At 66.2% G+C, this 56,680-nt stretch carries 53 protein-coding genes, 1 tRNA gene and 1 pseudogene (2 of these 55 running past the window's edge); 30 read left to right on the top strand and 25 right to left on the bottom strand.

Going from position 1 to position 56,680, the window contains the following annotated elements; all coding sequences use genetic code 11:
* On the top strand, positions 1-28 hold the 3' portion of the coding sequence (gene rsrA / locus ACAG21_RS10180; protein ID WP_370495871.1) for a mycothiol system anti-sigma-R factor. It extends 269 nt beyond the left edge of the window; 28 of the gene's 297 nt are visible here — the last part of the coding sequence; the start codon falls outside the window, past its left edge; it ends in the stop codon at positions 26-28.
* Positions 29-59: 31 nt separating this feature from the next.
* Here the strand turns inward: rsrA and ACAG21_RS10175 are convergent, their stop codons facing one another.
* Positions 60-134 (bottom strand): 50S ribosomal protein bL37, encoded by a 75-nt coding sequence (locus ACAG21_RS10175; RefSeq protein WP_085976028.1) that lies wholly within the window; start codon positions 132-134, stop codon positions 60-62.
* 212 nt (positions 135-346) lie between these two features.
* On the opposite strand from ACAG21_RS10175, the gene ACAG21_RS10170 reads away from it, so the two are divergent.
* Positions 347-562 carry a biotin/lipoyl-binding carrier protein gene (locus ACAG21_RS10170; protein WP_066956294.1) on the top strand — a complete coding sequence of 72 codons (216 nt, stop codon included), beginning with the start codon at positions 347-349 and terminating at the stop codon, positions 560-562.
* Positions 563-610: 48 nt separating this feature from the next.
* Positions 611-2,113, top strand: coding sequence for a sensor histidine kinase (locus tag ACAG21_RS10165; protein WP_370495869.1), 1,503 nt, complete (start codon positions 611-613; stop codon positions 2,111-2,113).
* Between the two features lie 61 nt (positions 2,114-2,174).
* Here ACAG21_RS10165 and whiB1 read toward each other — a convergent pair whose 3' ends face one another.
* Positions 2,175-2,429, bottom strand: coding sequence for a transcriptional regulator WhiB1 (gene whiB1 / locus ACAG21_RS10160; RefSeq protein ID WP_036467351.1), 255 nt, complete (start codon positions 2,427-2,429; stop codon positions 2,175-2,177).
* 285 nt (positions 2,430-2,714) lie between these two features.
* The gene (locus ACAG21_RS10155; protein ID WP_370495868.1) at positions 2,715-3,680 is read right to left on the bottom strand and encodes a diacylglycerol kinase family protein; all 966 of its coding nucleotides are present in this window, start codon (positions 3,678-3,680) and stop codon (positions 2,715-2,717) included.
* 119 nt (positions 3,681-3,799) lie between these two features.
* Here ACAG21_RS10155 and ACAG21_RS10150 point away from each other — a divergent pair, with 119 nt between their 5' ends.
* Positions 3,800-4,228 carry a hypothetical protein gene (locus ACAG21_RS10150; protein ID WP_370495922.1) on the top strand — a complete coding sequence of 143 codons (429 nt, stop codon included), beginning with the start codon at positions 3,800-3,802 and terminating at the stop codon, positions 4,226-4,228.
* On the opposite strand, the gene ACAG21_RS10145 is transcribed toward ACAG21_RS10150, so the two are convergent.
* The 3 genes from ACAG21_RS10145 to ACAG21_RS10135 are packed head-to-tail and all read right to left on the bottom strand — an operon-like array spanning position 4,180 to position 6,367.
* Positions 4,180-4,662 carry an N-acetyltransferase family protein gene (locus ACAG21_RS10145; protein ID WP_370495867.1) on the bottom strand — a complete coding sequence of 161 codons (483 nt, stop codon included), beginning with the start codon at positions 4,660-4,662 and terminating at the stop codon, positions 4,180-4,182. The genes ACAG21_RS10150 and ACAG21_RS10145 overlap by 49 nt on opposite strands.
* The gene (locus tag ACAG21_RS10140) at positions 4,659-5,759 is read right to left on the bottom strand and encodes an isochorismate synthase MenF (RefSeq protein WP_370495866.1); all 1,101 of its coding nucleotides are present in this window, start codon (positions 5,757-5,759) and stop codon (positions 4,659-4,661) included. Before ACAG21_RS10140 ends, ACAG21_RS10145 begins: the two co-directional genes overlap by 4 nt.
* Positions 5,756-6,367, bottom strand: coding sequence for an acid phosphatase (locus tag ACAG21_RS10135; protein ID WP_096285370.1), 612 nt, complete (start codon positions 6,365-6,367; stop codon positions 5,756-5,758). The genes ACAG21_RS10140 and ACAG21_RS10135 overlap by 4 nt, the downstream gene beginning before the upstream one ends.
* A 126-nt stretch (positions 6,368-6,493) precedes the next feature.
* Here ACAG21_RS10135 and ACAG21_RS10130 point away from each other — a divergent pair, with 126 nt between their 5' ends.
* On the top strand, positions 6,494-7,294 hold the full coding sequence (locus tag ACAG21_RS10130) for a ParA family protein (RefSeq protein ID WP_370495865.1): 801 nt from the start codon (positions 6,494-6,496) through the stop codon (positions 7,292-7,294).
* 103 nt (positions 7,295-7,397) lie between these two features.
* Here the strand turns inward: ACAG21_RS10130 and ACAG21_RS10125 are convergent, their stop codons facing one another.
* Both ACAG21_RS10125 and ACAG21_RS10120 read right to left on the bottom strand, forming a co-directional pair.
* Complete coding sequence (locus ACAG21_RS10125) at positions 7,398-8,609, bottom strand: hypothetical protein (RefSeq protein ID WP_370495864.1); 1,212 nt, start codon at positions 8,607-8,609, stop codon at positions 7,398-7,400.
* 13 nt (positions 8,610-8,622) lie between these two features.
* On the bottom strand, positions 8,623-10,122 hold the full coding sequence (locus ACAG21_RS10120; protein ID WP_370495863.1) for a DEAD/DEAH box helicase: 1,500 nt from the start codon (positions 10,120-10,122) through the stop codon (positions 8,623-8,625).
* A 247-nt stretch (positions 10,123-10,369) separates the two neighbouring features.
* On the opposite strand from ACAG21_RS10120, the gene ACAG21_RS10115 reads away from it, so the two are divergent.
* Positions 10,370-11,065 carry a ferritin-like fold-containing protein gene (locus ACAG21_RS10115; protein ID WP_370495862.1) on the top strand — a complete coding sequence of 232 codons (696 nt, stop codon included), beginning with the start codon at positions 10,370-10,372 and terminating at the stop codon, positions 11,063-11,065.
* A 6-nt stretch (positions 11,066-11,071) separates the two neighbouring features.
* On the opposite strand, the gene ACAG21_RS10110 is transcribed toward ACAG21_RS10115, so the two are convergent.
* Positions 11,072-11,842: an MmpS family transport accessory protein gene (locus tag ACAG21_RS10110; RefSeq protein ID WP_370495920.1), complete on the bottom strand. Its 771-nt coding sequence runs from the start codon at positions 11,840-11,842 to the stop codon at positions 11,072-11,074.
* A gap of 197 nt (positions 11,843-12,039) precedes the next feature.
* Here ACAG21_RS10110 and ACAG21_RS10105 point away from each other — a divergent pair, with 197 nt between their 5' ends.
* Positions 12,040-12,312: a DUF3107 domain-containing protein gene (locus ACAG21_RS10105; RefSeq protein WP_370495861.1), complete on the top strand. Its 273-nt coding sequence runs from the start codon at positions 12,040-12,042 to the stop codon at positions 12,310-12,312.
* Here the strand turns inward: ACAG21_RS10105 and ACAG21_RS10100 are convergent.
* Complete coding sequence (locus tag ACAG21_RS10100) at positions 12,299-12,985, bottom strand: TetR/AcrR family transcriptional regulator (protein ID WP_096285382.1); 687 nt, start codon at positions 12,983-12,985, stop codon at positions 12,299-12,301. The two genes, ACAG21_RS10105 and ACAG21_RS10100, sit on opposite strands and share 14 nt — an antisense overlap.
* 189 nt (positions 12,986-13,174) lie before the next feature.
* Between ACAG21_RS10100 and ACAG21_RS10095 the strand changes: the two genes are divergently transcribed.
* The 3 genes from ACAG21_RS10095 (at position 13,175) to ACAG21_RS10085 (ending at position 16,386) form a co-directional block, all read left to right on the top strand.
* Positions 13,175-14,203, top strand: a complete 1,029-nt coding sequence (locus tag ACAG21_RS10095) for a DUF3152 domain-containing protein (protein ID WP_370495860.1) — start codon at positions 13,175-13,177, stop codon at positions 14,201-14,203.
* Positions 14,204-14,283: 80 nt separating this feature from the next.
* Positions 14,284-15,477, top strand: coding sequence for an adenylyltransferase/sulfurtransferase MoeZ (gene moeZ, locus ACAG21_RS10090; RefSeq protein WP_370495859.1), 1,194 nt, complete (start codon positions 14,284-14,286; stop codon positions 15,475-15,477).
* A gap of 54 nt (positions 15,478-15,531) precedes the next feature.
* Entirely contained in the window at positions 15,532-16,386 is an 855-nt protein-coding gene (locus ACAG21_RS10085; RefSeq protein ID WP_090600798.1) for a TIGR02569 family protein, read from the top strand.
* On the opposite strand, the gene ACAG21_RS10080 is transcribed toward ACAG21_RS10085, so the two are convergent.
* Complete coding sequence (locus ACAG21_RS10080) at positions 16,383-16,688, bottom strand: MGMT family protein (RefSeq protein ID WP_370495858.1); 306 nt, start codon at positions 16,686-16,688, stop codon at positions 16,383-16,385. The genes ACAG21_RS10085 and ACAG21_RS10080 overlap by 4 nt on opposite strands.
* Positions 16,689-16,691: 3 nt before the next feature.
* Complete coding sequence (locus tag ACAG21_RS10075; protein ID WP_370495857.1) at positions 16,692-17,477, bottom strand: alpha/beta fold hydrolase; 786 nt, start codon at positions 17,475-17,477, stop codon at positions 16,692-16,694.
* A gap of 79 nt (positions 17,478-17,556) precedes the next feature.
* Between ACAG21_RS10075 and ACAG21_RS10070 the strand changes: the two genes are divergently transcribed.
* From ACAG21_RS10070 to nudC, 4 genes are all read left to right on the top strand, one after another.
* The gene (locus ACAG21_RS10070) at positions 17,557-20,670 is read left to right on the top strand and encodes an ATP-dependent helicase (RefSeq protein ID WP_370495856.1); all 3,114 of its coding nucleotides are present in this window, start codon (positions 17,557-17,559) and stop codon (positions 20,668-20,670) included.
* On the top strand, positions 20,667-23,951 hold the full coding sequence (locus ACAG21_RS10065; protein WP_370495855.1) for an ATP-dependent helicase: 3,285 nt from the start codon (positions 20,667-20,669) through the stop codon (positions 23,949-23,951). The genes ACAG21_RS10070 and ACAG21_RS10065 overlap by 4 nt, the downstream gene beginning before the upstream one ends.
* Before the next feature lie 89 nt (positions 23,952-24,040).
* Positions 24,041-25,111 carry a TrkA family potassium uptake protein gene (locus ACAG21_RS10060; protein ID WP_370495854.1) on the top strand — a complete coding sequence of 357 codons (1,071 nt, stop codon included), beginning with the start codon at positions 24,041-24,043 and terminating at the stop codon, positions 25,109-25,111.
* Positions 25,112-25,137: 26 nt separating this feature from the next.
* Positions 25,138-26,061 (top strand): NAD(+) diphosphatase, encoded by a 924-nt coding sequence (nudC, locus tag ACAG21_RS10055; RefSeq protein ID WP_370495853.1) that lies wholly within the window; start codon positions 25,138-25,140, stop codon positions 26,059-26,061.
* A gap of 4 nt (positions 26,062-26,065) precedes the next feature.
* Here the strand turns inward: nudC and ACAG21_RS10050 are convergent, their stop codons facing one another.
* Together ACAG21_RS10050 and mrx1 are read right to left on the bottom strand one after the other, a co-directional pair.
* Positions 26,066-26,722 (bottom strand): sensor domain-containing protein, encoded by a 657-nt coding sequence (locus ACAG21_RS10050; RefSeq protein ID WP_370495852.1) that lies wholly within the window; start codon positions 26,720-26,722, stop codon positions 26,066-26,068.
* A gap of 34 nt (positions 26,723-26,756) precedes the next feature.
* Positions 26,757-27,011, bottom strand: coding sequence for a mycoredoxin Mrx1 (mrx1, locus tag ACAG21_RS10045; protein ID WP_370495919.1), 255 nt, complete (start codon positions 27,009-27,011; stop codon positions 26,757-26,759).
* 163 nt (positions 27,012-27,174) lie between these two features.
* Here mrx1 and ACAG21_RS10040 point away from each other — a divergent pair, with 163 nt between their 5' ends.
* The 3 genes from ACAG21_RS10040 to ACAG21_RS10030 all read left to right on the top strand — a co-directional run bounded on the left by ACAG21_RS10040 (position 27,175) and on the right by ACAG21_RS10030 (position 29,987).
* Positions 27,175-29,283: an ATP-dependent DNA helicase UvrD2 gene (locus ACAG21_RS10040; protein ID WP_370495851.1), complete on the top strand. Its 2,109-nt coding sequence runs from the start codon at positions 27,175-27,177 to the stop codon at positions 29,281-29,283.
* A 131-nt stretch (positions 29,284-29,414) separates the two neighbouring features.
* A complete protein-coding gene (locus tag ACAG21_RS10035) occupies positions 29,415-29,564 on the top strand; it encodes a hypothetical protein (protein WP_165796287.1) in 150 nt (49 codons plus the stop codon).
* A gap of 153 nt (positions 29,565-29,717) precedes the next feature.
* Complete coding sequence (locus ACAG21_RS10030) at positions 29,718-29,987, top strand: WhiB family transcriptional regulator (RefSeq protein ID WP_096285413.1); 270 nt, start codon at positions 29,718-29,720, stop codon at positions 29,985-29,987.
* On the opposite strand, the gene ACAG21_RS10025 is transcribed toward ACAG21_RS10030, so the two are convergent.
* The 3 genes from ACAG21_RS10025 to ACAG21_RS10015 all read right to left on the bottom strand — a co-directional run bounded on the left by ACAG21_RS10025 (position 29,984) and on the right by ACAG21_RS10015 (position 33,508).
* Entirely contained in the window at positions 29,984-31,327 is a 1,344-nt protein-coding gene (locus ACAG21_RS10025; RefSeq protein ID WP_370495850.1) for an ABC1 kinase family protein, read from the bottom strand. The genes ACAG21_RS10030 and ACAG21_RS10025 overlap by 4 nt on opposite strands.
* Positions 31,328-31,432: 105 nt before the next feature.
* The gene (locus tag ACAG21_RS10020; RefSeq protein ID WP_370495849.1) at positions 31,433-32,284 is read right to left on the bottom strand and encodes a cyclodehydratase; all 852 of its coding nucleotides are present in this window, start codon (positions 32,282-32,284) and stop codon (positions 31,433-31,435) included.
* A 471-nt stretch (positions 32,285-32,755) separates the two neighbouring features.
* Positions 32,756-33,508: a C39 family peptidase gene (locus ACAG21_RS10015; RefSeq protein ID WP_370495848.1), complete on the bottom strand. Its 753-nt coding sequence runs from the start codon at positions 33,506-33,508 to the stop codon at positions 32,756-32,758.
* Positions 33,509-33,758: 250 nt separating this feature from the next.
* Here ACAG21_RS10015 and pstS point away from each other — a divergent pair, with 250 nt between their 5' ends.
* Entirely contained in the window at positions 33,759-34,862 is a 1,104-nt protein-coding gene (gene pstS, locus ACAG21_RS10010; RefSeq protein WP_370495846.1) for a phosphate ABC transporter substrate-binding protein PstS, read from the top strand.
* Positions 34,863-34,873: 11 nt separating this feature from the next.
* On the opposite strand, the gene ACAG21_RS10005 is transcribed toward pstS, so the two are convergent.
* Positions 34,874-36,259: a zinc-dependent metalloprotease gene (locus ACAG21_RS10005; RefSeq protein ID WP_370495845.1), complete on the bottom strand. Its 1,386-nt coding sequence runs from the start codon at positions 36,257-36,259 to the stop codon at positions 34,874-34,876.
* A gap of 78 nt (positions 36,260-36,337) precedes the next feature.
* On the opposite strand from ACAG21_RS10005, the gene ACAG21_RS10000 reads away from it, so the two are divergent.
* A complete protein-coding gene (locus ACAG21_RS10000) occupies positions 36,338-37,360 on the top strand; it encodes a PDZ domain-containing protein (RefSeq protein WP_370495844.1) in 1,023 nt (340 codons plus the stop codon).
* 58 nt (positions 37,361-37,418) lie between these two features.
* Positions 37,419-40,400: a UPF0182 family protein gene (locus ACAG21_RS09995; RefSeq protein WP_370495843.1), complete on the top strand. Its 2,982-nt coding sequence runs from the start codon at positions 37,419-37,421 to the stop codon at positions 40,398-40,400.
* Positions 40,401-40,411: 11 nt separating this feature from the next.
* Here ACAG21_RS09995 and ACAG21_RS09990 read toward each other — a convergent pair whose 3' ends face one another.
* On the bottom strand, positions 40,412-41,383 hold the full coding sequence (locus ACAG21_RS09990) for a GlxA family transcriptional regulator (RefSeq protein ID WP_370495842.1): 972 nt from the start codon (positions 41,381-41,383) through the stop codon (positions 40,412-40,414).
* A 105-nt stretch (positions 41,384-41,488) separates the two neighbouring features.
* On the opposite strand from ACAG21_RS09990, the gene ACAG21_RS09985 reads away from it, so the two are divergent.
* The 4 genes from ACAG21_RS09985 to ACAG21_RS09970 all read left to right on the top strand — a co-directional run bounded on the left by ACAG21_RS09985 (position 41,489) and on the right by ACAG21_RS09970 (position 43,559).
* Positions 41,489-42,139, top strand: a complete 651-nt coding sequence (locus ACAG21_RS09985; protein WP_370495841.1) for an HD domain-containing protein — start codon at positions 41,489-41,491, stop codon at positions 42,137-42,139.
* 17 nt (positions 42,140-42,156) lie between these two features.
* On the top strand, positions 42,157-42,840 hold the full coding sequence (locus tag ACAG21_RS09980) for a nitroreductase family protein (protein ID WP_370495840.1): 684 nt from the start codon (positions 42,157-42,159) through the stop codon (positions 42,838-42,840).
* A 39-nt stretch (positions 42,841-42,879) separates the two neighbouring features.
* Positions 42,880-43,407, top strand: coding sequence for a cupin domain-containing protein (locus ACAG21_RS09975; RefSeq protein ID WP_370495838.1), 528 nt, complete (start codon positions 42,880-42,882; stop codon positions 43,405-43,407).
* 75 nt (positions 43,408-43,482) lie between these two features.
* A tRNA-Met gene (locus ACAG21_RS09970) sits at positions 43,483-43,559 on the top strand.
* A 76-nt stretch (positions 43,560-43,635) separates the two neighbouring features.
* On the opposite strand, the gene ACAG21_RS09965 is transcribed toward ACAG21_RS09970, so the two are convergent.
* Positions 43,636-45,000, bottom strand: a complete 1,365-nt coding sequence (locus ACAG21_RS09965) for a hypothetical protein (protein ID WP_370495837.1) — start codon at positions 44,998-45,000, stop codon at positions 43,636-43,638.
* A 113-nt stretch (positions 45,001-45,113) separates the two neighbouring features.
* On the opposite strand from ACAG21_RS09965, the gene ACAG21_RS09960 reads away from it, so the two are divergent.
* On the top strand, positions 45,114-46,190 hold the full coding sequence (locus tag ACAG21_RS09960; RefSeq protein WP_370495836.1) for a hypothetical protein: 1,077 nt from the start codon (positions 45,114-45,116) through the stop codon (positions 46,188-46,190).
* A gap of 219 nt (positions 46,191-46,409) precedes the next feature.
* Here ACAG21_RS09960 and ACAG21_RS09955 read toward each other — a convergent pair whose 3' ends face one another.
* Positions 46,410-47,816 (bottom strand): hypothetical protein, encoded by a 1,407-nt coding sequence (locus ACAG21_RS09955; RefSeq protein WP_370495835.1) that lies wholly within the window; start codon positions 47,814-47,816, stop codon positions 46,410-46,412.
* Between the two features lie 169 nt (positions 47,817-47,985).
* Here ACAG21_RS09955 and ACAG21_RS09950 point away from each other — a divergent pair, with 169 nt between their 5' ends.
* The gene (locus tag ACAG21_RS09950; protein WP_370495834.1) at positions 47,986-50,766 is read left to right on the top strand and encodes a hypothetical protein; all 2,781 of its coding nucleotides are present in this window, start codon (positions 47,986-47,988) and stop codon (positions 50,764-50,766) included.
* A gap of 264 nt (positions 50,767-51,030) precedes the next feature.
* On the opposite strand, the gene ACAG21_RS09945 is transcribed toward ACAG21_RS09950, so the two are convergent.
* From ACAG21_RS09945 to ACAG21_RS09935, 3 genes and pseudogenes are all read right to left on the bottom strand, one after another.
* The gene (locus ACAG21_RS09945; protein WP_370495833.1) at positions 51,031-51,351 is read right to left on the bottom strand and encodes a helix-turn-helix domain-containing protein; all 321 of its coding nucleotides are present in this window, start codon (positions 51,349-51,351) and stop codon (positions 51,031-51,033) included.
* Positions 51,320-51,496: pseudogene (locus tag ACAG21_RS09940) on the bottom strand (type II toxin-antitoxin system RelE/ParE family toxin); the annotation flags it as partial. The gene ACAG21_RS09945 and the pseudogene ACAG21_RS09940, both read right to left, overlap by 32 nt.
* A 125-nt stretch (positions 51,497-51,621) precedes the next feature.
* Positions 51,622-52,215, bottom strand: coding sequence for a TetR/AcrR family transcriptional regulator (locus ACAG21_RS09935; RefSeq protein ID WP_370495832.1), 594 nt, complete (start codon positions 52,213-52,215; stop codon positions 51,622-51,624).
* A gap of 192 nt (positions 52,216-52,407) precedes the next feature.
* Here ACAG21_RS09935 and ACAG21_RS09930 point away from each other — a divergent pair, with 192 nt between their 5' ends.
* From ACAG21_RS09930 to ACAG21_RS09920, 3 genes are read left to right on the top strand one after another with little or no spacing between them, the layout of a single operon-like run.
* Positions 52,408-53,250, top strand: a complete 843-nt coding sequence (locus ACAG21_RS09930) for an SDR family oxidoreductase (protein WP_370495831.1) — start codon at positions 52,408-52,410, stop codon at positions 53,248-53,250.
* Positions 53,240-53,542, top strand: a complete 303-nt coding sequence (locus ACAG21_RS09925; protein ID WP_370495829.1) for a hypothetical protein — start codon at positions 53,240-53,242, stop codon at positions 53,540-53,542. The genes ACAG21_RS09930 and ACAG21_RS09925 overlap by 11 nt, the downstream gene beginning before the upstream one ends.
* Before the next feature lie 38 nt (positions 53,543-53,580).
* On the top strand, positions 53,581-54,879 hold the full coding sequence (locus ACAG21_RS09920) for a cytochrome P450 (protein ID WP_370495828.1): 1,299 nt from the start codon (positions 53,581-53,583) through the stop codon (positions 54,877-54,879).
* 112 nt (positions 54,880-54,991) lie between these two features.
* Here the strand turns inward: ACAG21_RS09920 and ACAG21_RS09915 are convergent, their stop codons facing one another.
* A complete protein-coding gene (locus ACAG21_RS09915; protein ID WP_370495827.1) occupies positions 54,992-56,209 on the bottom strand; it encodes a cytochrome P450 in 1,218 nt (405 codons plus the stop codon).
* Positions 56,210-56,404: 195 nt separating this feature from the next.
* Here ACAG21_RS09915 and ACAG21_RS09910 point away from each other — a divergent pair, with 195 nt between their 5' ends.
* Positions 56,405-56,680 carry the start of a TetR/AcrR family transcriptional regulator gene (locus ACAG21_RS09910; RefSeq protein WP_370495826.1) on the top strand. The gene runs 282 nt beyond the window's last position, so the window shows 276 of its 558 coding nt (coding positions 1-276); it begins with the start codon at positions 56,405-56,407; the stop codon falls past the right edge of the window.

Here is a 56,680-nt window from a genome sequence, read left to right as displayed (position 1 = left end):
GCGCACCACGATCATCCGGGAATCGTAGTAAGAGCGCACTCCAGCGCGACTACCAGCGGTTAGGCGTTGGGACGCCTGCCGTGGTTGGCCTTGCTGTGCTTGCGGTCACGCTTCTTGCGGCCACGCTTGGCCATGGGAGAACCTCCGTCGTTCGTTCATGATCTCGGCGCTTGGCGCCCGTCAGGTTGCCGTCAATTCTCGCACGGCGCAGCGTGTGCTTTTTCACCCCACCGGGACCGGCCCGCGCGCCGGTGTGCCTGATGATGTTGTGGTTCGATATACATGAGCTTGAGATGGAAGCCCAGACCAGCCAGCATGCGCAGTGGCCGAAACGAGTGGGGTGAAGATGGCCGAGGATGTTCGAGCCGAGATCGTGGCCAGCGTGCTGGAAGTCGTCGTCAACGAGGGCGACCAGATCGGCAAGGGCGACATCGTGGTGCTGCTGGAGTCCATGAAGATGGAGATTCCGGTCTTGGCCGAGGTCGACGGCACGATCAGCAAGGTGAGTGTGGCCGTCGGCGATGTCATCCAGGCGGGCGATCTGATCGCCGTGATCAGCTAGCCTCCGGCGCTTCGCACCTACCGCCGTGGGACGACGCGAGAGTATTTGATGTCCACGCTCGGTGATCTGCTGGCCGAACACACGATGCTGCCCGGCAACGCCGTAGACCACCTGCATGCCGTGGTCGGGGAGTGGCAGCTGCTGGCCGACCTGTCGTTCGCCGACTATCTGATGTGGGTTCGCCGCGACGACGGCGTGCTGGTGTGCGTGGCGCAATGCCGGCCCAACACCGCGCCGACGGTCCTGCAGACCGACTCGGTGGGTAGCGTCGTGGCCGCCGATCGCCTACGGCTGGTCGCCGAGGCCTTCGCGTCGGGTACCGCGCAGCTGGCGAACGAAGCAAGCCAACAGGATTCGTGGCAGCTGCCCGGGCCGCACGTCGCGGCGTCGCCGGTGCGTTACGCCGATCAGGTGGTCGCGGTGCTCACCCAGCATCAAACGGCGCCGACCGCTAATCAGAACTCCGGGCACCTGGAGACCGCCTACCGCGAATGCGCCGCCGACCTGGTTCACATGCTGGCGGAGGGCACCTTCCCGGATGTGCGCGACGTCGCCATGTCCCGCTCCACGCCGCGGGTGGGCGACGGATTCATCCGCCTGGACGTGGACGGCGTCGTCGCCTACGCCAGCCCCAACGCCCTGTCGGCGTATCACCGCATGGGATTGACCAGCGAGCTGGAGGGCCACAACCTCATCCGGATCACGCGGCCGCTGATCTCGGATTCGTTCGAAGCCCAGGAGATGGCCGAGCACGTGCAGGACCTGCTGGCCGGCGGCAAGAGCATGCGCATGGAGGTCGACGCCGGCGGGGCCACGGTGCTGCTGCGCACGTTGCCGCTGGTGGTGCACGGCGCCAGCGCGGGCGCCGCGGTGCTGATTCGCGACGTGACCGAGGTGAAGCGCCGGGACCGGGCCCTGATCTCGAAGGACGCGACGATCCGCGAGATCCACCATCGGGTGAAGAACAATCTCCAGACGGTCGCGGCGCTGCTGCGCCTGCAGGCCCGCCGGACCGTCAACGCCGAAGGCCGCGAGGCGCTGATCGAATCGGTGCGCCGGGTGTCATCGATCGCCTTGGTCCACGACGCGTTGTCGATGTCGGTCGATGAGCAGGTCAATCTCGACGAGGTCATCGACCGGATCCTGCCGATCATGAACGACGTCGCGTCGGTGGACCGCCCGATCCGGATCAACCGCGTCGGTGATCTGGGCGTGCTCGACTCCGACCGCGCCACGGCGCTGATCATGGTGATCACCGAGCTGGTGCAAAACGCCATCGAGCACGCGTTTGACCCGGCTGCCCCGGAGGGGTCGGTGTCGATTCGTGCCGAGCGCTCGGCACGCTGGCTCGATGTGGTGGTGCACGACGACGGGCGGGGACTGCCCGAGGGGTTCAGCCTGGAAAAATCCGACAGCCTGGGACTGCAGATCGTGCGCACCCTGGTGGCCGCCGAGCTTGACGGCACCCTGGGGATGCGCCAAGCACCCCGCGGCGGCACCGATGTGGTGCTGCGGGTGCCGATCGGCCGTCGGTCCAGGCTGCTGCTTTAGACACCCACGCAACAGCGCGGCCCCGACAAGTTGTCGGGGCCGCGCTGTCTGGAGACTGGGATCAGACTCCGCTGCGGGCCTTCGTCCGGGCGTTGCGGCGCTTGAGCGCACGCCGCTCGTCTTCGCTCATGCCGCCCCACACACCGGAGTCCTGACCGGTGTTCAGCGCCCATCCGAGGCACTCCGTGGTCACCGAACACCGATTGCAGACCAGTTTCGCGTCAGCGATCTGCGCGAGCGCCGGGCCGCTGTTCCCTACCGGGAAGAACAGCTCCGGGTCCTCGTCGCGACACACCGCCTTGTGGCGCCAATCCATAAGTAGTTACTCCTCACTATGTGCGCAGCATCGCGCACTGGCGTTATTCTTCGGCTCTTAACGCTTGCATGAGTAAGGGTCCGTTCGGTACCCCCACACAATCTCTGCATGCAACCTTTCGATCGTTTCACAGGCACAACAGAAGTCAATAGCGTGAGTTAGGCCGTGGGCTATCTCACTTTGATTAAGGCTTAGTCAAGCCCTCACTCCGTTGTACTACACTCGCCGATTACCCTGCCGAGAATATTTCGCCGCTTTCGCGGTTTGTGGCGGTGTTTCCGCAGCTCAGGACGGTTTGCTTTGAGGCGGCGCCGCGACCGGAAGTGCATCGGGCACCGACCGGAACGTCATGGATTCGCGCGGGCCGAGGTACTCCCCGTCGTACTGACTGGCCACCGGCCCGGCGCTGCAACTGATTCGCACGCAAGCGGTGTCGTCGTCTCGGACAAGTTGGGTGGCGTGTGGGTCCGGGTTCTTCGCGAGAATCTGGCGCAGTAATCGAAGGGTGGGAATCACCTTCAAACTGGTGACCGCGAACACGCCAAGGCCCGATTCGAAGCTGCAACCCGGGTTGGTCACCATCGGCCGGCTGTTGCTGTAGGTCCACGGCGTCGTGTTGGACACCCAGGCGAATTGCACGCCCGAGACGGGATCGCGGCCGGGCAACTCCAGCGTCATATCCGGCGCGCGGCGGCTATAGCGAATCGTTGCGGGCACCGCGACCCGCCAATACCGCAACGGCGTGACCTTGACGCCCTTGTTGCGCTGGGCCTCCACCGCGGCGACCACCTCGGCGTCGACGCCCATTCCGGCGTTGATCACTGCGTACTGCTCACCGCAGTCGATCAGGCTGATGCGCCGCCACGTTTGGTGGCGGCGGTAGTCGTCGATCAGCTGAATCAGCTGGTTGGTGGCGGCGACCGGGTCCCGGGAGATCCCCAGCGACCTGGCCAGCACGTTCGCCGACCCGCCGGGCACCACCGCGACCGCGGGGACGTGTGCCGGCCGCGGCGTGCCGGGACGGCCCAGGATGCCGTTGACGACTCCACTCACCGAGCCGTCTCCGCCGTGCACGACGACCAGGTCGACCCCGCTCTCGGCGGCCGCGTGGCCGAGTTCGGTCCCGTGACCGCGGTGGTTGGTGTGCTCGACGGTGAGCTCGAGGCGGCTCTTGAGCGCATGTGCCAGCAGATCTCGGCCGGCGGGCGTGGTGGAAGTGGCTGCGGGGTTCACGATCAGAACGGCTCGCATGACGCACGAGCTTATGCGGGTCGGCTAAGGCCTTGCTGTGGGGGAAGCGACGGCTCGACGGATGGGGGGTTCCGCGTGGCTACGCTGACGCTGTGAACCGCGGCCGCCGCAACCCGGAGATACCACCGCCCCCGTCGGCCGTTCGCGGCGCCGGATTCATCGTCGCGGTGCAGGGGCTGGTCGCACTGGCGATGGCCGCGGCCCTGGTGGTGCGTGCGATCGCGGGAGCCGACCAGCGGGTGGTCAACGGTCTGGGCACCGCGCTCTGGTTCCTGGTGATCGGCGGCGTGGTGCTGGCCGCCGGACGCGCGTTGGTCGTCGGCCGGCGCTGGGGGCGCGGGCTCGCGGTCTTCACCCAGTTGCTGTTGTTGCCGGTGGCCTGGTACCTCGCGGTCGGTTCGCATCGTGCGGCGTTCGGCATACCGCTGGCCGTGGTGGCGCTTACGGTGTTGCTGTTGCTCTTCAGCCCTGCCGCACTGCGCTGGGTTGCCGGTGGCGATCAGCGCGGTCCGGCCAGCCCGGACAAGGACGCCCCGGACAGCCGGTAGGTAGTCCACTCTCGCTGCGGTTGCCCGCCGATAGCGTCGTACAGCCTGATCGCGTCGGCGTTCCAGTTCAGCACCGCCCACGACAACCGGGTGTAGCCGTTGTCGACACACTCGGCCGCCAGGGTGGCCAGCAGTGTGCGGGCCAGGCCGCGGCGGCGGAATTCGGGTCGTACGAACAGGTCTTCGAGGTAGATGCCGCCGACGCCGTCCCAGGTGGAGAAGTTGAGGAACCACAGCGCCATCGCGGCGATCTCACCGTCGACTTCGGCGACATGTCCGTGCACGATCGGCGAATGGCCGAAAAGTGCTGCGGAAATCCGCTTTTCGGTGACGGTGCAATCTTGGGCGGCGTGTTCGAATTCGGCCAGCGCGTGGATCATGTCGGCTATGTCGGCGGCGTCTTCGGGTTTGGCGCGACGGATGTCTTCGCTCATTGGTCAACCCCTAGCGCGTTGAGAATCGTGGCGAATTTCGTTGTGGTCTCCTCAACTTCGGCGTCGGGATCCGATTCGGCGACAATGCCGCCGCCGGCGTGGGCCAGGGCGGTGCGGCGATCCGCCGACAGCTGCGCACAGCGGATGGACACCACCCAATAACCGTCCCCGTGGGAGTCGCACCAACCCACCGCGCCGGCATAAAAGCCGCGGTCGCCTTCGATTTCGGCAATCAGCTCGCAGGCGGCCTTGGCCGGCACCCCGCCGACTGCCGGGGTTGGGTGCAGTGCTAGCGCCAAATCGATTGCGGTAGTTGATTTCTCGCGCAGCCGGCCGCTGATCGGCGTGCACAGATGCCATAGCGCCGCGGTGCGGCTCAGCTGCGGCTCGGGCGCGATGGTCAGCTCGGCGCACAGCGGTTCCAGCGCGGCCCGCATCGTGTCGATGACCAGCTGATGCTCGTGGCGGTCCTTGGCGGATGCGGCCAGCGCGGCGGCGTTGGCAGCGTCGCGTTCGGGGTCCGCGGCGCGTGGGGCCGAACCGGCGAACGGCTGGCAGCTCACCCGGTCGCCGGAGCGCGCGACCAGAAGCTCCGGGCTCGCACCCACCAGGGCCGTGCCGGCGTAGTCTGCGCCCGCGGCGCTCAGGTCGGCCAGATAGCAGTAGGCCGCCGGATCGTTGGCGGCCAGGCGGCGCAGCACGACACGGGCGTCGAGCGGGCCGTCGGCGGCCAACCGCAACGCCCGGGCCAGCACCACCTTGCTCAGCGCGGTGTTCGGCGCCGTCAGTTCATCGCGGGCGCGGCTGATCCGGACGCGGTATTCGGCCGGCGGCGGGATGGCCGCGGCGATGCGCACGTTTGGCAGCGGGTCCGTCGGCCAGTCGGGTGGTCCGTCGCTGTGCCGCACCGTGTCCGGCGCCAGCAACGCAGCGGGCCGTTTCACATCAAAAGGCAATGCGCCCAACACAATTGGGACAGCGCCCGATATCAGCGCGGCTTGGGCGGCGGCCACGTCGTCGTAGCGCGCCTGCACCCCTTCGCCAATCAGGGTGCCGCGCGGGCCGCACAGTGCGAACGGCGGTTCCGTGGTGCTCAACCGGGTGCGATTGCCTGTGGGAGGCCGGTCAGCCCGAGCGCGGCGAGCTGGCGCAGCCCATGCTCGAACCCGCATACCGCGATCGAGCCGGCGAGCATCCAGAACCGGCTGCCTTCGACGAGCGGTAGTTCGACCCAGCGGGTGATGACCGAGCGGGAGAAATGGCTGTGACCCACGAACACCACGTCGCGCGAAGCCATATGCTCCAACGCCAGTGCGACGGCCCGATCAGCGCGGGCGCTCACTTGCGCGACACTTTCACCGCCGGGGCAACCGTGGGTCCACACCAGCCAATCGGGGTCCGATTCCCGGATCTGGGGAGTCGTCAACCCCTCGTAGGAACCGTAATCCCATTCGGCGAGCAGTTCAGATACCTCGTCGACAGCGAGGCCGGCCAGTTTGGCTGTGGTCAGCGCCCGTATCCGCGGACTGCTGATCACCAGCGGATCAGTCAGTTTCAATTCACGCAGGACATGCCCGGCAAGCTCGGCCTGCAGCCGGCCGGTGTCGGTGAGCTCTATATCGGTGCGGCCGGTGTGCTGGCCGGATTTTGACCATTCGGTCTCGCCATGGCGGAGCAATACAAGTCGATGGTTGTGCAAGCCCATGTGGACTGATTCTGCCCGAGACTCGTGGGCCCGTCGCCCTGGCACCCGGCCCCGAACGTGCCAGGATGGCAGGTGTGAGCGCGCCGACGACGATGCAGAGCGAAGCGATGAGGAGGAGCGGCGCTGATGAGTGAGACGCGGGTATTGGCCGTCGCCAACCAGAAGGGCGGGGTCGCCAAGACGACGACGGTTGCCTCGCTGGGTGCGGCGATGGTGGAGAAGGGGAAGCGAGTCCTGCTCGTCGATCTGGATCCGCAGGGTTGTCTGACGTTCTCGCTCGGTCAAGATCCCGACAAGTTGCCGGTGTCGGTGCACGAGGTGCTGCTGGGTGAGATCGAACCGAGCGCCGCGCTGGTCACCACGATGGAGGGAATGACGCTGCTGCCGGCCAACATTGACCTGGCCGGCGCCGAGGCGATGCTGCTCATGCGGGCCGGCCGCGAGTACGCGCTCAAGCGCGCACTGGCCAAAGTCGCCGACCAATTCGACGTCGTCGTCATCGACTGCCCCCCGTCGCTGGGGGTGCTGACCCTCAACGGGCTGACGGCCGCCGACGAGGTGATCGTGCCGCTGCAGTGCGAGACGCTGGCCCACCGCGGCGTCGGCCAATTCCTGCGCACCGTCGCCGATGTCCAGCAGATCACCAACCCGAATCTGCGGCTGCTGGGCGCATTGCCGACGTTGTACGACTCGCGCACCACCCACACCCGCGATGTGCTGCTCGATGTCGCGGACCGTTACGACCTACCGGTGCTCGCACCGCCGATCCCGCGCACCGTGCGTTTCGCCGAGGCCAGCGCGTCCGGCTCGTCGGTGCTGGCCGGACGCAAGAACAAGGGCGCGATGGCCTACTCGACGCTGGCGCAGGCGTTGCTCAAACACTGGAAGTCGGGCAAACCGCTGCCGACGTTCTCCGTCGAGGCTTAGGCGGCCTCGGCTGTGCTGTAGCGGCGTTGAGTGTGCGGTGATGGTGGCGTTGGTCGGCGTGTCGTCGCCCTGAGCGCACACCCAGCGCCTCGAGGCCTGAGCGTCAGCCCAGCGCGACCACGGTGTCGCCGCGCTGCTCGAACACCCGGGAGCCCGACACCGCCGGGACCACCGCGCGGGTGCTCGGTGCCCGCTGCACCGGGATGTTGCGCTCATTGGCCCCGGTCATGGGGTCATAGACGCCGATCCCGCCGGTGACCGGAATCAGCAGCTTGCCCGCCATCATGGTGCCGGGTCCCAACGGGACCGTCTTGTCGCCCGCGGCGATGGTGTAGCGCAGATTCAGGGTGCTTGCCTCGAACACCAACACGGAATCGCCGGTCCACCAGGTCACCAGGTTGCCCGCCTGCGACACCTCCGAGTTCGTCGGCGCCTTGGGTAGCAGCGTGCTCGCCACCGTGGTGCCCATCTCGTCGATCACATCGACCCTGGGCTGCGGCGCCGGCAGGTAAACGGCCGTGTTGGTCTGCCAGACGGTGAGCACGCGGGCGCCCGAGTTCGCCTTGATCCCGGGCTCGGACACGAGGTGTTGCTGGGGTTCATCATCTTCCTTGCCCGGGCGGAGCAGGGCCAAGCGCAGGTCGCTCTGGTTTCCGCAGCTCTCCAGCACCGAAACCTCCAACGAGCTGGCCGCCCCCGAGTAGAGCGTGCATCCGGAGTGCAGTCCCCGCGATGACGGTTTCACCCGGGCGTCGGTCTCGCCGTAGGCCAGCATCCGGACCATGTCGGAGCGCCACAGCTCCAGGCGCGTATCGCCGACCGACAACACCGTCGTGCCGTCCGAGGACAGCCGCACCCGCGGGTCGGCGTAACTGCTGCGGGCAGGTCCCCGGTGGCCGGTGGTCCCGTCGATGGTGCTGACCTGGCCGCACCCGCGGTCGTCGCGGTAGACGGCGACCGCGTAGTGGTAGACCCAGGACAGGCCGCACAGGTCGCTGTCACGCGAGTAAGACCAGCGCGTCTGGCCGGTGCCGGCGTCGCGGCCGTCCACTTCACGGCCGTCGCCGGTGCTCACCGTCCCGCCCACGATCACCGGAGCTGTGGTGGCGGAGCTGGGCGCGGTCCATAGCTGCTTCAGGCTGGCCGGCACCTGCTTAGCCGGAGTCGGGTTGGGCGCCGGCGTCGCCGCGGGCCGGCTGATCGTGGCCCGGGCGTCGCTGGTCCACCAGATCAGCGACGCAATTGCGGCGACGACGACCGCGATCGCCGCGGCGGCCAGCAGATCGCCTTTAGTGCGGCGTTCGGGTTTGACCATGCCTGCTGTCGGCTCAGCCGGCGTTGGTGGCGGCTTCCGCCGGCTTGCGGCGACGACGGCGACGACGGTTGTTGCCGCCACTGCCGGACGGCGCGTCCGCCGCTGTCTCCGTGGCGGTTTCGCCGTCGCTGCCAGCCGGGTGGCCGCTCACGGGCTGCCCGCCGCGGGTGCGGCGGCGCCGGTTCGCCGAACGGGCGCGCGCCGGCTTCTCCGACGTCGTGGTGCGTTCGGTGCGCTCGGTCTCGCGGCGCTTGACCGGTGACTTCTTCGGCGCGCCGATCGTGCCGGTGGCTTCGCCCGGAATGCCGAGCTCGGTGTACAGGTGCGGCGAGTTGGAGTAGGTCTCGGCCGGGTCCGGGGAGCCCAGGTTCAGCGCCTTGTCGATGGCCGTCCAGCGCGGCAACTCGTCCCAGTCCACCAGGGTCACGGCGATACCGGTCTTGCCGGCACGACCGGTACGGCCGATCCGGTGCACGTAGGCCTGCTCGTCCTCGGGGATCTGGTAGTTGATGACGTGGGTGATGTCGTCGATGTCGATGCCGCGCGCGGCCACGTCGGTGGCCACCAGCACGTCGACGTCGCCGGCCCGAAATGCCTTGAGCGCCTTCTCGCGGGCGATCTGCCCGAGATCGCCGTGCACCGCGCCGACCTTGAAGCCGCGCTCGGCCAGCTCGTCGGCGACCTTCTGTGCCGTGCGCTTGGTGCGGGTGAAGATCATCGTCGCGCCGCGGCCGTCGGCCTGCAGTATCCGGCTGACCATCTCCACCTTGTCCAGCGCGTGGGCGCGGTAGACGAACTGCTCGGTGGTGTCGTGGGTGGCAGCCGAGTGCGGGGCCTCGGCACGAATATGGGTGGGCTGCACCATGAAGGTGCGGGCCAGCGTGATGATCGGGTCGGGCATCGTCGCCGAGAACAGCATCGACTGCCGGTCGGCCGGGATCTGGCGCAGGATCCGCTCGATGTCCGGCAGGAAGCCCAGGTCCAGCATCTCGTCGGCCTCGTCGAGCACCAGCACCGACAACCCGCCCAGCTGCAGGTGACCCTGCTGGGCGAGGTCCAGCAACCGGCCCGGGGTGCCTACCACGACATCGGCGCCGGTGCGCAGCGCGTCGATCTGCGGTTCGTAGGCCCGGCCGCCGTAGATCGACACCACCGACAGGCGGCGGCCCTCGTCGGCGGTCAGGTGCTTGGCGGCGGCGGCCAGGTCCTCGGTGACCTGTAGGCACAGCTCGCGGGTGGGCACCACGACCAGGGCGCGGGGTGTGCCGTTGAGCGGCCGCGCGTCACCGCCGTTGGTGATGCGCTGCAGCAGCGGGACGCCGAAGGCGAGGGTCTTGCCCATACCGGTACGGGCCTGTCCGATCACGTCGTCTCCGGACAGGGCCATCGGCAGGGTGAGTTCCTGGATGGCAAAGGCGTGCTCGATGCCCTTTTCGGCGAGCGCCCGGACGATTTCGTCGCGTACGCCGAGTTCGGCAAAGGTTGGTTCAGTTTTGCTTGTCAATGCAGTCATGCGGGGGTGATGTACCTTTCGGTGACTTATTCGATTGGGTCGGTTTTTCTCGCGGGTCACGCGCGCACGAGTTCCGACTCCAAGTCGCTGAGTCACCGGGCCCTGCTGAGATTGGGCGGGCCAGCTGTGCACGCACATTTCGCCGATAGCGGCGGTGCAAAGAAATACAGCCACTATCAATCTGCATGATAGCTGGTCGACAGCTCATCCCCATCTTCTTCCAGGTCTGCCGACTACAGTGATGCCCATGACTTCGGCCTCCTCTGCCGACCAAGTAGACGAATCGCCTTCCGTAGGGCTGACCGCGGACCATCCGGGCGTCAACGAGCTGTTCGCAGTGCTCGCCTACGGCGAGGTGGCCGCGTTTTACCGGCTTACTGACGAGGCTCGGATGGCCCCTGACCTGCGGGGACGCATATCCATGGCGAGCATGGCCGCCGCCGAGATGCAGCACTATGAGCTGTTGCACGACGCGCTGGAAAGCCGCGGTGTCGACGTCGTTTCGGCCATGTCGAAGTACGTGTCGGCGCTGGAGAACTACCACCGACTGACAATGCCCAGCACCTGGCTGGAAGCGCTGGTCAAGACCTACGTCGGTGACGCGCTGGCCGCCGACCTCTACCTCGAGATCGCCGACAAACTGCCCGACGAGGTCGCCGACGTGGTGCGCGCGGCCCTGTCGGAAACCGGACACTCGCAGTTCGTCGTCGCGGAGGTACGCGCCGCGGTGACCGCGAGCGGCAAACAGCGCAGCCGGCTCGCGCTGTGGGCCCGCCGGCTGTACGGAGAAGCGTTCACCCAGGCCCAATACCTGTTGGCAGATCACGACGAACTGGTCGACCTGGTGGTGTCGGGCCCCGGCGGCCTGGGTCAGCTCAACGCGTTCTTCGAGCGCCTGCAGCAAACACACGAGCGGCGGATGCGCGAGCTCGGCCTGGGCTGAGGGGCCCTACTTGGTGCAGGTCGCCAGGTTCGAGTTGTTGGCCGAGGCCACCTCGACCTGACCCTGAGCATTGACGATCGCACAGTTCAGCTTGCCCACGATGCTGGTCGCGACGACCGATTGGGTGGTCACCCCCGGATTCAGCACCACAACCTTGGTCCAGGGCAGTGAAACGTTGAACTCGGTCTGGGGATAGCCGCGGGCGTCGGTGTAGACGACGTTCACCAGGTCCAGCAGCGTCTTCGTCCCGGTCACGCTGTAGTAGACGGTGCTGGGATTCACGGTGGCCCTGGGGGCTACGACCGCGGGCGGCGGCACCGCCAGCGGCGGAGTCGTCAGCGCCACGCTCGGCGGGGTCAGCGTGGTGACGGTCTCCGGCGGGAGCTGAGGTGCTTGCGAGGTGCTCGGCACCGGGCGCTGCGTGGCGCTCGGCGGGCTGGTGGTCCGCGGGGCGGACGTGGTGGGAGCGGGCGGCGCGATGGTGGCTTTCGTGGTCGCGCTGTCGCCGCTGTTGATGATCACCGCGGTCGCGATCGCTCCGATCGCCACCACCGCGCCGAGCAGCGCGACCGCCGGGCGCCAGGAGCCGATGGGCCAGAGCAGCTCCTTGAGCTCGTCGTACTCGTATTCGTCGGCGGCGTGCTCGTCGTCGGCGTACTCGTCATCGTCGTAGCCGTCGTAGTCGGCTCCGTCGTAGTCGTCGTCATCGGGGTAGTCGTGGGCGAAGCCACGAGCTAGGCCGGCGCGATCATCGAGTGTGTGTCTGATGATGCCGATGTTACTGACGTGAAAGGACGAAAACGGGCGCCGCCAGCCACCTTGATCAGGCTGGGAGCGAATCGTTATCTGCTGTTGCGCAGCGTTTCGCTGACCGCGAACTCCCCGCCGTCACCCTCTGCTCGGAGCGCCCCGGCCGCGTCCACTAACCTGCTGCTTGACACGCCTGCGACGGAATAGCAACGGAAGGGGCCATCGTGGAGGTCAAAGTCGGTATCACGGACAGTCCGCGCGAGCTGGTCTTCTCCAGCGCGCAGACGCCTGCCGAGGTCGAGGAGGCCGTGAGTGCCGCGCTGCGGGAAGGCTCGGGTCTGCTGGGTCTCACCGACGAGAAGGGCCGCCGCTACCTGATCCACTCCGCCAAGATCGCCTACGTCGAGATCGGCGCCGCCGACGGCCGTCGGGTCGGCTTCGGAATCGGTGCGGACACCGGCGCGCACTCCAGCGGTAGGCGCGCTAAGAGCGAGTAAGCGGCACGTGTGACAACCCGCCCCAGGCGAATGCGACGGTGCCGTCGACCGCATCCGATTTCGAGATCGGGCGGTCGGAGTCCAGCCAATACCTGGCGCAGTCGACGCTGATGCCGACCAGACCCACCGCGATCATCCGGGCGCGGTGCGGGTCGAGGCCGGAGTCGGCGCTGATCAGCGCGAATACCGCGTCGATGCACGATTCGGTGGCCGCCCGCACCTGCGCGGCGACCTCGGGCTCGGTGACGTAGTCGTTCTCGAAGATCAGCCGATAACCCTGGCTGTCGTGCTCGATGAAGTCGAAGAAGGCCTGAACGGCCGCATGCAACCGCCGCCGGTTGTCGGTGGTGGTGCTCAACGCGTTCTGCACACCCGAGACCAGGTTGTCGACGTGGCGATTGAGCACTGCCAGATACAGCTCTAGCTTGCTCGAAAAGTGTTGGTACAGAACGGGTTTGCTGACTCCCGCCCGATCGGCGATTTCATCCATGCCGGCCGCGTGGTAGCCATGGTCGACGAACACATCGCTGGCCACGATCAGCAGTTGGCCGCGACGCTCGTCGCGCGGCAACCGGTTCCCCCGCCGGTTCGAGGTCGCTATGCCGTCACTCGGCCGACCGCGGTCACCCGATCTGACGGCACGTCGTGCCGCCGACTTGGCGAGATCGCTCACTTGGTCCTCATTTGAATTGTGGCGACTAACCATCCGATATTGACAGGCCAGCCGCGCGCCGCTCGTCGCACAGACATTACTACCCATGGTGTACCTGTCACCGGCATCGGCACCGTCCGAGCAGGGGAGAACCGGTGTCGTAGGGCGCGCCAGGGACACCCGGCGTCGCCGCTGTGCCATCCTGGGGCAATGACGTCCGAGCCGCCCGTGCACGGCGGCGGTCGAGTGCCGATGCTGCGCGACGAATGGCGAGAGCCCCTTCGCGCCCTGCGGGATCCCGTCGCGGTTGGCACCGGACGCGCCCGCGCCGATCGCGAGCGTCCCCGCCAGTGGCGGAAACAATCGTGGTTGGGCCGATTCGTCTCCACCTACGGCTGGCGCGCCTATGCGCTGCCCGTTCTGGTGGCATTGACCGCTGTGGTCATCTATCAGACGGTGACCGGCGTCGGCGCGCCGCAACCGACGGCGACCAAGCCGACAATCCAAGGGCCGCCGGCCATCGGGGCGGTAGGCACCGCCATCCTGGACGCTCCGCCGCGCGGCCTGGCCACCTTCGACGCCAATCTGCCGGCCGGCACGCTGCCGGACGGCGGTCCGTTCACCGAAGCCGGCGACAAGACCTGGCACGTCGTGCCCGGCACCACACCGCAGATCGGTCAGGGCACCGCCAAGGTGTTCCGGTACACCGTCGAGGTCGAGAACGGGCTGGACCCGGCGATGTTCGGCGGTGACGACGCGTTCGCCACGATGGTCGATCAAACGCTGGCCAACCCCAAGGGCTGGACGCACAATCCGCAGTTCGCGTTCGTCAGGATCGATAACGGCAAACCCGACTTCCGGATTTCGCTGGTCTCGCCGGTGACGGTGCGCGAGGGGTGCGGCTATGAGTTCCGGCTGGAGACCTCCTGCTACAACCCGGCGTACGGTCCGGAGCGCCAAGCCCGGGTGTTCGTCAACGAGGCGCGCTGGGTGCGCGGCGCCGTGCCGTTCGAGGGCGACGTCGGCTCGTACCGGCAGTACGTCATCGACCACGAGGTCGGCCACGCCATCGGCTACGTGCGCCACGAGGCGTGCGACAAGCAGGGCGGATTGGCGCCGGTGATGATGCAGCAGACGTTCTCCACCTCCAACGACGACGCCGCGAAGTTCGACCCGGAGTACGTCAAGGCCGACGGCAAGACCTGCCGCTTCAATCCCTGGCCGTATCCGATCGCCTGAAACACCTCGGGTGAGCATCGCCGGCGATCGAAGCGTTGACTGGAGACGTTGAGTCGCGAAGCTGACCGAGGAGATGTTCGGTGTCCACATCGTTGCCGCCACTAGTCGATCCCGCCGGCGAGCTGAGTCGCGACGAAGTGGCGCGGTATAGCCGCCATCTGATCATCCCCGACCTGGGCGTCGACGGGCAGAAGCGGTTGAAGAACGCGCGGGTGCTGGTGATCGGCGCCGGTGGGCTCGGCGCACCAACGCTGTTGTACCTGGCCGCGGCCGGCGTCGGGACGATCGGGATCGTCGAGTTCGACGTTGTCGACGAGTCGAACCTGCAGCGCCAGATCATCCACGGCACCGCCGACGTCGGACGGCCCAAGGCGCAATCGGCACGCGACTCGATCCGCGCGGTCAATCCGCTGGTGCAGGTGCGGCTGCACGAGTTCCGGCTGGACGCGAGCAACGCCGTCGAGCTGTTCAGCCAGTACGACCTGATCATCGACGGCACCGACAACTTCGCCACCCGGTATCTGGTCAACGACGCCGCGGTGCTGGCCGGCAAGCCCTATATCTGGGGCTCGATCTACCGCTTCGAAGGTCAGGTCTCAGTGTTCTGGGAGGACGCCCCGGCCGATGAGGCCGGCAATGAGCGCGGCCTGAACTACCGCGACCTCTACCCGGAGCCGCCGCCCCCCGGCATGGTTCCGTCGTGCGCCGAAGGAGGCGTGCTCGGCATCATCTGCGCTTCGATCGCGTCGGTGATGGGCACCGAGGCGATCAAGCTGATCACCGGCATCGGCGAACCGCTGCTGGGCCGGCTGATGCTCTACGACGCGCTGGAGATGAGCTACCGCACCATCAAGATCCGCAAGGACCCCGCCGCGCCGCGGATCACCGAACTGATCGACTACGACGCGTTTTGCGGTGGGGCTTCCAGCGACGCCGCCGAGGCGGCCACCGGCTCGACGATCACACCGGCCGAACTGCGCGCGTTGCTGGACTCGGGCAAGAAGCTGGCGCTGATCGACGTGCGCGAACCGGTTGAGTGGGACATCAATCACATCGACGGCGCCCAGCTGATCCCGAAGTCGTTGATCAGCTCCGGTGAGGGTCTGACCAAGCTGCCGCACGACCGCAAGGCGGTGCTGTATTGCAAGACGGGCGTGCGCTCGGCCGAGGCGCTGGCCGCGGTGAAGAAGGCCGGTTTCGCCGACGCCGTCCACTTGCAGGGCGGAATTGTGGCGTGGGCGCAGCAGATGCAGCCCGACATGGTGATGTACTGACGCACGCCAGCGCGTCGCGCGGACCCGCATCGTCGCACTTGTAGGCTAACCCCCGTGAGCGTCGAACCACCGCCGGAGCATGTGCTTTCGGCGTTTGGTTTGGCCGGTGTCAAGCCCATCGCGCTGGGCGCCAGCTGGGAAGGCGGCTGGCGATGCGGCGAGGTCGTCCTGTCCGTCGTGGCGGACCACGCGCGCGCGGCCTGGTCTGCGCGAGTGCGGGAAACGCTGTTCGTCGACGGGGTGCGACTGGCCCGTCCGGTCCGGTCGACCGACGGGCGCTACGTGGTCTCCGGATGGCGGGCGGACACGTTCGTCGCCGGTACACCGGAGCCCCGTCACGACGAAGTCGTCTCGGCGGCGGTGCGGCTGCACGAGGCCACCGGCAAACTCGAACGCCCCCGATTCCTGACCCAGGGACCGACCACGCCGTGGTCGGACGTCGACGTGTTCATCGCCGCCGACCGGTCCGCCTGGGAAGAGCGGCCACTGCAGTCGATTCCACCCGGCGCGCGCACCGCTCCGCCGAGCGCCGACGCCGAGCGCTCGGTCGAGCTGATCGGCCAGCTTGCCACGCTGCGCAAGCCGACCAAGAGTCCCAACCAGCTGGTGCACGGGGACCTCTACGGGACGGTGCTCTTCGTCGGCACCGCCGCGCCGGGGATCACCGACATCACACCGTACTGGCGGCCCGCGTCGTGGGCCGCCGGTGTGGTCGTAGTCGACGCGCTGTCCTGGGGCGAGGCCGACGACGGGCTGATCGAACGCTGGAACGCCCTGCCGGAGTGGCCACAGATGTTGTTGCGCGCGTTGATGTTTCGTCTGGCGGTGCACGCGCTGCATCCCCGGTCTACCGCCGAGGCCTTCCCTGGTCTGGCCCGCACGGCGGCCTTGATTCGCCTGGTGCTCTAGTCCGGCGCAAACTCGTAGCGGACTTCGCTGAGCGCGACCCTGCCGTCTTTCGCCAGCACTCCTTCGGCGCGCAGCAGTTCCAGTTGCCGCGTCGTCAGATGCCGGGCCGGTCGTCCGGATGCGGTGATCACCCGGTGCCAGGGCAGGTCGGAGGAGTCGGTGCGCATGATCCAGCCGACGATCCGCGGGCTGGAAAGCCCTGCGACAGCGGCGATGTCGCCGTAGGTAGACACGCGGCCGGAGGGGATCGCGGCGACCAGCGCGCGCACCCGTTCGACTTGATCCTCGGTCACCGGCGCCACGGTTCAGCCGGCCTGCAGCTGCTTGCGGATCAGCGCGGCGACCTCGGCCGGTTTGGCGCCGGGCACCATGTGGTTGCACTCGTAGGTCAGCAATTCGAAATCGGCACCCAACCGTTGCTGCAGACCCGTGACGAGCTGCTCGGTGACGTAGGGCGGCGACGTCCACGCCGCGCGCACCAACGTCGTCGGCGTTCCCGCCGGCGGAAGGACGGCGGGACGGGCCAATTCGCTCCAGTAGGACATGATCGCCGGCACGCTGACCCGCCAGCCGTAGCGCCCGCCGGGCAGCTGGATCAGGTGCTCGTCGAGTTCGGCGTCGAGCACGTCCGGATCGACGTCCGACCAAGAGCCGGTTGCCTTTTCCAGACGAGCCTCGGCCGGGTCCGGATAGTCGGGCGAGGAGAACATCGCCTCGGCGATCTGGCGCATCCAGTCGCCATCCAAGCCCACCGCGGGGTCGAGCAGCAGTAGTCCCGACACCAGGTCCGGCCGGTTCGCGGCCAGGTTCATGGCCAGCCCGCCGCCGAACGAGTGCCCGACGACCAACACCGGGGCCTGCGCCGCCTCGTCGAGCAGCGCGGCCAGCGCCGCGACGTTGGCGTCAATGGTCCACGGCGCAGCCCACGACGACCTGCCGTGGCCGATCAGATCGGGAGCGGCAATGGTGATTTCGGGCAGGTGATCGCCCAACTGCTGCCACCGCTGGCCGTGTCCGGTCAGCCCGTGCAGTGCGAGCATCTGGACCGGGCCGGCCGGACCGATGCGGTGTACGTGAAGGTCGGTGGTCACGCGTCGATGATGCCAGGCGCGGGGGACACCGCCGGTCTGGCCGGACCGACTTGTCAGACCCTCGTGATGTCATGCCGGTATGTCGTTGACGTGGGGTGCCGAGGCGAGCGCCGTACTGGCTCCGGGCGCTCGCGGTGCGATCCGGATCCTGGGCGGTCCGGGCACCGGGAAGAGCAGCCTGCTGGTCGATGCTGCCATCGCCGCGGTCGACGCCGGTGCCGATCCGGAATCGGTTCTGCTGCTTACCGGTTCGGGGCGGATCGGGATGCGTCAGCGCGCTGCGTTGACGATGTCGTTGCTGCGTGTCACCGGCCCGGGTCGGTCCGCGATCCGTGAGCCGGTCGTGCGCAGCGTGCACAGTTACGCCTATGCCGTCTTGCGGCGGGCGGCGCAGCGCGCCGGGGATGCCCCGCCGCGGCTGGTCACCAGCGCCGAACAGGATGCCATCATCCGCGAGCTGCTGGCCGGCGACCTCGAGGGCGAGGGCACCTCTGGATGGCCGAAGCACCTGCGTCCCGCGCTGAGCACCGCGGGATTCGCCACCGAACTGCGAAACCTGTTGGCGCGCTGCGCGGAACGCGGCGTGGACCCACAAGAGTTACAGCGCATCGGCCGGCTGTGCCGGCGAGGGGACTGGACCGCGGCGGGCCGGTTCGCCCAACAGTACGAGCAGGTGATGCTGCTGCGCGCGGCGGTGGGCACCGCGGCGCCGCAAGCCACGACGCCGGCGCTGGGTGCCGCCGAACTCGTGGGCGCCGCGCTGGAGGCGTTCGCGGTCGACGCCGAGTTGCTAGCCGCCGAGCGCACCCGCATCCGGGTGCTGTTGGTCGACGACGCCCAGCAACTCGACCCGCAGGCAGCGCGGCTGGTCCGGGTGCTGGCGGCGGGAAGTGAACTGGCGCTGCTCGCCGGAGACCCCAATCAGGCGGTGTTCGGCTTCCGGGGCGGCGAGCCGGCCGGTCTACTCGACGGCGATACCCCCGCGGTGACGCTGACGCAGTCGCATCGGTGCGCACCGGCGGTCGCGCGCGCCGTCAGCGGCATCGCGCGCCGGCTGCCCGGCAGCAGCGAGGGACGGCGAATAGACGGCACCGGCGTCGAGGAGGGATCGGTCCAGGTGCGGCTGGCGGCGTCGGCGCACGCGGAGGCCGCGCTGATCGCCGACGCGTTGCGGCGTGCGCACCTGATCGACAACGTGCCGTGGTCGCAGATGGCGGTGATCGTGCGGTCGGTGCCACGAGCCGGAACCCGGTTGCCGCGCGCGCTGGCGGCCGCCGGGGTGCCGGTTGCCGCACCCGCCGTGAGCGGGTCGCTGGGCGAGGAGCCCGCGGTGCGGGCGATGCTCACGGTGCTGGCCGCGACCGCCGACGGGCTGGACGGCGACCAGGCGCTGGCATTGCTGACCGGGCCCATCGGTCGCGTCGACCCGGTTTCGTTGCGGCAGTTGCGCCGAACCCTGATGCGCAGCAAACCCGCCGATGCGGCAGGCGATTTCGGTGATCTGCTGGTGGCCGCGCTGGGCGCCGCCGCGCCGCCGACGTCTCGCCCGCTGCGGCGGGTGCGTGCGGTCCTGGACGCCGCCGCGCGCTGCCACCGCGACGGCCAAGACCCGCGCTACACGTTGTGGGCGGCCTGGCAACGGTCCGGTCTGCAGCGGCGCTGGTTGGCGGCCGCCGAGCGCGGCGGCACCGCCGGCGCCCAGGCCACCAGGGATTTGGACGCGGTGACCGCATTGTTCGACGTCACCGATCAATACGTGTCGCGCACCCCCGCGGCGTCGTTGCGCGGTCTCCTCGACCATGTCGCGGCGCTGCAGCTGCCGAGCGTCAAGACCGAGCCGGCATCGACGGCCGAGCAGGTTCAGCTGCTCAGCGCGCACGCCGCGCTCGGACACGAATGGGACGTGGTGGTCATCGCCGGCCTGCAGGATGGGTTGTGGCCCAACACCGTTCCGCGCGGCGGGGTGCTGGCGACACAGCGACTGCTCGACGTCGTCGACGGTGTCTGTCCGGACGCCTCGGTGCGGGCACCGCTGCTGGCCGAGGAACGCAGGCTGCTGGTGGCCGCGATGGGCCGGGCCCGGCGCCGGCTGCTGGTGACAGCGGTCGACAGCGACACCGGTGGGGCGGACGGTGGAGCCGCGCTACCCTCACCGTTCTTCTTCGAGCTCGCGCAGTGTGCCGATGAAGACGCCGACCATGTTGTAGCGCTGCCTGTTTCGGCACCGCGCGTATTGTCGACCACCGCGCTGGTCGGCCGGTTGCGGGGTGTCGTTTGCGCGCCGGACGGCGCCGTCGACGACGAAGCCCGCCATTGTGCGGCAACGCAATTGGCACGTCTGGCCGCCGCCGGTGTGCCGGGCGCCGACCCATCCGGCTGGCACGGTCTGACCATGGTCAGCACCAGCGACCCGCTGCGCGACGGCCGCGATACCGTCACGCTGACGCCATCGACGCTGCAGACACTGACCGACTGCCCGCTGCGCTGGCTGGTCGAGCGGCACGGCGGGACTAACCCGCGCGAGCTGCGGTCCACGATCGGCTCGGTGCTGCACGCCTTGCTCGCCGAATCGGGCAAGACCGAAACACAACTGCTGGCCGAGCTGGAAAGAGCCTGGGAGCACCTGCCTTTCGAGGCGCGGTGGCATTCGGCCAACGAGCTGACCCGGCATCGCGCCATGATCGAGGCGTTCGTCGAGTGGCGAGCCCGCACCCGCGGCGAGCTGACGGAGGTCGGCGTTGAGGTCGACGTCGACGGAGTCCTGGACACGCCGCGAGCCGACGGTGGTGAGACCCGGCTGCGCGGCCGGGTCGATCGCCTGGAACGCGACGCGGCCGGCCGACTGGTGATCGTCGACATCAAGACCGGCAAGACCCCGGTCAGCAAGGACGATGCCCAGCAGCACGCTCAGCTGGCCATGTATCAGCTGGCGGTGGCCGAAGGCCTGATCCCCGACGGCGACGAGCCCGGCGGCGCCCGGCTGATCTACGTCGGCAAGAGCGGGGCAGCAGGCGCCACCGTCCGGGAGCAGGATCCACTGACACCGGCCGGCCGCGACGAATGGCGCGACCTGGTCACCCGCGCGGCCGACGCGACCGCCGGGCCGCAGTTCGTCGCGCGGCGCAACGACGGTTGCTCGCATTGTCCGGTCCGGCCGTCGTGTCCGGCCCACGTCGACGGGGCGGCATCATGACCCCGCGCTACAGCCCGGACGAACTAGCCCGCGTCCTAGGGCTTTTCCCGCCGACCGCCGAGCAGGCCGCGGTCATCGCCGCACCGCCCGGGCCGCTGGTGGTGATCGCGGGGGCGGGCGCGGGCAAAACCGAGACGATGGCCGCGCGGGTGGTATGGCTGATCGCCAACGGGTATGCCGATCCCGGCCAGGTGCTGGGACTGACGTTCACCCGCAAGGCCGCCGGACAGCTGCTGCGCCGGGTCCGTTCCCGGCTGTCCCGGTTGGCCGGTATCGGGTTGGGCGCCCCCAGCCCGGGGATCCCGGAATCGGCGGGGACCCCGGTTGTCAGCACCTATCACGCGTTCGCGGGCTCGCTGCTGCGCGATTACGGGCTGCTACTGCCGATCGAACCCGACACCCGGTTGCTCAGCGAGACCGAACTGTGGCAGCTGGCCTTTGACGTGGTCAACGGCTACGGCGGGCAGCTGCATACCGACAAGGCACCGGCCGCGGTCACTGCGATGGTGCTGCGACTGTGGGGCCAGCTCACCGAGCACCTGGTCGACACCGACCAACTCCGTGACACCCACCTCGAGCTGGAACGACTGGTGCACGCCCTGCCTGCCGGCCCCTACCAACGCGACCGCGGACCGAGCCAATGGCTACTGCGGCTGCTGTCCGCGCAAACCGAACGCACCGAGCTGGTACCGCTGCTCGACGCGTTGCAGGAGCGGATGCGCACCGCGAAGGTGATGGACTTCGGTGTGCAGATGGCTTCGGCGGCAAGGCTTGCCGCGAATTTCCCGCAAGTCGGCGAGGACCTGCGTACCCGCTATCGGGTGGTGCTGCTCGACGAGTACCAGGACACCGGCCACGCCCAGCGCGTCGCGCTGTCGGCCCTGTTCGGCGGCGGCTCCAACGTTCAAGACGACGGGCTGGCGCTCACGGCGGTGGGAGACCCGGTTCAGTCGATCTACGGCTGGCGCGGCGCTTCGGCAACCAACCTGCCCCGGTTCACCACCGACTTCCCGCAATCCGACGGCACTCCCGCGCCGGTGCTGGAGCTGCGGACCAGCTGGCGTAACCCGCCCAGCACCCTGCACATCGCCAATGCCATTTCGGCGGAGGCACGACGCCGGTCGGTGGCGGTGCACGCCCTGCGATCCCGGCCCGACGCCCCGCCCGGCACCGTCCGCGCCGCGCTGCTTCCCGATGCGCAGGCCGAACGGGAGTGGATCGCCGACCACCTGCACGAGCACTACCAGCGGGCGCGTGCCGACGGCGTCAACCCGCCGACTGCCGCGGTGCTGGTGCGCCGCAACGCAGATGCCGCACCCATCGCCGATGCCCTTCGTGCGCGCGGGATCCCGGTCGAGGTCGTCGGGCTGGCCGGCCTGCTGTCCATCCCTGAGGTGGCCGAACTGGTGGCCATGCTGCGCCTGGTCGCCGACCCCACGGCCGGCGCGGCCGCAATGCGGGTACTGACCGGGCCGCGCTGGCGCCTGGGCGGCCGGGATGTCGCCGCACTCTGGCAGCGTGCCGCGTCGCTCGGTGCGGGGCGCCCCGCCGACGCGTCCTCGGCCGAGTCGATCGCGATGGCCGCGGGTTCCGACGCCGACACCGCATGCCTGGCCGACGCGATCGGTGATCCCGGTCCGGCCACCGCGTATTCGATTGCGGGGTATCAACGCATTACCGCGTTGGGCGCCGAGCTGAGTGCCCTGCGTGGCCACTTGGGTCACTCGCTGCCCGACCTGGTCGCCGAGGTGCGGCGCGTGCTGGGTGTCGATTGCGAGGTCCGTGCCGCCGCGGGTCATGGCGGCTGGGCTGGCGCCGAACACCTGGACGCCTTCGCCGACGTGGTCGCGGCTTACGCGGAACGAACTTGCGCGACCGACGTTTCGGCCGCGGCGTCGGTGCTGGGGCTGCTGGCCTATTTAGACGCCGCCGAAATCGTCGAAAACGGTTTGGCACCTGCGCCGTTGACGGTCGCGAGGGACCGGGTCCAGGTGCTCACCGTGCACTCCGCGAAGGGCTTGGAGTGGCAAGTGGTCGCGGTGGCCCACCTGTCCGGCGGAACGTTCCCGTCGACGGCGTCGCGCAGCAGCTGGCTGACCGACGCGTCGGAGCTGCCGCCGTTGTTGCGCGGCGATCGGGCCGCGGCGGGCTCGCTGGGCATCCCGGTGCTGGACCTCTCCGACGTCACCAATCGAAAGCAGCTGTCGGACAAGATTGCCGAACATCGGCGGCAGCTGGAGCAGCGACGCGTCGACGAAGAGCGCCGACTGCTGTACGTCGGGATCACCCGGGCCGAGGACACCCTGCTGGTCTCCGGTCATCACTGGGGACCCACCGGGGTCAAACCGCGCGGGCCGTCGGACTTCCTGTGCGAACTCAAGGACATCATCGACCGGTCGGCCGCGGCCGGCGAACCCTGCGGCGTGGTGGAGCAGTGGGCACCGGCACCCGCCGACGGTGATCGAAACCCGTTGCGCGACAACGTTATCGAAGCGATATGGCCCACCGATCCACTGGCCTCTCGTCGTGCCGACGTCGAACGTGGGGCAGCGTTGGTGGAAGCGGCGATGGCGGCCCCAGCGAAAGAGTGCGGGGACATCGATGGCTGGGCCGCCGACGTCGATGCGTTACTGGCCGAGCGCGCTCGCGGCGAACGACGAGTGCAACGCGCCCTGCCCAGCCAGCTGTCGGTCAGTGGCCTGGTGGACCTGGCCCGCGATCCCGAGGGTGCGATGCAGCGGTTGATGCACCGCCTGCCGGCTCGTCCGGATCCGCACGCCTTGCTGGGCAATGCCTTTCACTCCTGGGTGCAACAGTTCTACGGAACCGAATGGCTCTTCGACCTCGGCGACCTGCCGGGTGCGGCGGATTCCGACGTCGGCCACACCGAAGAATTGGCCGCGCTGCAGGAGGCATTCACCCGATCGCGGTGGGCCGCCCGAACCCCCATCGCCGTCGAGGTCCCATTCGAGATGCCGATCGGCGACACCGTCGTGCGCGGGCGCATCGACGCCGTCTTCGCCGAACCCGACGGCGGCGCCACGGTCGTCGACTGGAAGACCGGCGAACCGCCGCGGGGTGCCGAGGCGATGCGACAGGCCGCCATCCAGCTCGCCGTCTATCGCTTGGCGTGGGCCGCGTTGTCCGGATGCCCGGAGTCCTCGGTGCGCACCGCGTTCCATTACGTACGCACCGGTGCCACCGTGGTCCCCGACGAATTGCCCGATCTCAGCGAGCTGGCGCGGCTGGCCCCCCGCGGGGAGCGTGATGTCGCCGTCTGAGGCGCTCAAGTGTCTGTCGACCGGCGATCGTGGTTACATGTGAGTCGTGCGTGTGGCGTGCGGTGTTGTCCAGCCAATGACGGGCCGCTGTGGCCGAGGGTAGGTTGCGACGGCTGAGAGGTCTCGACGAGAGACTGACCACCCAGCCCGGTCACCTGCTGGTCGGCGTGCTGCGTATCCCCGAAGACCACGGCAGCCCCGCCCGCGTCATCACCCGCCGGTTGATCATCGCGCTGCTGGTCCTGTTCGGTGCCGCCCTTGTCGTCTTCCTCGATCGCAACGGCTACCGCGACGTGCGCGGCGGGCGGCTGACGTTCCTGGACTGCCTGTATTTCTCGGCGGTCTCGCTGTCAACGACCGGTTATGGCGACATCACACCGATTACCGAAACCGCGCGCCTGGTCAACACCGTTGTCTTCACCCCGCTGCGCATCGCGTTCCTGGTCGTGTTGGTCGGAACCACGCTCGAGGTGCTTTCCGAGCGCTCCCGGCAGGGGTGGAAAATCCAGCGTTGGAGGAACAGAGTGCGTAACCACACCATCGTGATCGGGTACGGCACCAAGGGCAAACGTGCCGTTGCCGCCCGGGTCAGCGACGAGACCGCTCAGGGCGAAATCGTCGTCGTCGACACCGATCGCAGCGCCCTCGAGCACGCCACCACTGCCGGGCTGGTCACGGTGCACGGCGACGGCACCAAGTCCGACGTCCTGCGGCTGGCCGGGGCGCAGCACGCGTCGTCGATCATCGTGGCCACCAACCGTGACGACACCGCCGTGCTGGTGACCCTGACCGCACGCGAAATCGCGCCCAAGGCCAAAATCGTGGCCGCCATCCGGGAAGCCGAGAATTCGCACCTGCTGCAACAATCGGGCGCGGACACGGTGGTGGTCTCCTCGGAGACCGCCGGCCGGCTGCTCGGTCTGGCCACCACCACGCCCAGCGTGGTGGAGATGATCGAGGACCTGCTGACGCCGGACGCGGGGCTGGCCATCGCCGAACGCGAAGTGGAGGCGAGCGAGGTCGGCGGATCGCCGCGTCACCTGCGCGACATCGTGCTCGGCGTGGTGCGCGACGGACATCTGCTTCGCATCGGCGCACCCGAAGTCGACGCCATCGAGGCCACCGACCGACTGCTCTACATCAAGAACGCGGGGCATTAGTGGCGGATCGGCACCAGGGTCATAGCGTGGATTTTCAGCTGAGCAGTGTTCCGTTGCTCTCGCGTGTCGGCGCCGACCGGGCCGATCAATTGCGGACCGATGTCGACGCGGCCACCGCCGGATGGGCGGATGCGGCGCTGCTGCGGGTGGATTCGCGCAATCAGGTGCTGGTCGCCAACGGCCGGGTGGTGCTCGGTGCGGCGGCCGACCTGGGCGAAAAGCCGCCGCACGACGCCGTTTTCCTCGGCCGCATCGAGAACGACCAGCATGTCTGGGCCATCAGGGGGGCGCTGCAGGCACCCGCGGACCCGAACGCCCAAACCGAGGTGGTGAACCTGCGCAGCCTCGGCCCGATCTTCGACGACACCAGCAGCCAGCTGGTGGCGTCGGCCGTTGCGCTGCTGAATTGGCATGACAGGGCACGGTTTAGCGCGGTGGACGGCTCTCCGACGAAGCCGGCCCGGGCGGGCTGGTCGCGAGTCAACCCGGTGACCGGGCATGAGGAGTTCCCGCGCATCGACCCTGCGGTCATCTGTCTGGTGCACGACGGCGGCGACCGCGCGGTACTGGCCCGCCAGGCGGTGTGGCCCGAGCGAATGTTCTCTCTGCTGGCCGGATTCGTCGAAGCCGGAGAGTCTTTCGAGGTCTGCGTGGTCCGCGAGATCCGCGAGGAAATCGGCCTGAACGTGACCGATGTTCGCTACCTGGGCAGCCAGCCGTGGCCCTTTCCTCGTTCGCTGATGGTCGGCTTCCACGCGTTGGGCGACCCCGACGAGGAGTTCTCGTTCAACGACGGAGAAATCGCCGAGGCGGCCTGGTTCACCCGCGACGAGGTGCGCGCAGCACTTGCCCTCGGCGACTGGAGCAGTTCGTCGGACTCGAAACTTCTTCTGCCAGGCTCGATTTCGATCGCACGGGTGATCATCGAATCCTGGGCGGAGATCGACTGACGAGCTACTTGATGCGTTCGGTGATGATCTGCAGGACGGAATTCGCGATCTGATCGGAGGCTTCAAGGCCTACCACGCCTACCGACACCAGCACCGCGGACTCGATGCGGTACAGATGGCTCCACTGGTGGGCGCTGAGCCGCAATGTCGACGGATCCGGCTTGTCGAGGGCGAAGCTGTAGTTCAGATCGTGCAGGTCCATACACGCGTGCAGCGACGATTCCAGCTGACGGAATGCGCCTTGCGCCGCATCGGGATTCGCATAGCGCCCCGCCGCCTGGGTGACTCCATTGATCATCGCCCGGCCCAGCGGCTGGATGTCGTCGGTGACTCCGTGATAACCGGCGCTGCGAAATTCCGTCCAGTTGTTGCCGAAGGTGAGCTCGTTGTGGCCGACTACCCGGCACGGTTCCGGAGCGTTGGCGTCCGATGGGGCCGGCTTCTTCAGGTCCGCCTCGGCGCGGTCGAGATCGTCGGCTTTGGCAATGCGACGGACGTCGGCGAGTCCGACGATCATGTCGTCGACGCGTGTCACGTGCGGCTGCGGGGACGTGGCCGGAGTGCTCGGATGCGAGCATCCCGTCATCAGCAGTACCGCGATCGCGGCCGGCCACACGTTGCGAATCGAGCCGATTGGTCGCGATCGCAACTTCGGCGCCATGGTTCTTATCGTAGGTCGGCAGCGGCGAACAGGTTCAGCCGGCGACCTCGGCCAGCTTCGCTTTCACCTCGGCAGCACTCGGGTTGGTCAGGGTCGATCCGTCGGCAAACTTGACCGTCGGCACGGTCTGGTTGCCGCCGTTGACCGAACCGACGAATTCGGCGGCCGCCGAGTCGTGTTCGATGTCGACCGCCTCGTAGGGGATTCCGTTGGACTTGAGCACGGTCATGAGCCGGTGGCAATAGCCACACCATGACGTCGTGTAAACGGTAATCGGAGCGTTGCTCATAACCCGATAACGTAGTCCGCCGACGATGCGTTCCGTGAAGCGGGCGCTGAGGAGCCGGGCAATCCGGCCGAGTCCGCCGACGTAGCGTTCCGCGACGGGGCACCCGGGCCCGCGGCGTGGCGAAACACCGGGTTTGTCGGCAACCGCTGCGAAGATGGACGGCATGCCCATGGTCGCCGATCCACTGATCGCCGGGCTGGACGACGAGCAGCGCGAGGCCGTGCTGGCGCCGCGCGGACCGGTCTGTGTGCTCGCGGGCGCCGGAACAGGCAAGACCCGCACCATCACGCATCGCATCGCCCAGCTCGTCGCGAGTGGCCATGTCGCCGCCGGGCAGGTGCTTGCGGTCACGTTCACCCAGCGCGCCGCGGGGGAGATGCGCTCGCGATTGCGGACGCTGGACGCCAACACGCAGACCGGGTCGGGCGTCGGCGCCGTGCAGGCCCTGACCTTCCACTCGGCGGCCCACCGCCAGCTGCGGTACTTCTGGCCGCGGGTGGTCGGCGACACGGGATGGCAGCTGCTGGACACCAAGTTCGCGGTCGTGGCCCGCGCGGCCAGCCGGCTACGGCTCAATGTCAGCACCGACGACGTGCGCGATCTGGCCGGCGAGATTGAATGGGCCAAGGCCTCGCTGATCAGCCCCGAGGCGTATCCCAGCGAGGTCGCCGCCGCCGGCCGCGACATCCCGCTGGACGCCAAGAAGGTCGCCGACGTCTACGCCGCCTACGAGGCCCTCAAGGTCCGCGACGAAGCGGTGACGCTGCTCGACTTCGACGACCTGCTGCTGCACACCGCGGCCGCGATCGAGAACGACGCCGCCGTCGCCGAGGAGTTCCGCGACCGTTACCGCTGCTTCGTGGTCGACGAGTACCAGGACGTCACCCCGCTGCAACAGCGGGTGCTGTCGGCATGGCTGGGCGATCGAGACGACCTCACGGTCGTCGGTGACGCCAACCAGACCATCTACTCGTTCACCGGCGCCTCGCCCCGCTTCCTGCTCGACTTCTCGCGGCAGTTCCCGGACGCCACGGTGGTGCGCCTGGAGCGCGATTACCGTTCCACCCCGCAGGTGGTCTCGCTGGCCAACCAGGTGATCGCGGCGGCCCGCGGCCGGGTGGCCGGCAGCAAGCTGCAGTTGTCCGGGCAACGGGCGCCGGGCCCCGCCCCGACGTTCAGCGAGCATCCCGACGAAACCGTCGAGGCGGCCGCGGTCGCCAAGGCGATCGGCGGGCTGATCGAATCGGGCACCGCACCATCGGAAATCGCGGTGCTTTACCGCGTCAATGCGCAGTCGGAGATCTACGAGGAAGCATTGACCGAGGCGGGCATCGCCTACCAGGTTCGCGGTGGCGAGGGCTTCTTCAACCGCCAGGAGATCAAGCAGGCGATGGTGGCCCTGCGGCGTGCCGCCGAGCGCGCCGAGGGGCCGCTGGACAAGCCGCTGCCCGACGTGGTCCGCGCGGTGCTGGAACCGCTGGGGCTGACCGGCGCCGAACCCGACGGCACCCGGGCCCGGGAGCGGTGGGAAGCGTTGTCCGCGTTGGCCGAGCTGGTGGACGACGAGGTGGCGCAGCGCCCGCAGCTGGAGCTGCCGGGCTTGGTGGCCGAGCTGCGGGTCCGGGCCGACGCGCGCCATCCGCCGGTGGTGCAGGGCGTCACGCTCGCGTCGTTGCACGCCGCCAAGGGGCTGGAATGGGATGCGGTGTTCCTGGTCGGGTTGGCCGACGGCACTCTGCCCATCTCGCACGCGTTGGCCCATGGCGCCGAGAGCGAACCGGTCGAGGAAGAGCGTCGCCTGCTGTATGTCGGAATCACTAGGGCCCGAGTGCATTTGGCGCTGTCCTGGGCGCTGTCGCGCAGCCCGGGCGGCCGCCAGACCCGCAAGCCGTCGCGGTTCCTCAACGGCATTGCACCGCAGGCGCGCGTCGACCCGGCGCCGGGCAAATCCAGGCGCAAGCAAGGCGCGTCGCGGTGCCGGATCTGCAACAACAACCTGACCACCCCGGCGGCCGTCATGCTGCGCCGCTGCGAGACATGCTCGGCCGATATCGACGAGGCGTTACTGCTGCGGCTCAGACAGTGGCGACTGGACGTCGCCAAGGAGCAGAAGGTGCCCGCCTATGTCGTCTTCACCGACAACACGCTGATCGCGATCGCCGAACTGCTGCCCGACGACGAAGCGGCGCTGATCGCGATCCCGGGTATCGGCGCACGCAAACTCGAGCAGTATGGAGCCGACGTGCTGGCGCTGGTGCGCGGCCGCACCTGATCGCCATCCGACGGCAAACGCGCAGGTCAGAAAATCGGTTGTCAGCGCCGTGGGCTAACATCTACTCTCGGAAACGCAATCTGCTGCCGGCGCGATGCCGGCATGCGCCCAGGCGAGAGGAGGTGGCCACGATGATCAACGACACGTTCGAGGTAGGCGTGGCCGGCGCGGTGCTGTCCGCGTGGACCCTCCATGCCGCCCACGCCGCCGTAAAGGCGGCCGGTGCCAAGCATCGCGCCGCCGCCGCGACTGACGCGTTCGTGGATCGGGGAAGTACGTAAGCACTACGTAACCCGCCCGGTTTCAAAAGGCCACGGACCCGAAGTCATAAGGATCCGTGGCCATAGTTTTTGGGGCTGAAAATCTTTCGAAGCCCGCAACCTGGTCCGGATCACCGAAGAAGGAAACCCGACCAGGAAGCAGGTGAGCAGGACATGTCGGCACAGACAGTCCCCAGACAGCCCGCGCCGGCGTTGCCATGTCACGCCGGCGATCCCGATCTATGGTTTGCCGACGCCCCGGCCGACCTGGAGCGCGCCAAGACGCTCTGCACGGACTGCCCGGTCCGGCGACAGTGCTTGGCCGCGGCGCTGGACCGTGCCGAACCGTGGGGGGTGTGGGGCGGCGAGATCTTCGATCGGGGATCGGTCGTGAGCTACAAACGTCCGAGAGGACGCCCGCGCAAGGACGCGGTGGCCGCCTAAACGGCCGCGACGTCGGGGTCGGCGAAGCCGGGGACCAGCTCCTCGGTCAACGCCTTGATCGGCACGTGCGCGTCCAGCTGGCACAGAATCGCGGCCACCGACATGATCACCCGCATCGGGATCACCAGTTTGGGCGGTAGATCCATCTGCCGGGCCGTCCGGATCTGGGACACCGATCGGTCGATCTCGACGGCCGACATCTTCTGCAGCCATTTACGGGTGTAGTGGAACACCTCCACCTCGACCGGTTCGACGTACTGGCGCAGCATGTCGTCGATGTCGCGCACCGACACCTGCTGGCCTTTCTGGATGAAGCCGGCCTTTTCCATCGTCGGCAACAGCAGGTCGTAGTTCTTGTCGCGGGCCAATCGGATGGTCATCCCGAGTTCGATCGGAAAGCCACCGGGCATGGGCGCGACGGCGCCGAAGTCGATGACGGCCATCCGGCCGTCGGGTAAGAGCATGAAGTTTCCCGGGTGCGCGTCGCCGTGCAGCATCTGCAACCGGCGCGGGGCGTCAAAGGTGAGCTCGAGGAGCCGGGTGCCGATCAGATCGCGCTGCTCGACGGTGCCGTGGCGGATGATCTCGGCCATCGGCACACCCTGGATCCATTCCTGGACCACGACCTTGGGCGCGCTGGCGACCACGCGCGGCACCGCGAAGTGCGGATGATCGTGATACGCCTTGGCGAACGCGCGCTGATTGTCGGCCTCCAGCCGGTAGTCGAGTTCCATCTCGGTGCGTTCGATCAGCTCGTCAACCACGCCTTGGACGTCGGCGCCGGGCGCGAGCTGTTTGGCGACCCCGACCATCCGCTGCATCGTCTTCAGATCGGCCCGCAGCGCCTCGTCGGCGCCCGGGTACTGGATCTTGACGGCCACCTCGCGGCCATCGGACCACAGCGCCTTGTGCACCTGGCCGATGCTGGCCGAGGCCACCGGGGTGTCGTCGAACGAACTGAACCGGTCCCGCCACTTGGTGCCCAACTGCGCGTCGAGTACCCGGTGCACCTTCTCGGCGGGCAACGGCGGAGCGTCTTTCTGCAACTTCGTCAACGCTTCGCGGTACGGCTCGCCGTACTCCTCCGGGATCGCGGCTTCCAGTACCGACAAGGCCTGCCCGACCTTCATCGCCCCGCCCTTGAGTTCGCCCAGCACCTGGAAAAGCTGATTGGCAGCCTTCTCCAGCAGTTCGGCCTGGACTTCGTCTTTCGACTTGCCGGTCAACCGCTTCCCTAAGCCCAGTGCGGACCGCGCAGCAAAGCCGACCGGAATACTGGCCAGCTTCGCGTTGCGCGCCGCCCGACCCCGTTTAATCTCAGACACGTATCCATCATCCATGACGATGCGGCCGCCCCGGGCTTGATCTAGGCAACAGTGAGGTGTCAGGTCGACCGGCGGTCACGTCGGGCCGTACTTGCCGGGCCGCTCGGACGACGGGCCCGATCAGCAGGAACACAGCGGATGTTTGGTCCATTGCCGCGCGACGATGGCTCCGGCGTGCAGATCGAATTCCAGGGTGGCGTTCAATGCCTGCGGTGGCCCGGGATCCGGCCCGGCATGGTGGCCGCGCACCGCCGCGATCACCCGGTGCACCTGGCTCAGCGCCAGCGCCGCGGTCGCCAGCAGGGTGGGCCGATCGGCGATGCCGACGGTCTCGCGCAGCTGGGCGGCGACCGCCGGCCAGGCGGCATCCCGCTCGCTGCGGTGCAGATCTGCGCAGCCCAGGCAGCTGGTCACGCCCGGGATGACCAGCGGTCCGACCAGCCCGGTGCCGTCTCGGACCCGAACCGCCAGGTGCGCGACGCGCTGACTGTGCAGATCGCGCACCATGCGCGGGTCGGCGACCAGGTAGTCGGCCAGCACCACCAGATCCACCGCTGCGCGCGACACCGCGGCGTGCGGCTGGCTGCTGTGCGCGATCCGCGCGCCCGAGCAGCGCAACGACTCCATCAGCAGGTCCGACAGGGGGCCGCGGCCGTGCACCCGGATCGACGCGGCCCGGCCGCCGGATTGCCGGCGGCCGCGGGTCACCACCCCGGCGTTCACCAGCTGCGTGACGAGATGCGTCAGGTCGGGGTCCGTCAGCCCGTGCTCGAGGGCGTGCCGCTGTAATTCGGCGATCGGCAGCGGCGATCGCATCGTGTGCAAGAGCGTCGCCACTGCCGCGGCGGCCAGGCCTCGCGGTGGCTGGACCAGCACCGCCCGCCGCGGATCCCAGCCCACCTGCACGGCACCGTCGGGGCGCAGCAACACCGGCATCGCCGGGTTCAGCGCATAGGTCGTGGTGCCCGGCATGAATCAGACTGTGCCACGCGGGGTGCGCACGCCCGATCAGCTCTCCACAGGGCCTTCAGGACCCCTGCGATGGTCGCCTCGTCTGCTTATTCGCCCGGCGGTGGGCATGGGTGTGAATAACGCCATGCCATGATCTCTCCGAATTGTGCGTGCGTATTCACCGGCCCGAACGTGTATCCACAGGGCCAGTTGCGCTGTTCGCCGGGGTCGTCGTTCGGGTCCGGATCAGCGTGCGCGATTCCCGCACCGAATGCCAGGGCCAATAGCGCTGAGCCCACAGCGATCATTGGTCGTTTGTGCATACCTTCACCTCGATCTGTCGTCCGTGGCCGGCGTCGCGTTCCTGGTCGTGTGCATCTGTCCGATGCGATCGACCTCTCCCGACATTTACCCGCACTGCCCGTGGACTTTGCAACGAAGCCGTGAATACCGCGCAAATTATGTACGGGTCCAGCGCAGAGCGAACGACGTTCAGCCGGCTGGCGCGGTCACGATGATCGTCTGCTGCCCGGTCTTCCATGCTGCCATGAATGTCGTGATGCTGACCTTCGTGTTGCCGTGGTCGGCGTACGGGTCGTTGAGGTGAACGGTCTCGTTATTGGTATCGACCCCGGTGACGACGAGCAGGTGGTCGGCCGTTTTGCGCTGGTCGTTGCTGTCCAGAATGGTTCCGCCGTTGACCCAGGCGATGACCTTGCGGTTGGCGCCGAGGTCCTGCTCGAGCGCGGACAGAGTGACCTCGTCGGGGAATTTGTCCCAGGTCATCCGTGACTTGATGCCGTAGTGGTCGAGCAGCACGACGGTATCGGCCGCATCGATGCCGCCCTTCTCGGTTTCGTGGCCCGGGTCGCCGGTGGGCAGGTAAATCGGTCCGTCGCGGACCGCCGAGGGCGTCTTCTGTGCCAGCGTGATGATCTGTTGCTCCGTCGCGGGAGTGCCGGTGACCTCGCCGACCACATCGGCCACCGAAGCCAGCCCGCAGGTGTCCTCCGTCGACTGCTGCACCCAATACTTGGCGGCCGCCTCCGGATCGCCGTACACGCCGCTGACCGTCGGCCTCGCCGGCGTCGGGGTGCTGCTGGTCGCGGCCGCGGGTGAGGTGGCCGCGCGGCCTGTCGATGATGGCGCCGCACCGCACGCCGATACCACCAAGACGTTGCACAGACCGATGCATGCGCAAACCAACGCGGTGCGCACCGCAGCTGCCGTTCGGGAGTTAAACACAGTGCCACCAAGGCCAGTCGGACAGTCGATCAACGACAAACTAGCACCTCCAGCAAACACCTGCCACCCAATTGGACGCAATTACAATAAGCCGGTTTGCCGGAGGTGACGGCACCCGCTCGGCTAGCTAGGGAAACCGTCCACTCATTTGCTCCTGCGGCCCAGGTTCGGAACTGCAATAGTGGTCGCGGGCTTTGCGGCGCCGCCGTGGCCCACAGCACCAAACCGGGGCAAAGGGTGAGGTCGGTCGATGAAAATTCGTCTCTGTGGGCCGTCCCTGGCGGCATCGGTGATGCTGGTCGCGGCGGCCTGCGGTTCGCACTCCACCAGCCCGGTCGCGCAGCTGGCGACGGCGCCGGCGACGTCGAACGTGACGTTGACCGAGACCGGTTCCAACAACCTCTACCCGCTGATGGACGCGTGGGCCGCGTCATACCACTCGAAATACCCCAACGTCACGATCACCGTCGCCGGCGACGTATCAGGCAACGGGATCGCGCAGGCCGCCGACGGCGCGGTCAACATTGGTGCGTCCGGTCTCTACCTAACCGAAGGTGACTTGTCCGCACACCCGGGCCTGCTGAACATCGCGCTGGCCATTTCTTCGCTGCGCGTCAACTACAACCTGCCCGGTCTTCTCGCGCACGTGCGGCTGAATGGCAAAGTACTCGCGGCCATGTACAAGGGCACCGTCAAGACTTGGAACGACCCGCAGATCGCCGACCTCAATCCGGGAGTGATCCTGCCGGCCATCCCAGTGATTCCGTTGCACCGCACGGACCCCGGGAGTAATGACACCTACTTGTTCACCCAATACCTGTCCAAGCAAGACCCCGACGGCTGGGGCAAGTCGCCCGGCTCCGCCACCTCGGTGGACTTCCCCGCGGTGCCAGGCGGGTCGGGTCTCAACGGAATGGCGGCCGTGGTGACCAGTTGCGCCCAGAGCCCGGGATGCATCGCCTACCTTGGCACCCGCTACCAGGCCGAGGCCGCACAGAAGGGGCTCGCCGAGGCCGAGTTGGCCAATGCCTCAGGTCATTACGTGTTGCCTGATGCCGAGAGCGTCGAGGCCGAGGCCGCCGGGTCCGCGTCGCAGACACCGGCCAATCAGGCGGTCTCGTTGGTCAACGGGCCAGCCGCGGACGGGTACCCGATCGTCAACTACGAATACGCCATCGTCTACAGCAAGCAGAAGGACCCCGCCGTCGCGCAGACGTTACAGGCCTTCCTGCACTGGGTGGTGACCGATGGCAGTGGCCCGAAATTTCTTGACCCCGTTCACATTTACCTTCGGCCGCTGCCGGATCCGGTCAGGACGTTGTCCGACGCTCAGATCGCCAAGATCACCAGCTAGGCCGGGGCGGCTCAGTCGTCGACAGGCCCGTCGTCGGCGCCGGAGTCATCTTGCTCCAGCCGGGCGATGGCCTCATCGATTCCGCTGGTGTCGCCACCGATGGCGCGATCAATGAAGCCGGCGGGCTCGTCGAGGTCCTCGGCGCCCGGCAAGAGGTCGGGATGTTGCCAGACGCCGTCCCGGACATCCATGCCGGCGGCTTCGGTGAGCCGCTTCCACAGGGCCGCGGCTTCCCGCAGCTTGCGCGGGCGCAACTCCAGGCCGACCAGCGTGGCAAACGTCTGCTCGGCCGGACCGCCGCTGGCCCGGCGTCGGCGCAGCGTCTCGCTCAACGCGGCCGCACCCGGAATCCGGTCGCCCAGGGCCGCGGTCACCACGACCTCCACCCAGCCCTCGATCAGCGCGAGCAGGGTCTCCAGCCGTTCCAGTGCCTGGGTCTGCGCCGGCGTGGCCTTCGGCTCGAAAACGCCTTGGCCGAGCAGGTTTTCGATAGCGGCCGGATCCGTAAGCGACGCGGGATTGAAGTCCCGTGCCAACTCCTCGATCCCGCTCATGTCGATCTTCATGCCCATCGCATAGGCCTCGATGGCGCCCAGCAGCTGGCTGGACAACCAGGGAACGTGGCTGAACAGCCGATGGTGGGCCGCTTCCCGGGCGGCGAGGAACGTCATGATCTCGCTGCGGGGCTGCTCGAGTCCGGCGGCGAAGGCTTCTACGGCGTCGGGCATGATCGCCGCCACGCCCTTCGGTCCGAGCGGCAGGCCGATGTCGGTCGACGTCAGCACCTCGCGGGACAACCGGCCCAGGGCCTGGCCCAGCTGCGACCCGAACGCCATCCCGCCCATTTGCGACATCATCGCCATCAGCGGGCCGGCCATGCTCTTGGCCTCCTCGGGCAGCGACGACGCCCACACCGTCGAGATCTGCTGGGCCATCGGGTCACACAGCCGCTTCCAGGTTTCCAGGGTGTTGTCCACCCAATCGTTCGGACTCCAGCCCACGGACTTGGTGGTGCCGGCGGGCAGCGCGGTGACGCCGTCGAGCCAGGTGTCGGCGAGGTGTACCGCATCGGCGATCGCCGAGTTCGTCGTGGCCGGAATCGGTGCGACGAATCCAATCGAGCTGGACGCGACTTGCCGGGCCAGGTCGTAGTTGACGGGGCCCGACGCGGCACCGCCGGCCGGCCCGGTGCCCGCGCTGCTGAACATCTGACCCAGCTGCGTGAAGATTTGCCCCAGGTCACCCATGTTGAAGTCCCCGCCCATGCCGAACGCACCGAGCGGGTCTGACGGGCCCGAGCCGGACTCGGGATTCTTCTTCCCGCGCTTGTCGCGCTCGGGGTCTTCTCCGTGGGAGAAGCCGAAAGGCAGGTCAGCCATGACCTCAACGGTACTCACCACTGGAATAGAAGTTGCCATCCGGCGTCACGCTTGTAGCTGAACGAGTCGCCCCGGTGTCCGGTTAGGGTAAGCGGCGTGAACAGGCGGATCCTGACCTTGATGGTCGCGCTGGTGCCGATCTTGGTCTTCGGCGTGTTGCTCGCGGTCGTGACGGTGCCGTTCGTCTCGCTGGGCCCCGGCCCGACTTTCGACACGCTCGGTGAAGTCGACGGCAAGCAGGTGGTCGCGATCGAAGGCACGCAGACCCATCCGACCACCGGCCACCTCAATATGACGACGGTGTCCCAGCGCGACGAGCTGACCCTCGGCGAAGCGCTCACGCTGTGGTTCTCCGGACAGGAGCAGCTGGTACCGCGCGACCTGATCTATCCCCCCGGCAAGTCCCGCGAAGATGTCGACAAGGCCAACACCGCCGACTTCAAAGATTCCGAGGACAGCGCCGCCTATGCCGCCCTGGGCTATCTGAAATTCGCTCCCGCCGTCACCGTCGCGACGGTCACCGATCCCGGTCCGTCGGTGGGCAAGCTGAAGGCCGGTGACGCTATCGACGCGGTCAACGGCACCCCGGTGGCCAACGTCGAGCAGTTCACCGGGCTGCTGAAGACCACCAAGCCGGGCCAGACGGTGACGATCGACTACCGCCGCAAGAATGAACCGGCCGGCGTCGCGCAAATCACCCTCGGCACCAACAAAGACCGCGACTACGGCTTCATGGGTGTCGCGGTGCTCGATGCACCGTGGGCGCCGTTCTCGGTGGATTTCAACCTGGCCAATGTGGGCGGGCCGTCCGCCGGCCTGATGTTCAGTCTGGCCGTCGTCGACAAGCTCACCACCGGTGACTTGGCCGGTTCGACGTTCATCGCGGGGACCGGCACGATCACCTCCGACGGCAAGGTCGGCCAGATCGGCGGCATCACGCACAAGATGGTGGCCGCCCAGGAGGCGGGCGCCACGGTGTTCCTGGTGCCGGCGAAGAATTGCTACGAGGCGACCTCGGACAATCCGCACGGTTTGCGGCTGATCAAGGTCGAGACGCTCGGGCAAGCCGTGGATGCGCTGCACGCGATCCAACAAGGAGGTCAGGCGCCGAGTTGCTAGCCCGCAATTCTGCGTACAGTTGTGACGTCCAGCTCACATTGATCAGGGAGCGTAGCTAGTGGGGATGCGGCCCACCGCAAGGATGCCGAAGCTGACTCGGCGCAGCCGGATTCTGATTTTGAGCGCGCTCGGTGTGATTGCGCTGCTGCTCGCCGGCCCGCGCCTCATCGACGCCTACGTCGACTGGTTGTGGTTCGGTGAGCTCGGCTACCGCTCGGTGTTCACCACCGTGCTGATGACCCGCATCGTGGTGTTCCTGATCACCGGCCTGCTGGTCGGCGGGATCGTGTTCGCCGGGCTCGCGCTGGCCTACCGCACCCGTCCGGTCTTCGTCCCGAGTAGCGACAACGACCCGGTGGCGCGCTATCGCACCGTCGTCATGTCCCGGTTGCGGCTGGTGGCCATCGGCGTTCCCGCGGCAATCGGCCTGCTGGCCGGCATCATCGCGCAAAGCTACTGGGTGCGGATCCAGCTGTTCTTGCACGGCCAAAGCTTCGGGATCAGGGATCCGCAGTTCGGCAAGGATCTCGGCTTCTACGCGTTCGAGTTGCCGTTCTACCGGCTGGTGCTGAGCTACCTGTTCGTGTCGGTATTCCTGGCCTTCGTGGCGAACCTGCTGGCGCACTACATCTTCGGCGGCATTCGGCTGTCCGGCCGTACCGGTGCACTCAGTCGTTCGGCACGGGTGCAGCTGGTCAGTCTGATCGGCACGCTGGTCGTGCTGAAAGCCATTGCCTATTGGCTGGATCGCTACGAGCTGTTGTCGCACACGCGCGGCGGCAAGCCGTTCACCGGCGCCGGCTACACCGACATCAACGCGGTGTTGCCGGCCAAGCTGATCCTGATGGCGATCGCGCTGATCTGTGCGGCCGCGGTCTTTTCCGCGATCGTGCTGAAGGACTTGCGGATTCCGGCGATCGGCCTGGTCCTGCTGCTGCTGTCGTCGTTGATCGTGGGCGCGGGCTGGCCGTTGATCGTCGAGCAGATCAGCGTGAGACCCAATGCCGCGCAAAAGGAAAGCGAATACATCGGCCGCAGTATCACCGCGACGCGCCAAGCCTATGGCCTGACGTCCGACCAGGTGACCTATCGCAACTACAGCGGCGACAGCCAGGCCACCGCCCAGCAGGTGGCGGCCGACCGGGCGACGACCTCGAATATCCGGTTGCTCGACCCGACGATCATCAGCCCTGCGTTCACCCAGTTCCAGCAGGGCAAGAACTTCTACTACTTCCCCGACCAGCTGTCGATCGACCGCTATCTGGACCGCAACGGCGCGTTGCGCGACTACGTGGTCGCGGCCCGAGAACTCAACCCGGACAGGCTGATCGACAACCAGCGCGACTGGATCAACCGGCACACCGTCTACACCCACGGCAACGGGTTCATCGCGTCGCCGGCCAACACGGTGCGCGGCATCGCCAACGATCCCACCCAAAACGGTGGCTACCCAGAGTTTCTCGCCAACGTCGTCGGCGCCAACGGAAGCGTGGTGTCGGACGGGCCGGCCCCGCTGGACCAGCCGCGCATCTACTTCGGACCGGTGATCTCCAACACCTCGGCCGACTACGCGATCGTCGGACGCAACGGCGCCGACCGCGAATACGACTACGAGACCAACACCGAAACCAAGAACTACACCTACACCGGACTCGGGGGCGTCCCGATCGGTGACTGGCTGTCCCGCAGCGTGTTCGCCGCGAAATTCGCCGAGCGAAACTTCTTGTTTTCCAGCGTGATCGGCTCCAACAGCAAGATCCTGTTCAACCGTGATCCGGCTGCTCGGGTGGAGGCGGTGGCGCCGTGGCTGACCACCGACAGCGCGGTCTACCCGGCGATCGTCAACAAGCGCCTGGTGTGGATCATCGACGGCTACACCACGTTGGACAACTACCCGTACTCCGAACTGACGTCGCTGGAGTCTGCGACCGCCGACTCGACCGAGGTGGCGTTCAACAAGCTCGGGCCCGACAAGCAGGTCTCCTACATCCGTAACTCGGTGAAGGCCACGGTCGACGCCTACGACGGGACCGTGACGCTCTATCAGCAGGACGAGCAGGATCCGGTGCTCAAGGCCTGGATGCAGGTTTTCCCGGGCACGGTCAAACCCAAGAGCGACATCAGCCCCGAACTGGCCGAGCATCTGCGTTATCCCGAAGACCTGTTCAAGGTGCAGCGGATGTTGCTGGCGAAGTATCACGTCAACGACCCGGTGACGTTCTTCTCCACCTCCGATTTCTGGGACGTGCCGCTGGACCCGAATCCTACGGCCAGCAGCTATCAGCCGCCGTATTACATCGTCGCGAAAAACATTGCGAAGAACGATAATTCGTCGTCATATCAGTTGACGAGCGCGATGAACAGATTCAAGCGCGACTACCTGGCCGCCTACATCAGCGCCAGCTCCGACCCGGCGACGTACGGCAAGATCACGGTGCTGACCATCCCTGGTCAGGTCAACGGTCCGAAGCTGGCCAATAACGCGATCACCACCGACCCGGCGGTGTCTCAAGACCTGGGTGTGATCGGGCGAGACAACCAGAACCGAATCCGGTGGGGCAACTTGCTGACGCTGCCGGTCGCTCAGGGTGGGCTGCTGTACGTCGAACCCGTCTACGCCTCTCCGGGAGCCAGCGACGCTGCCTCGTCGTACCCGCGGTTGATCCGGGTGGCGATGATGTACAACGACAAGATCGGCTACGGCCCCACCGTCGGTGACGCGCTCACCGGGTTGTTCGGACCGGGCGCGGGCGCGGCCGCGACGGGGATCGTTCCCACCGATTCGGGTGCGCCGGCGACCCCGCCCGCGACTCCGCCGACACCGGCCCAGGCGCCCGGCCCGAACAACCCGCCCACGGCGGTGCCGCCGGCGCCGGATGGGACGACGACGCTGTCACCCGCGAAAGCCGCTGTCCTGCAGGAGATTCAGACCGCAATCAACGCCGCGCGTGACGCGCAGAAGAAGGGCGATTTCGCCGGATACGGAGCTGCCCTGCAGCGCCTCGACGACGCGATCACCAAGTACAACAACACGAAGTAGCGCGTCGGTCTTCACGCGCAGGCCGTGCGGAATCTGTCGCGGTAGGCCTTCGGGCTGATGCCCAGGTGGTTGACGAAGACCCGGCGCAGCGTTTCGCTGCTGCCGAAACCGGCGAGATGCGCTGTCTCCGTGACGGTCCGGCCCGCTTCGAGTCCGGCACGGGCGAGGTCGATTCGGACCAGCTCGACGTAGCGCGCCGGGGTCATCCCGAGCTCGGACTGAAACAGCCGGGTCAGCTGACGGGTGCTCAACGACGCTTTGGCCGCGAGCTTGGAGACGCTGTGGTCGTGGGCGGGATCGGCCGCGATCGCATCCGTGACCGTGCGCAGCGGCGAGCCGGCGGGCGGATCCGCCTCGACCAACACCGAGAATTGTGATTGGCCGCCCGCGCGTTTGAGGTAGACGACCAACCACCGGGCGACGTCACGGACGAGGTCGGTGCCGTAATCCATTTCGACCAACGCCAGTGCCAGGTCGATGCCCGACGAAATCCCGGCGGAGGTGTAGACGTCGCCGTCGCGCACGAAGATCGCGTCAGGCTCGACGGTGACGTCCCCGAAGGCCCGTGCCAGTCGCCGTGTCTCGTGCCAGTGCGTGGTGGCGCGTCGCCCGCTGAGCAAGCCGGCCTGCCCCAGGACGAACGACCCCGTGCAGATCGACGCCAGCCGCCGGGTCCGGGCCCCGACCGACCGGACGGCGGCCACCAGAGCGGGGTCGATCGCCCGTACCGGCAGGTCGTCGCTGCCCGCGACCATGACGGTATCGGCGGATTCGATGGCCGAAAGGCGGTCGGTGACGCCTAGTCGTGTCCCGATCGAGCTGGTCACGTCGTTGCCATCCACCGACGCGATCTTGAGCTGGTAGTCGGCGCCGAACCGGTTGGCCTCGACGAAGACTTCACCCGCCCCCGCGACGTCCAACAGCGTCACCCCGTCGAACACGACGATGACCACCACTCGCGAATGTGCTCCGGCTTCACCCACCCGACCATTGTGTCGCTTTCTGTGGGGAAGACGGCGGGAACGGCGAGGGTCACTGGGGTGCCCGCCCCGCAAACTTTCAACCACGACCTACGAGGAGGCATCAGCATGACCGCTCAGTCCATCGAGACCATTGCCGACATCGTGATACCGGACACTCCGCTGGTACGCGAGATCACCGAATACATTTGCGATGCCGAAGACGACTTGCTCTTCGACCACTCCCGCCGGGTGTTCCTGTTCGGCGCCCTGCAGGGCCGGCGCCGCGGGGTGCAAGCAAACCTGGAGCTGCTCTACGCCGGGGCAATGTTCCACGACCTAGGGCTGACCGCGCGCTACCGCGCGTCTCAGTTGCGCTTCGAGGTCGACAGCGCCAACGCGGCGCGGCAGTTCTTGTTAGAGCGGGGCGTCGATCCGGCCGACGCCGACAAGGTGTGGCTGAGCATCGCGTTGCACACGACTCCCGGCATCCCCGAGTTCCTGGCGCCCGAGGTCGCCCTGGTCACCGCGGGTGTCGAAACCGACGTGCTGGGCATCGACCGCGACGAGCTGTCGCCGCAGGCGCTGGCCGCGGTCACCGCGGCGCATCCGCGCCCGGATTTCAAGCAGCGCATCCTGGCCGCTTTCAACGACGGAATGAAGCACCGCCCGCACAGCACCTTCGGCACGGTCAATGACGACGTGCTCGCGCACTTCGATCCGGAGTTCGTCCGCGAGAACTTCGTCGAGACCATCCTCAACAACACCTGGCCCGAGTGAAGAAAGGAAACAGTGAAATGGACATTCATGAAGGGCTTTACACCACCCGGATGATGCGGCGGCTGCGGCCGGACCCGATTCCGCTGGAAACCCAGGCCCGCATTCTCGACGCCGCCGTCCGCGCGCCTAACGGGGGCAACACCCAACGCTGGCACTTCGTGGCCGTCGACGATCCGGAGCTGATCCGAGAGTTCGCCCGACTCTTCCGGCAAGCGCGCGCAATCGAATACGACAAATTCACGTCGGGAACGGGGCCGATGGTCGCGCCGGCCCCCGGCGCGGATCCGGCCGCGCATGCCGAATCGATGCGCCGTATGAAAGGGTCGGGGGATTATCTGGCCGACCATTTCGAAGAGATTCCGTTGCTGCTCTTCGTGTTCGCCATCGACGACCTCGGGGGCGCCAACATCTATCCGGCGATCTGGAGTGCGTTGCTGGCGGCGCGCGCCGAAGGCGTCGGCGGCGTCATGACCATGGTGCTGCGCAATTTCGAGGACGAGGTGAACGATCTCCTCGGCGTGCCGGTCGAAGAAGGCTGGAAAATGTCGGCGATGCTGACGCTCGGCTATCCGCTGGGCAAGTGGGGCGTGGCGGCCAATCGTCGCCCCGTACACGAGGTTTCCTCGCGCAACGCCTGGGGCAAGCCGTTCGGAATCGAAGTGCCGCAACCACTCTGGCCGCCTCAGAACACGGTGGGATGAGGCATTGCAGTGCAAGGGCTTTCGGAGGAAGGTAGGCACATGAACCAAATCGGGGTCAGCGTGGTGCGGCCGGGAGAGGGCGAGGTCGTAGCGCTGCCGGGTTTCGGGGCGGTGTTCAAACTGTCCGGTAAGACCAACGGGGGCGAGGTGTCCATCGTCGAGCACCCGTTCGCCGTCGGCTTGCTCACCGCGGCGCACCGGCACACCCGTGAGGACGAGCACTCGATCGTGCTGGCGGGTGAGATCGGCTTCCGCTCCGACGACAGCGAGGTGGTGCTCGGCCCCGGTGGCTACATCACCAAGCCGCGCGGGCAGATGCACGCGATGTGGAACGCCGGCAGCGAGCCGGGCCGCATCATCGAGATCATCACTCCGGGCGGGTTCGAGAACTACTTCCGCGAACTTGGCGAATTGCTCGTCGCCCACGCCGACGATCCGGCCGGCAAGCCGCTGCACGAACTGCCCGAATTCGGCGAACTCGCCGACAAGTACGGGCTGACCTACGGGTCGCCGGCCTGGATGGACGACATCGCGCACCGATACGGGCTGAACCCGCCGTCCCATTGAGCTCAGCACCGATACCCCCGCTGAGCCCGCGATTTGGTCGGCTCGACACCAGTTCGGTAACCTTGCATTTACCGACGCGGGGTGGAGCAGCTCGGTAGCTCGCTGGGCTCATAACCCAGAGGTCGCAGGTTCGAATCCTGTCCCCGCTACCACCGAGACGGCCCCCGGAGATCCTTCCGGGGGCCGTTTTCATGCCCATTGGGAACACTTTTGGGAACATTCGCAAAGCTAACGATTTCTTGGGAACGGATTGGGAACGCTTCGGTGCAGCGCCAGCTGTCGCCGTGTGACTTCGACGATCTCGCCTCTCATGCTCCATTGGGGTCCATTGGGAGCTGCCGCCAGGAGCTCGCCGGCAACACAGCGGTGGTCGGCGGGATCCCATTTCACACCCTCGCGGTAGGGCGATACGAGTCGTGGTGCAATGCCGAGCGCCGCCCAGCGGCGCTCGAGCAGATGCCGTTCGATCTCGGCAGGCTCTGCTTCAACGACTCTCGCCAAACGCTCAGTGACCATCGGCAAGACCGTTGCGTCGGAATGAGCCTGGAACGCACTGATCACGCCGTCGAAGACTGGCTTCATCAGGTCTCCCCAACCGGGTTGGCGCCCCTGCGGTGGCCGAACCTGGATCCGTACGGCGAACGGGGCGTCCACCGCGGATGCCGGCTCGACAGCCTCGCTCCGGCCTTGGCCTCGGCACCGTGCTAGAGCCAGCCAGACATGCGCCAGCTTCGAATTCGATGCCGAATCAAAGTCGATCCAGTCAAACACCGCCAGCGTTCGGCCGAACTCCCAATGCGCGAAGGGCGCCGAACTGGACGTGAGTTCGTATCGGTAGCCGAATGCGTACTCAGCGCCGTTCGGGCTGGCTGGAACTGCGGCACCGTGCTCGAAGCGGATCCCGTTGCGCCCCGGAAGCCGAAACGACGGACCGATGTTGTACAGCACCAGATTCTCAACATCGGCGTTGGTGCGCTTGGGGCCGAAGAATGTGGCATGCAGGATCTGCTGAGGTGTTGGTTCGAGGCTGTTGCAGCCTTCGCGGATCGCGGTGCGCAGCTGCTCCTGCCAGGCCGGGCGGCGCTCGAACCGGATGTAATCGTCGGCCCACGCCTGGACCGCGGGAAAGTCAGCGGATGGCGCACGGATCGCGCAGTGTCCCTCTGTCAGTGCTACGTCCTTCACAGCTTTCCCGGACGTGTTCGAAGACTCAGTGGCAGTGACGGTTTCACTCTGATGCTGAGAACCACGTGCAGGGGTGCCGCGGTCCGTCTCGCGCTGCCGATGTGGGCCGGGATGGGTGTTCGCGTCTCCGGGGCGACACGTGCCGCACGGCGAAATGGGCTGTCCTACAGTCTCGATTGCCCACCACTGCACATCATCTAGACCGTTGCCGCACAACTTCACGTACGGACCGGTCCACACGCCACCGCGAGGATTCCGGCCGTTGATTGTGTGGCAATGCGCGTGATGCACCCTTGCCTCTGCCACGCTGTGGCTGCTCGCGATATTGACTACGTATCCATCGCTGTGCGTAGCGAGCCAGGCCAGGTATCCATCGTCGTCGTTGCGGAACTCAATGCATCCGGACATGGCCACACATTGTGCCTGGAGCCACCGACATGCGGGCCCCGACATAAGTGGCCGTTATCGGCTCTTTGCGCGTGTGGCCGAGACGTAATTAATCCCCAAAGGCCGGCCCAGAAGTGGAAATCGCGATGCCTGCTCATCATCGCGACGCCACAGCCTATGGATGCGCTGCCCTGGAACGGCAGACCACACTGTTCACCTCGGCAAAAGTAGTGGCGGCGGAGACAGAGTGCTGCAATCCTCAGTGCGTGTTCTTACACATTGATGGCCACGCGATTCCGCTCTTCACCGAGGCGGACGTCCCAGGCGATGCTGAAAGCCGCGAGGAATTCAACAAGATCGTCACCAAGCCGTGCGGGGATGGCGCGATCAGCGAGGTCCTTCCCGGGAGCTTAAATAAGGCAATTCCGTATACCTTTTGGCAGGGGTCCGATACAAACGTCGTGACGGACTGCACCGTTGTCCACCCTCCTGGCAGTGACGATATGAACATCGCATCGATGCGCCCCGTCCGCCTCAAGAGAAAGCCCAATCGTCAAGCAGACGCGCTCCACCAGGTGCAGCTCTTCCACGCCGTCGGATCAGTCACGGTGGCAGGCGGCCATGTCGAGATGGCGATGAAGCGCGTACTGGTGACCCTCCGCGGCGGCAAGAACTCTGACTTGGCGGCCGCCGACGTACCTGCGGAATGGAGCGTCCTCGAGGACAAACTCAAGAAGGCTGCCAAGCCGCAAGAGACGGACCTGCAATCGCAGGTCTTCGAGCTTCTCTCAAGGCCCGAGGTCGCCGATCTTCGTAATGGCCGCAATGATGTGGTTCACGGGTGCTGGTGGTTAATCCCAATGGGCACAGCCGGATTCGTATCATCACGATACTACCGGCCGAAAGGGAATCAGCCCCAGGACCCTGCGCAGATCCATACCACACTTCAGACGTTGCAGCATTTGGCCGACGACCTATTCGAACTTGCTCACGGCCTGGATGCCCTCGTCGCGCCGTGCTGGCCGTTGGCAATCGTGCCCGGAGAGCAAGGATTCGGTCGAGGCGACATCGACGTCGAAAGCAGAGCCGACAAACACCGTACGAACTCTGCTCACCTGCGGTTGCCGGAGCCGGATAAGCCGAAGCCAGGCCAGCGGCCCGCGGGCGCAGATCGACGCAGCAAGAAAGAGCGCGAACGCGGCAGGCGATAGCACGCGCGTGACCGCCGCCTGGCTCGCTCCCCAGGCGGGTAATAGGCGGGCCTACGCGGGCGGTTGGTCCCCGCAGCGGGGCTGAGGTTGAGCGGCGCCCATTCCCGACATATCACTCACGCACGCATCTTCCACGCGCATGGTGACCGAACGTGGTCGTCGGGGTGCTCTATGGGGAAGAGATCGCCTATCTTGCCTCACGGCTATTGCTTGCAACGATTAATGGCTCCGATGATCGCTATCGCGTTCGTCGCCTTGCTTGCTGTGACCGGCCAGCCCGGCGCGATGAATCGCATCCGCGATGTGGTCGACTGCCGCTCCGGAGGTCCTGATGCGGCCGTCGAAGAGGATCATCTCGGCGCGCTCTCTCACGTATCGCGCATGTGCGGCGCCGAACTGTTCCTTGGTCAATCCGCTGGCGGAGTGCATCTCCGAGGAACCTCCCTGGTGAGGCGTTGAGTGCCTGGCGGCGATGTAACGCACATACAGGTCGTCATCTATCTCGGCAGGCATCAGACGATTCGGGTCGGTGTCATCAAGTGCGTGGGAAGCTTGTTCGACGAGTAGTCGCCGGCTTTTCTGCCCGAGCGCCCTCAGATACATTTCAGTGTAAAGGGCGAGCATGGCCTCGTCGACCAATTGTCGTTCAGCACCAGTGTGATTCGCCGTCTGGCGGGCCATGTCGCCGCGCCGTTCAACGTCAAGTCGGTGGTTTGCGGTAGTGGTGTTTGGCGAGGCCGTGTCCGTCTGCTGGCTTTGGCGCTTTGTTTGTTGGCGTTCGATGCCAAGCCTTGCGCCTTGCGAATCAGCAATGGTCGTGGCGCGCAATCCGAGTCCTTCTGAGTCCGCCTCCACGTGATGGCCCATTTCCCGCAGACGCCCGAAAGCCACCGCGAGTGGATCAGCACTTGCTCCGTCGTCGAGCACGTAGATGCTGCCTTGGCGGCGGATGTCTGTAGTGTCGCGTGTTTCGTTGATGAACCATCGGGCGTCAGATAACGACTGTCCGTTCACTTCCTCTGAGCCGGTGCGCCAGCGTGCAACACGCCTCAGCACCAACTCAGTTGCCTCGTCGAGCAATGCAAGTACGGCATTCTTTAGTGGTCCTTTCTGCGAGCGAACAAGGTCTCGGGTGTCCATAACGATGTATGCGAGCCTGTAGATCTCTAGCTCTTCCTGGTCGGCGCCCTCGACTGCTTTCCATTGGGAAAGCGGACGGCCCGACCGATCTCGGATCGCTCCCGAAACGAAGGCTGCGCCTCCGGATAACACGGAGTCGATGCTCCCGGGGTCCCATCTAAGAGCGCGCTCGATCTGCGCTTTGGCGCCAGGCGAAAAGTTATCCCTGCGGCTGTTTTCTACGTCCCCTAGCATCCGCGGAGAGAGCTTTGCGCGGTCAGCCAAAGCTTTGGTGGTGAGCATGCCGAGCTCGGTCCGCCGGGCAATCACCGCTTGTGCGAGCTGTTTCCGGTGCTTGCTCTCCATAAGGGCAATCGTGCAGGAAACAACGAGAAACATCCAATGCCCACGCTCCGTTTTGGTCGGATTCTCGAACCCTAGGCCGGCGGCCGCCAGGTCAGGTTGAAGTCTGACCAGTAAAGATAGGTCGATATCGATGCTTGACATGATTCCTGTTCATTCCTATTGTAAGCGATCGTAAAGGAATCTGAATCCGGTTCGAGCCGGTGTGGGCTGCGTCGGTGAACAGAGTGGACCTCAGTGGCCGATCGTGCCGTGTCGCGCGCGACGATCGCACCCCGCTGCCAGATTGACCCAATGAGAAAGGAGGTGCGACGTGGCTGGAGGTAATCAATCCGCATTCGGCTATCGATACCAATACCTCGCGACGATAGAACGATTTCTCCGTTTCATGCGAGGCCACCTCGGTGAATTGAGCAGTGTCGCTCTGCACGTCGAACCGACGGCCTTGATGACTGAAGGGATTGCACGGGACGACGACATCATCGATTTCGCGATCGAGCTAGACAACGAGATCGCGGAGCGAGTGCAGGTAAAGGGCTCGAGCAACCCGGCCGACAACAAGCTGTACCACGGCGAAGCGGACGGCGTTTTTCATCGCTTAGATGGCGAGGTTGCAACGCGCTCGGTGCTGCTGACAAACCGCCCTCTAGGCCCGGGCCTTCAAGACCGTTGCTCGCAGACGCTCGACGTCGGCGACACCGAGCAATGGGATTACGTTGGCCCAGACGGGGAGGCTGTTGCGGGTACCACGGGCGCGTTGATCGTGGTCGATAAGCGCTCGATCGAGCAAGTAACAGAGGCAATCGAAGGCAGTGTGCGGCAGTTTCGGTCTGACCAAGCGCTCGGGCAGGGGAGCGTTTCCTGCCGCATCATCGCCAAATTGCTCCTAGACAAGATCTTTCAATCGGCCGCGGGCAGCGATGCCACAAAATTCGATGCACTGGAGATCATCGGCTTCATGTCGATCCCTGATCCCGAGATCGCCCACGTCGTTGGGGGATTCGATTGGGGCGTTCCCGTCAACGGCATCCCCCTGCTGCCGGCGACCGTTACACGGCTACATCTCCTCGAACAGATGCATGAAGCGATAGGAACTCAAGCTAGCGCACATCAAGTCAAACCCCTTGTCGCGCAAGGGCAAACCGGTTACGGAAAGTCATCGCTGGCGGCCCACTTTTGCCACTTGTATCGCAACTCTTACGAGTTCATCTGCTGGATCGACTGCAGTGACGCGGGGTTGATCGAAGCGAATATACGCCGCTTTGTGCAGGAGCTGACTCGGACTCAGCTTCCGCTTAGCGTCGACCCTTCGGAGCGTTTCCGCGAAGCGCTGGCCAGCCATCGAGGGCCGTGGCTCGTCGTCTTTGACGGTGTTCCTGCCCGCGTCAACATCGACAGATTCATGCCCACTCAAGGCAATGGATCCGTTCTTGTTACTACTACCAACGAAACCGGCTGGTGGCCGTCGGCGACCAGCTTGCAGGTCGGGCCTTTCGCCGAGGGTGAGGCTGTGGCTTGTTTCGCTAGTTACTCTGGCCTAGATACCGCTGGCGCGCACGCTGACGCAATCAAGCAGATCGTCGCACGTCTCGGATTCATCCCGTTGGCAATTTGTATGGCTGCCTTGTATTTTCGAAATGCCGCCGGGACCGTCGACGAGCTGTCAGCGGAGTATTTCGCAGAGTTGGACGCGCTCGAAGACATCGGGTCAATCCCACCAGGATTTGATCGCACGGCCTTTGCCGCCATTGAACACGCTGTCCGGAACCTTGGCGTCGGCATGGTGGGCGACGATCGCCACGACGTGAGAATGGTGCAGGCGATGCTATACCGTGCGTCCCTGCTCGCTCCTGACATGATCCCGCTCAACTACCTCATCGCATCGATGCCCGAAAGCCTCGCGATGCGCCTCGAGCAACTTCCAGAGCCGGCGTTCGCAGACGCGGCGGTCCGTCGGCGCTATATCAGCATCATGCGAACCCAGTCGATCGCACACCGCGTACTGATCCTCGGCGCAGACGGCGAGCAGAACGAGGCGAGCGACACATTCAATGTTCACCCCGTCGTTCATGAGATCCTTCGGCGTCTGTTTGTCCGGGAGATACCACCAATTCGATTGGTCGAGCAGTTGACCATGATGTTGTACTTCCTCAACGGGTGGCTCATCCACGCACGAAAGCAAAACCAGTATTTTGTCGTCGATCAACTTGCCGCACATGCTCTCTCGTTAATAAATTTTATGGACGGACTCGGGGAACTGCCGACTCCGGGCGAAGCGTCGACCAAGATGTTCCGTTTCCTCAAGCTTGGGTTGAAGCTCGAAGTGTCGACTTGCCGGATGAGTCGAGGGGATGTGAATGCATCTGTCAATCTTGCCCGAGAAGCGTTGCTCGAGGCGTGGTCGTATCCGCCTGACCCGGTTCGGGAGGCGCTGGCTCTCCAAGCAGCTTCTTCGATTGTGGTCGATCTCAGTGACTCGGATATGGACGCAGCGGGCATGCGGTTCTGGGCGTTGTGTACTTTGCGAGCTGTGATCGCGTGCGAGTCTTTGGGTACAAACGGGGTGGCTATCGCCTTTGAAAAGGCGTACCTTGTGCGATCCGCTCTCAACATTCGTGCGTCGTATCGCGACGATGCCGTGATTGCCAGGGTGATTCACGAATTCGACGAGATGATCGCGCGAGATCCCAGTGACGAAGTTCGGCCGAACGTGGTCATGGATGAACTTGTCGCACGGATCGATGCGGGTGACGTCGGCGATGCGTTGGACGGGATGCTGGAAACGCTGCGAGCCTCTGCCAATGATTACGACAGGCACACCTTCGATTGCGTCGAGGTCGACCTAGCGCTGAAGAGGCGTCGATTCGATGAAGCGTTTGCGGGTGTGGAGGAATTGCTCGTTCGGCCCCTTCATGAGACGCATGGCGCGAGACCGCTGAGCAGAGGCTTGGTCAACATCCACCGAACGCTAGACAAGATGATCGCGGCTGGTATCGGTCCGGTTGAGGAAATGCGACTGAAATCCACCCGCGTACGTGCACGCGCCGAAGAACTGCACGAACAGATCATCAGCCAAGACGGGCCTAGTCCTTAGGGGTGACGCCAGCGCACGGAGTCGTTGCCAGCATGGCATCGAGGTACGCGTTCTATCGGCCATCGGTCAGCCCAGAAAATGACAAAACTCTGGCACGGATTCCCCATGGCAAAGCTTGGGGCACTGCTCATGGAGACAGATCACGCCTTCGTTGAATTACAGGCGAATCGGGAACTGCACCGCGGCCGCCGCCGGTCGCGGGGTCGTGCGCGCTTGGGTCCCAAAGTCGAATAGCAGAGCCACCGCGAGGCAAAGTGGCGCTCGTCAAGTGGTCAACTCCACAGTCTTCCCGCCAAACTCGGCAACGACCCGGAGACTTCCGCCGAGCGCAGCCACGTACGACTGCAAAGTGCCCAACTCGGTGTGCGACAAGTCGCCGCTCTCCAGCTTCGACACCCACGCTTGCGAGACGCCCATGAGAGCAGCGACATCCGCCTGACTGGCGTGATGAGACTTGCGGATGTCTGCGAGGCGCTGCGCCTGGACGGCGTCGTGCATCTCCTTGCGCGCGGCATCCGCGCGTACGGGATCAACACGCCCCGGCGCGACTGCCTCAGCGCGGATGTCGCGCCAGTGTCGTGACATCGTCGCCACCTCCCGCCAACCAGTTCTCGTATCGCCGGTCAGCGACCGGAATGTTCTTGCCGTACCGGCGCTTCCAGCGCCCGGCTTTGTTTCCGCCGGGTAGCAGAATCGCCTGCCTTCGCGGATCGAAGATGAACAGTATCCGCGGGACCACCTCGACCGGGTCCGCCAATACGCAACCAGCAAAACGGGGTCGAAGAACGCCTCGGCCGCTGCAGACAAGGCACTTCTGGCGCCTGATCGCAATCGAAATCTCAGTCGGTCCGGTCGTTAGGTGGTCGAAAGGCCCTTCATCATCGTGTCGATCAGTCCGTCGTAGCGGGCAATCGTTTCCGCCGCGGTGGTGGTCACGCTGAGCATGCGATACAGCGGAGCCCCGATCAGTGCGTCGGCGGCAGCTTCAATGTCGGCGTCCGCCCGAACTTGACCCTGGGCGATTCCGCTCTGTAATCGCTGCTTCAACGCGTCGTGGAAGCGGCCGGTGAGTTGGCGGTACAAGGTGTCGCGGTCTTGCAGGTCTTCGGCAGCGGCAGCGGCGAGTGCGCGGACGAGTGCGACGTTTTCAGGCGTGGCACTCAGCGTCGCATAATCGTGCATCCAGGTCCTCAAGTCTTCGACCGTGTCACCAGTATCGGGAAGGGTGAAGTCGGCCACGGCGTAGGCCTGCATCACGGCCTCGGCCACCATGGGGGCCTTCGACGGCCAGCGGCGGTACACGGTCTGCGTGCCGACGCCAGCGTTGGCGGCGACTTTGTCCATCGACACCCCCGCGTATCCGCCTTCGATGAGCAGGGCGCGGGTCGCGTCGAGGATGGCCTCGTGCACCGCGGCGCTTCGCGGTCGTCCCAGGCGGGGAGGGCTCACTAGACGACCCTAAGCCAAGATCCCGGTGCCGTCGCCGGGGCGGCGTCTAGGGCGTAAACCGTTGCCTCTGTACATCGGCGCGACGGTATGCCACCATTTACGAGAAAAATATTCTCGTAATTACCGTGGTCGATGCCCATGCCTTCGGGCGGGCCGCACGGCCAGGCGCGTGTGCGGTGGAAAGGGCGACCGATGCGTCAGATCTGTGTGATCACCGGCGGCGCAGGCGGGATCGGACTTGCCGCAGCCAAGATCGCCGGACGAGACCGAACGGTCGTCATTGGCGATTTCAGTCAGAACCGGCTGGACGCGGCGGCACAGCAACTGGCGGCCCTCGACGTTCACTGCGAGACCGTCAGCTGCGATGTCACTGACCGATCCTCGGTCGCCCAATTAGTCGACACTGCAACGGCGTTGGGTACGGTCACGTCGGTCATTCATACCGCCGGCGTGAGTCCCAGCATGGGTGCCGCCGAGCACATCCTGCGGGTCAACGCGCTTGGCACCGTCGTCGTCAACGAGGCCTTCTACCCACTTGCCGCCGAAGGCTTTGCGATCGTCAACGTCGCGTCCATGGCTGCTCACGTCTTTCCCAGGTTCCTGATCCCTAAACGACGGTTCAAAGACGCACTGCGCGACGATGCCCTCTTCATGAAGAAGATGATGTCGGCCTGCAACGTCGCGCCCGCGAGGATCCGGCCGGGGTTCGCCTATTCGATCAGCAAGAACTTCGTGATGTGGTACTGCTCCTCGCAGGCCGCCAGATTCGGAAGTCGTGGCGCGCGAATCGTTTCGGTATCGCCGGGCAGCATCGACACCGAGATGGGCAGGCTGGAGGAGCAGACGGGGGCGGGCGCGATGTTGAACTACGCAGCCTTGAATCGGTTCGGCAGGCCAGAAGAAGTCGCTGAGCTGCTGGTGTTTTGCGCCACCGAGAAGGCCAGTTACCTCACTGGTGTCGATATCGCGTGCGACGGAGGAGTTCTGGCGGCGTTCACGCTTCGAGACATGATGGCGGTTGCCCGTGGCGGCTAACCCCGACACGGTGGGCCGCGACCTTCGTGACCGCGCCTACCGGAGCCTCGCGATCGTGGCAATCGGACTCGCGCACTTCGTGTTTCCCAGCATCTTCGATCGCATCAACCGCGTCGGCTTCCCCGAGCGCACGCGCAGATTCACCTTCCTCAACGGCGCCATCGAAACGACGATCGGCGTCTTGACCGCAATCCCGGGGGACCGTCGACCGCTCGCCGCGGTATCGGCTGGTTATCTGATCTACCTGTCGTACAACGTCATTCGCACTCAGACAGGGATGCGCAAGCGGTGAACCTCAGCTAAGCCGTGCGGCTGGATAGGGGATCGGAAATGGGAATCAGCCAGACTGCTCGGGGGGCTGTCAGAGCCACGCAGCCGTTTCGTGACGCGGTTCGGCTGAACGTGACCGCCGCCGTTCGGACCCGCCGGCGCGGGTACGGCGGCTGGACCGGCGCGGAGAACACCGACTATGACCCGCAAAACCCAACGACCGCTGCGCAGCCGTTTGACGCCTACCGAGACCTGCATCGGGGTGGCCGGGTGCATTACAACCCGCGGCGGGCTACCTGGGTGCTGAGTCGGCTCGAGGATGTCCGCGCCGCGTTGCGCGACACCGACCAGGTCACCAGCACCCAAGGCGTCACCCGGCTGAGAATGTCCGCGCCGCTGGCGGTGCTCACCGACGGCGACGAACACACCCGGCTGCGCAAGCAAGTCCAGCCCGGGTTCAGTAAAGGAGCCATGGACAGCTGGCAAGCGATGACGAAACAGCTTGCCGCGGAGCTGGTATCCGACCTGCTGGCCAACCCCGGCGGCGATGTGGTGCGGGCATTGGCCATCCCGATGCCGATACGGTTGATCGCCCAAATCCTTGGCGTTCCCGACCGCGACGTCAGCGATTTCCGGCGCTGGTCGGAAAAGGGAGTGGGCATCATGGAGTTCACCCCGACACCAGCCGGCCTGGTCGAAGCAGTCAAGTCCGTGGCCGCCATGGCGGCCTTGCACCGTTACTTCGTGCGGCAGTTCGCCGTGGGTGGGCTCAAGGGCTCGGGCACCGTGCTGGGCCGACTACTGGAACACAACAGCGACGGCAGCCTCGCCGACCGCCAACTCGTCCTCATCGCAATCCACTTGCTCATCGCGGGGAATGAAACCACGACCAACCTTCTCGGCGGCATGTTCGACACCCTCGCGCGTAATCCCGAACAGTACGATCTGATACGCGCCAATCCCGGCCTCATCCCCGCGGCCGTCGAAGAGCAGCTTCGCATCACCACCCCGATACAAAACCTCTATCGCTACACCCGCGCCGACTACCGCATCGGCGACGTCACCATCCCCACGGGATCCCGCATCCTGCTGTCCTTCGGCGCGGCCAACCGTGACCCGTCAGTCTTCGAGAATCCCGACGACTACCGCGCCGACCGCAACCCCCGCACGCACGTGGCATTCGGCTACGGCCCACACATGTGCCTCGGGGCGCCGCTGGCTCGCATGGAAGCCCAAGCCGTACTGCGGGAACTCGTCGCAAACGTGGCCCGGATCAACCCCGCCGGCCCGACAACATGGAGTACCCACAGCTCCCTTCGCGGCCCGACCCACCTGCAGGTCCGTCTGACACCAGCCTGAGCGCCGGTCCTTGTGACACAGTAAAATTCGGCTCATATCCGACTGGACTACTCCGCCCTCTCGGGTTTTAGTTGTCACTGACGTTGCCAACAGACGTCGGATCGGTATCAGCTCAGCTGACAGCTATCTCCAGCCGTTTCAAGCGGCGCACCAGGATGCTCGGGAGCCATTCCCCCACGTCGACCGGGGCGATCCACTCGGTTCGGTCGAGCAGCATGCGCAAAACAATGTCGGCTTCTAATCTGGCCAATGCTGCGCCCACACAGAAGTGAGCGCCTTTACCGAAGGTGACGTGATTCTTGACACTTGTTCGGTCGAGCCGAAACTCCTGTGGTGAATCAAATTGGGCCGCATCCCGATTAGCGGCGCCCCACAGCAGCAGCAGATGTGAGTTCGCCGGCAGGTCGACGCCGTCGAGTGTGGTGTCGTGCAGGACATGGCGGTAGTGGGCGCGAAACGGCGGCTCGAAGCGCAGAGTTTCTTCGATGAATGGACCTAGCAGATCAGGATTCTGACGAACCTGCTTCTGGATATCAGGCTGGCTGGCCAAAATCCATGCGGCGCTTCCCAATAACGATGCTGTGGACTCGCCGGCCGCACTGAAGAGGGTGAGCATAATCGCCAGTGCCACAGTCTGTTCGAGTTCGCCGGAGGCGCATCTGGCAGCCAGGTCGGCCATCAATCCGGATTGCGGACGGGTGGGCGCTTTCTCGAAGTGTTCTAAAACGTAGGCACCAAGTTCCATGGCAGCGATGCCCGCGGCTTCCAATTGGGTCTGCGTGACGATGCCGTCGAGCAGTGTGGTGGTGGCGTAACCCAGTCGGATGAGTTTGTCGACGTCGTCATGCGGCAAACCCAATAATTGAGCCACGACCATCATCGGCAGTCGATTCGCGATGGCGCCCATCCATTCGATTCGCCCGTCCACCAATGATTCTGACCACAGGCGCTGGGCCGTTTGCTCGGCGAATTCCTCGATCACTCGGACGCGCTTGGCCGACAGGTGAGGCAGCAGTATCTTTCGATGCACCGCATGTGCGGGGTCGTCAGCGGTGGCTAGCGAGTGCATCGGATCCCCGAGTGGCATCATCGGAAACGCTCCTACGGAGCCTGTTTCGTCGTTGAACACCACCGTGGCGGTGAGATTGGATGAGAAGTCGTCCACCCTCGCGACGGCCTCGATGACCGCATCCCATCCGCAGACCGCATAGAAGTCAGAGTCTGCGACGCGGTGCACCGAAGGCGATGTCCGCATCCGCTCATACACGGGGTAGGGATCTTGTATGGCTTCGTCGCCGAAGAACTGAGTTGGGTCGTCGAGAAGGTCCATTCTTGCAGCGTCGACAGCGTAGAAACGCGCGTCAACGTTGCCGACCGAAGTTGCAAAGTCTGTCTCGGCGGGCTCACCGGCAGGTGTTGCGCCAGTTCCCGCTGACCTGCGCAGTTCCGTGAGAGAATTAGCCGACATTCTCTCACGGTGAGAGAATGAATTCTTCTGATTTCGGCACAGCGGAGGGGGCGCCGCATGGCACGCGCGGACTGGTTGGTGGGTCAAGACCGAGGGGCCGAAGCCGCCGCACGCATACATGCCGCCGCGGCCGATCTGATCTCCCGGCACGGATGGGAGGGCTTCACCATCGAGGCGTTGGCAGCCGAAGTGCACTGTTCTCCAGCCACCATCTACCGCCACGCCGGCGGTAAGTCCGCCATCCGCGATGCCGTCGTCGGTCTCCACGCCGCCCGCGTCGTCAAAACGGTGCGCGATGCCATCAAAGGAACCACCGGGTCCCAGCGAGTGGTA

The sequence above is a fragment of the Mycobacterium sp. pR1184 genome (assembly GCF_041287235.1).
Taxonomy (GTDB): domain Bacteria; phylum Actinomycetota; class Actinomycetes; order Mycobacteriales; family Mycobacteriaceae; genus Mycobacterium.
This window is presented reverse-complemented; position numbering and strand designations above follow the sequence as displayed.

What these genes read in the sequence shown, in the direction of transcription:
- ACAG21_RS10070 (WP_370495856.1), top strand. Translation starts at nt 17,557, where the DNA reads ATGTCGTTGACGTGGGGTGCCGAGGCGAGCGCCGTACTGGCTCCGGGC.
- pstS (WP_370495846.1), top strand. Translation starts at nt 33,759, where the DNA reads ATGAAAATTCGTCTCTGTGGGCCGTCCCTGGCGGCATCGGTGATGCTG.
- ACAG21_RS10095 (WP_370495860.1), top strand. Translation starts at nt 13,175, where the DNA reads ATGACGTCCGAGCCGCCCGTGCACGGCGGCGGTCGAGTGCCGATGCTG.
- ACAG21_RS10040 (WP_370495851.1), top strand. Translation starts at nt 27,175, where the DNA reads ATGCCCATGGTCGCCGATCCACTGATCGCCGGGCTGGACGACGAGCAG.
- ACAG21_RS10035 (WP_165796287.1), top strand. Translation starts at nt 29,415, where the DNA reads ATGATCAACGACACGTTCGAGGTAGGCGTGGCCGGCGCGGTGCTGTCC.
- ACAG21_RS10115 (WP_370495862.1), top strand. Translation starts at nt 10,370, where the DNA reads ATGACTTCGGCCTCCTCTGCCGACCAAGTAGACGAATCGCCTTCCGTA.
- ACAG21_RS09955 (WP_370495835.1), bottom strand. Translation starts at nt 47,816, where the DNA reads ATGTCAAGCATCGATATCGACCTATCTTTACTGGTCAGACTTCAACCT.
- ACAG21_RS10165 (WP_370495869.1), top strand. Translation starts at nt 611, where the DNA reads ATGTCCACGCTCGGTGATCTGCTGGCCGAACACACGATGCTGCCCGGC.
- whiB1 (WP_036467351.1), bottom strand. Translation starts at nt 2,429, where the DNA reads ATGGATTGGCGCCACAAGGCGGTGTGTCGCGACGAGGACCCGGAGCTG.
- ACAG21_RS09920 (WP_370495828.1), top strand. Translation starts at nt 53,581, where the DNA reads ATGGGAATCAGCCAGACTGCTCGGGGGGCTGTCAGAGCCACGCAGCCG.
- ACAG21_RS10030 (WP_096285413.1), top strand. Translation starts at nt 29,718, where the DNA reads ATGTCGGCACAGACAGTCCCCAGACAGCCCGCGCCGGCGTTGCCATGT.
- ACAG21_RS09975 (WP_370495838.1), top strand. Translation starts at nt 42,880, where the DNA reads ATGAACCAAATCGGGGTCAGCGTGGTGCGGCCGGGAGAGGGCGAGGTC.
- ACAG21_RS09980 (WP_370495840.1), top strand. Translation starts at nt 42,157, where the DNA reads ATGGACATTCATGAAGGGCTTTACACCACCCGGATGATGCGGCGGCTG.
- ACAG21_RS09915 (WP_370495827.1), bottom strand. Translation starts at nt 56,209, where the DNA reads ATGGACCTTCTCGACGACCCAACTCAGTTCTTCGGCGACGAAGCCATA.
- ACAG21_RS10145 (WP_370495867.1), bottom strand. Translation starts at nt 4,662, where the DNA reads ATGAGCGAAGACATCCGTCGCGCCAAACCCGAAGACGCCGCCGACATA.
- ACAG21_RS09945 (WP_370495833.1), bottom strand. Translation starts at nt 51,351, where the DNA reads ATGTCACGACACTGGCGCGACATCCGCGCTGAGGCAGTCGCGCCGGGG.
- mrx1 (WP_370495919.1), bottom strand. Translation starts at nt 27,011, where the DNA reads ATGAGCAACGCTCCGATTACCGTTTACACGACGTCATGGTGTGGCTAT.
- ACAG21_RS10170 (WP_066956294.1), top strand. Translation starts at nt 347, where the DNA reads ATGGCCGAGGATGTTCGAGCCGAGATCGTGGCCAGCGTGCTGGAAGTC.
- ACAG21_RS10020 (WP_370495849.1), bottom strand. Translation starts at nt 32,284, where the DNA reads ATGCCGGGCACCACGACCTATGCGCTGAACCCGGCGATGCCGGTGTTG.
- ACAG21_RS10130 (WP_370495865.1), top strand. Translation starts at nt 6,494, where the DNA reads ATGAGTGAGACGCGGGTATTGGCCGTCGCCAACCAGAAGGGCGGGGTC.
- ACAG21_RS10065 (WP_370495855.1), top strand. Translation starts at nt 20,667, where the DNA reads ATGACCCCGCGCTACAGCCCGGACGAACTAGCCCGCGTCCTAGGGCTT.
- ACAG21_RS10155 (WP_370495868.1), bottom strand. Translation starts at nt 3,680, where the DNA reads ATGCGAGCCGTTCTGATCGTGAACCCCGCAGCCACTTCCACCACGCCC.
- ACAG21_RS10120 (WP_370495863.1), bottom strand. Translation starts at nt 10,122, where the DNA reads ATGACTGCATTGACAAGCAAAACTGAACCAACCTTTGCCGAACTCGGC.
- ACAG21_RS10125 (WP_370495864.1), bottom strand. Translation starts at nt 8,609, where the DNA reads ATGGTCAAACCCGAACGCCGCACTAAAGGCGATCTGCTGGCCGCCGCG.
- ACAG21_RS09985 (WP_370495841.1), top strand. Translation starts at nt 41,489, where the DNA reads ATGACCGCTCAGTCCATCGAGACCATTGCCGACATCGTGATACCGGAC.
- ACAG21_RS09930 (WP_370495831.1), top strand. Translation starts at nt 52,408, where the DNA reads ATGCGTCAGATCTGTGTGATCACCGGCGGCGCAGGCGGGATCGGACTT.
- ACAG21_RS09965 (WP_370495837.1), bottom strand. Translation starts at nt 45,000, where the DNA reads ATGTCCGGATGCATTGAGTTCCGCAACGACGACGATGGATACCTGGCC.
- ACAG21_RS10135 (WP_096285370.1), bottom strand. Translation starts at nt 6,367, where the DNA reads ATGGGCTTGCACAACCATCGACTTGTATTGCTCCGCCATGGCGAGACC.
- ACAG21_RS10025 (WP_370495850.1), bottom strand. Translation starts at nt 31,327, where the DNA reads ATGGATGATGGATACGTGTCTGAGATTAAACGGGGTCGGGCGGCGCGC.
- ACAG21_RS10050 (WP_370495852.1), bottom strand. Translation starts at nt 26,722, where the DNA reads ATGGCGCCGAAGTTGCGATCGCGACCAATCGGCTCGATTCGCAACGTG.